Raw genomic sequence first — 44,200 nt, 5'->3', positions numbered from 1 at the left:
TGCACCGACCGTCGCGGTGTAGACGACGTTGCCGCCTTCAGCGGCAGACTCGGTGGCCGTCAGTTTCACCGTGGTGGTGTCGATGGTATCGGTGACGCTGGTCACAGCCGGAGTCGTGCTTGGCACCAGGTTTTCGAAGTTGCCACCGGTAGCCGTGCTGATGGTCGCCTGCACGGTGCCGGCGTCTTTGTAGACATCGTCAGCCGGGGCGGGAACGGTCACGGTGCCAGTGGTTTTGCCGGCATCAATGGTGATTACGGCGCCGTTCGAAAGAGTCACGGTGACTGGCGAACCAGCGGCGTTGGTCAGGGTCGCGGTGTAAACAATCGAACCGCCTTCAGCCACAGAACCGGTCGCGCTCAACGACAGGTTGGTGGTGTCGACAGTGTCAGTGACGTTGGTGCTGACCGGCGTCTTGTCGGCCACCAGATTTTCGTAGTTGCCACCGGTCACGTTGGTGATCGCGTTGGTCAGCGGAGCGTGGCCGGTCAATGCGTCATTCGGCGCAGTGGCGGTCGCCGTGCCGGTGGTCTGGCCGACGCCGATGGTGATGGTTTGACCATTGGCCAAAGTCACGACAACTGGCGAACCGGTTACTGGTGCACCGACCGTCGCGGTGTAGACGACGTTGCCGCCTTCAGCGGCAGACTCGGTGGCCGTCAGTTTCACCGTGGTGGTGTCGATGGTATCGGTGACGCTGGTCACAGCCGGCGTTGTGCTCGGCACCAGGTTTTCGAAGTTACCACCGGTGGCGGTGCTGATCGTCGCCTGCACGGTACCGGCGTCTTTGTAGACGTCGTCGGCCGGCGCAGGAACAGTCACGGTGCCAGTGGTTTTACCGGCGTCGATGGTGATCACGGCGCCGTTCGACAGGGTGACGGTCACTGGCGAGCCAGCGGCGTTGGTCAGGGTCGCGGTGTAGACGATCGAGCCACCTTCAGCGACCGAATTGGTAGCGCTGAGTGACAGATTGGTCGTGTCGACGGTGTCGGTGACATTGGTCGATACCGGGGTCTTGTCCGCAACAAGGTTTTCGTAGTTACCGCCGGTCACGTTGGTGATCGCGTTGGTCAGTGGTGCGTGACCGGTCAACGCATCGTTCGGCGCCGTGGTGGTCGCGGTGCCGGTGGTCTGGCCGACGCCGATGGTGATCGTCTGACCGTTGGCCAAGGTTACGACAACCGGCGAGCCGGTGACTGGCGCGCCGACAGTCGCGGTGTAGGTGACGTTGCCACCCTCAGCTGTCGACTCGGTGGCGGTGAGTTTTACGGTTGTGGTGTCGATGGTGTCGGTGACATTGGTCACGGCCGGTACGGTGCTTGGCACCAGATTCTCGAAGTTGCCACCAGTCGCGGTCGAAATGGTTGCTTCGACTTTGCCTGCATCTTTGTAAACGTCATCCGCTGGCGCAGCGACGGTGACGGTGCCAGTGGTTTTGCCCGCCTCAATGGTGATCACGGCGCCGTTCGACAGGGTCACGGTGACTGGCGAGCCAGCCGCGTTGGTCAGCGTTGCGGTGTAGATGATCGAGCCACCTTCAGCAACCGAACCCGTCGCGCTCAGCGACAGGTTAGTGGTGTCGACGGTATCGGTGACAGTGGTTGAAACCGGGGTCTTGTCGGCCACCAGGTTTTCGTAGTTGCCGCCAGTGACACCCGTGATCGAGTTGGTCAGTGGCGCCTGACCGGTCAGCGCATCGTTCGGTGCGGTGGTGGTCACGGTGCCGGTGGTTTTGCCGACTTCGATGGTGATGTTCTGGCCGTTGGCCAAGGTCACGGTGACCGGCGAACCGGTAACTGGAGCGCCGACAGTGGCGGTGTAAGTGACGGTGCCGCCTTCGGCCACGGAGGTATCGGCCGTCAGTTTGACGGTCGAGGTGTCTATGGTGTCGGTGACTTCGGTCACGGCCGGAACAGTGCTCGGCACCAGATTTTCGAAGTTGCCACCGGTAGCGGTGGAGATCGTCGCTTCGACCTTGCCCGCGTCTTTGTAAACGTCATCGGCCGGTGCTGGAACGGTCACGGTGCCGGTGGTTTTGCCGGCCTCGATGGTGATCACGGCGCCGTTGCTCAGCGTCACGGTCACTGGCGAGCCAGCAGCGTTGGTCAATGTGGCGGTGTAGATGATCGAGCCGCCCTCAGCCACAGAACCGGTCGCGCTGAGCGACAGGTTGGTGGTGTCGACGGTGTCGGTCACGGTGGTGCTGACCGGCGTTTTGTCCGCCACCAGATTTTCGAAGTTGCCGCCGGTTACGTCGGTGATCGCGTTGGTGAGCGGCGCGTGGCCGGTCAGCGCATCGTTCGGTGCGGTGAAGGTCACGGTGCCGGTGGTTTTACCGACTTCGATGGTGATGTTCTGACCATTGGCCAGCGTCACCACGACAGGCGAGCCGGTCACTGGAGCGCCGACAGTGGCGGTGTAAGTGACGGTGCCGCCTTCAGCGACCGACGTATCAGCCGTCAGTTTGACGGTCGAGGTGTCGATGGTATCGGTGACTTCGGTCACGGCCGGTACAGTGCTCGGCACGAGGTTTTCGAAGTTGCCACCGGTAGCGGTGGAGATCGTCGCTTCAACCTTGCCGGCGTCTTTGTAGACGTCATCGGCTGGCGCTGGAACAGACACGGTGCCAGTGGTTTTGCCAGCTTCGATGGTAATCACCGCGCCGTTCGACAGGGTCACGGTGACTGGCGAGCCAGCAGCGTTGGTCAATGTCGCGGTGTAGATGATCGAGCCGCCCTCAGCCACAGAACCGGTCGCGCTGAGCGACAGGTTGGTGGTGTCGACGGTGTCGGTCACGTTGGTGCTGACCGGCGTTTTATCGGCCACGAGATTTTCGTAGTTGCCGCCAGTGACGCCCGTGATCGAGTTGGTGATCGGCGCGTGGCCGGTCAGCGCATCGTTCGGTGCGATGGTGGTCGCGGTGCCGGTGGTTTGGCCAACGCCGATGGTGATGGTCTGACCGTTTGACAGGGTTACGACGACAGGCGAACCGGTGACTGGCGCGCCCACAGTGGCGGTGTAAGTGACGGTGCCACCTTCAGCCACGGAGGTATCGGCCGTCAGTTTCACGGTCGAGGTGTCGATGGTGTCGGTGACGTTGGTCACTGCCGGAACAGTGCTCGGCACCAGGTTCTCGAAGTTGCCACCGGTAGCGGTGGAGATTGTCGCTTCAACTTTGCCGGCATCTTTGTAAACGTCATCTGCCGGGGCTGGAACGGTGACAGTGCCGGAAGTCTTGCCCGCGTCGATGGTAATCACGGCGCCGTTCGACAGCGTTACGGTGACTGGCGAGCCAGCAGCGTTGGTCAATGTCGCGGTGTAGATGATCGAGCCGCCTTCAGCCACGGTGCCGGTTGCCGTCAGCGACAGGTTAGTGGTGTCGACGGTGTCGGTGACATTGGTCGAAACCGGGGTCTTGTCGGCGACCAGATTCTCGTAATTGCCACCGCTGACCTCGGTGATTGCATTGGTGATCGGTGCGTGACCGGTCAATGCATCGTTCGGGGCGATGGTGGTTGCGGTGCCGGTGGTTTGGCCAACGCCGATGGTGATGGTCTGACCGTTAGCCAGGGTCACGACCACAGGCGAACCGGTAACCGGCGCACCCACCGTCGCGGTGTAAGTGACGGTGCCACCCTCAGCCGCCGATTCGGTCGCGGTGAGTTTGACGGTGGTGGTGTCGATGGTGTCGGTGACGTTGGTCACTGCCGGAACAGTGCTCGGCACCAGATTCTCGAAGTTGCCGCCCGTTGCATCCTTGATCGTCACTTCGACTTTGCCGGCGTCTTTGTAGACGTCGTCGGCTGGCGCTGCGACGGTCACGGTGCCGGTGGTTTTACCCGCCTCAATGGTGATTACCGAACCGTTCGACAGGGTCACGGTCACCGGGGTGCCGGCCGGGTTGGTCAGGGTCGCGGTGTAAACGATCGAACCGCCTTCTGCCACCGAATCGGTTGCGGTCAGGTTCAGGTTGGTGGTGTCGGTAGTGTCCGACACTGCGGTGTCGGCAGACTTGCCATCGACCGCGAGTTTTTCGTAGTTGCCACCGGTAGCGCCGTCGATGGTCACGCTCAGCGAGCTGCCGCCGGCCAACGGGCTGTTCGGTGCAACGAAGTTCACCGAGCCGGTGGTTTCACCGACAGCGATGGTGATGGTCTGGCCGTTGGACAGGGTCACGACAACCGGTGAGCCAGTCACTGGCGCGGTCACGGTCGCGGTGTAGACCACGGTTTCGCCTTCGGCGACGTTCGCCGTGGCAGTCAGCGACACGGTGGAGGTGTCGATGGTGTCGTTGACGGTGGTGACGGCCGGGGCAGTGCTGGTGACGAGGTTTTCGAAGTCGCCACCGGTCGCGCCTTTGATGGTCGCTTCAACGGTGCCGGCGTCTTTGTAGACGTCGTCTTTCGGAGCGTCGACGGTCACGGTGCCGGTGGTTTCACCAGCCTTGATGGTAATCACCGAGCCGTTGCTCAGGGTCACGGTGACCGGCGAGCCAGCGGCGTTGGTCAAGGTCGCGGTGTAAGTGATCTGGCCGCCTTCGTCCACGGTGCCAGTCGCGGTCAGCGACAGGTTGGTGGTGTCGACAGTGTCGGTCACGGTGGTGCTGACCGGGGTTTTGTCGGCAACAAGGTTTTCGTAATTGCCGCCGGAAACGTCGGTGATCGCGTTGGTCAACGGCGCATGACCGGTCAACGCATCGTTTGGTGCGGTGGTGGTCACGGTGCCGGTGGTTTTACCCACTTCGATGGTGATGTTCTGACCGTTGGCCAGGGTCACGACAACCGGCGAACCGGTGACTGGCGCGCCGACCGTGGCGGTGTAGGTGACGGTGCCACCTTCAGCCGTGGACTCGGTGGCGGTCAGTTTGACCGTCGAAGTGTCGATGGTATCAGTGACGTCGGTAACGGCTGGCGTGGTGCTCGGAACGAGGTTCTCGAAGTTGCCGCCCGTGGCATCCTTGATGGTCACTTCGACCTTGCCGGCGTCTTTGTAAACGTCATCGGCTGGCGCAGGAACCGTCACGGTGCCGGTGGTTTTGCCCGCTTCGATGGTGATCACCGAACCGTTCGACAGGGTCACGGTGACCGGGGTACCGGCCGGGTTGGTCAGGGTGGCGGTGTAAACAATCGAGCCACCTTCAGCCACGGTGCCAGTCGCGGTCAGCGACAGATTGGTGGTGTCGACGGTGTCGGTGACGGTGGTGCTGACCGGAGTTTTATCGGCGACGAGGTTTTCGTAATTACCGCCGGAAACGCCAGTGATCGCATTGGTCAGCGGGGTGTGGCCGTTCAACGCGTCGTTCGGCGCGGTGGTGGTCACGGTGCCGGTAGTCTTGCCGACTTCGATGGTGATGTTCTGACCGTTGGCCAGCGTCACGATGACCGGCGAACCGGTCACTGGCGCGCCGACAGTGGCGGTGTAGGTGACGGTGCCACCTTCAGCAGCCGACTCGGTGGCGGTCAGTTTGACGGTGCTGGTGTCGATGGTGTCGGTGACTTCGGTAACGGCTGGAACGGTGCTCGGCACCAGGTTCTCGAAGTTGCCGCCCGTGGCGTCCTTGATGGTGACTTCGACTTTGCCAGCGTCTTTGTAGACGTCATCGGCTGGCGCAGCGACGGTGACCGTGCCGGTGGTCTTGCCCGCTTCAATGGTGATCACCGAGCCGTTGCTCAGGGTCACGGTCACCGGCGTGCCGGCCGGATTGGTCAGGGTCGCGGTGTAGATGATCGAACCGCCCTCGGCGACCGAATTGGTAGCGCTGAGCGACAGATCAGTGGTGTCGACTGTATCAGTGACCGTGGTCGACACCGGGGTCTTGTCGGCCACCAGGTTTTCGTAGTTGCCGCCGGAAACGTTGGTGATGGAGTTGCCCAGCGACGCCTGACCGTTCAATGCGTCATTCGGCGCGGTAGTGGTCACGGTGCCGGTGGTTTTGCCGACTTCGATGGTGATGCTCTGGCCGTTGGCCAGGGTTACCACGACTGGCGAACCGGTGACCGGCGCACCGACAGTCGCGGTGTAAGTGACAGTGCCACCTTCAGCGACAGTGGTGTCGGCCGTCAGTTTGACGGTCGAGGTGTCGATGGTGTCAGTCACATCGGTAACGGCTGGCGTGGTGCTTGGCACCAGGTTCTCGAAGTTGCCGCCCGTGGCGTCCTTGATAGTCACTTCGACTTTGCCGGCGTCTTTGTAGACGTCGTCGGCAGGCGCGGGAACCGTCACAGTGCCGGTGGTCTTGCCCGCTTCGATGGTGATCACCGAGCCGTTGCTCAATGTCACGGTGACTGGCGTGCCAGCCGGGTTGGTCAGCGTTGCGGTGTAAACAATCGAACCACCTTCAGCCACCGTGCCGGTCGCGCTCAGCGACAGGTTGGTGGTGTCGACGGTGTCGGTCACCGAGGTCACGGCCGGAGTTTTGTCGGCCACGAGGTTTTCGTAGTTGCCGCCGCTGGTGCCGTCGATTTTCACGCTCAGCGTGTTGCCGCCGGCCAGTGCATCGTTCGGTGCGGTGAAGTTGACGCTGCCGCTGCTGGCACCGACCGGGATGGTGATGGTCTGGCCGTTGGACAGGGTCACGACAACCGGCGCGCCGGTCACTGGCGCGGTCACAGAAGCGGTGTAAACCACCACGCCGCCTTCAGTGGTGCTGGCGGTAGCGGTCAGCGAAACGGTGCTGTTGTCGATGGTGTCGGTCACGTCGGTGACCGCTGGGGTCTTGTCGACCACCAGGTTCTCGAAGTTGCCGCCGGTGGTCTTGGTGATGCTCGCATCGACCTTGCCAGCGTCCTTGTACACGTCATCGGCAGGCGCTGCGACGGTTGCGGTGCCGGTGGTCGCGCCTTTGGCAATGTTGATCACCGCACCGTTGCTCAGGGTCACAGTCATCGCCGTGCCTGCCGGGTTGGTCAGGCTCGCGGTGTAGACGATCGAGCCGCCCTCGGCCACCGAAGCGGTGGCGCTCAGGCTGATATTGGTGGTGTCGACCGTGTCGGTGACGGTGGTAACCACTGCCGAACGGTTGGCATCGACCTGCTCGAAATTACCGCCGCTGTGGCTGGCAATCGCGGTCTGTACCTTGCCGCCGTCGATGTACGGGGTGTTCGCAGGTGCAGCGAAGTTCACCGAACCGCTGGTGGCGCCGGCGGCGATGTTGATCACCGCGCCGTTGGCCAGGGTCACGGTCATGGCGGTGCCAGCCGGATTGCTCAGGGTTGCGGTGTAGGTGATCTGGCCACCTTCGCTGACGGTGTCGCTGGCGCTCAGGGTCAGCGTGGTTTTGTCGATGGTGTCATTGACGGTGGTGCTGACCGGGGTCTTGCTGACGTCGAGCTTCTCGAAGTTGCCGCCAGTAGCGTCGGTCATGGTCACGGTGAGCTTGCTGACGTCTTTGTAGACGTCATCGCTCGGCGCCGCGATGGTCACCGAACCGCTGGTTTTGCCAGCCTCGATGGTGATGGTCTGGCCGTTGCTCAGGTTGACGGTCACCGGGGTTTGCGCGGCGTTGGTCAGGGTCGCGGTGTAGGTGATCGAGGTGCCTTCGAGCACATAGCTTTCAGCGCTGAGGGTCAGGTGCGTGGTGTTGATGGTGTCGGCGACATTGGTCACCGCAGGCGTCGGATTGGCCACCAGATTTTCGAAATTGCCGCCGTCGGTGCCCTTGATGGTCACTTCGACTTTGCCGGCGTCTTTGTAGACGTCATCGGCCGGGGCTGGGACGGTCACGGTGCCGGTGGTCTTGCCGGCGTCGATGGTGATGGTCGAACCGTTGCTCAGGGTCACGGTCACTGGCGTGCCGGCAGGGTTGGTCAGCGTCGCGGTGTAAACGATCGAACCGCCTTCGTTGACGTTGCCGGTGGCGGTCAGCGAAACGGTGGTGGTGTCGACGGTGTCGGTCACGGTGGTGCTGACCGGGGTTTTGTCGGCGACCAGATTTTCGTAGTTGCCGCCGCTGACGTTGGTGATCGCGTTGGTCAGCGGTGCGTGGCCGGCCAGCACGTCGTTCGGTGCAGTGGTGGTGACGGTGCCGGTGGTTTTACCGACTTCGATGGTGATGTTCTGGCCGTTGGCCAACGTCACGATTACAGGCGAACCGGTGACTGGCGCGCCCACAGTCGCGGTGTAGGTGACGGTGCCGCCTTCAGCGGCGGTTTCGGTGGCAGTCAGTTTCACCGTCGAGGTGTCGATGGTGTCAGTGACATCGGTCACCGCAGGCGTGGTGCTCGGAACGAGGTTCTCGAAGTTGCCGCCCGTGGTGTCCTTGATGGTCACTTCGACTTTGCCGGCATCTTTATAGACGTCATCGGCTGGCGCAGGGACGGTCACCGTGCCGGTGGTTTTCCCCGCGTCGATAGTGATTACCGAACCGTTGCTCAGGGTCACGGTGACGGGCGAGCCTGCTGCGTTGGTCAGGGTCGCGGTATAAACGATCGAACCGCCTTCAGCCACGGTACCGGTGGCGCTGAGCGTCAGGTTGGTGGTGTCGGTGGTGTCGGTCACGGTGGTGCTGACCGGAGTTTTGTCAGCGACCAGATTTTCGTAGTTGCCGCCGCTGACGTTGGTGATCGAGTTGGTCAGCGGTGCGTGGCCGGTCAACGCATCGTTCGGTGCGGTGGCGGTCGCGGTGCCGGTGGTCTGGCCGACGGCGATGGTGATGGTCTGACCGTTGGCCAGAGTCACGATGACCGGCGAACCGGTGACTGGCGCGCCGACGGTCGCGGTGTAGGTGACGGTGCCACCTTCAGCGGCGGTCTCGGTGGCGGTCAGTTTGACCGTCGAGGTATCGATGGTGTCAGTGACGTCGGTGACGGCCGGAATGGTGCTCGGAACAAGGTTCTCGAAGTTGCCGCCCGTGGCGTCCTTGATAGTCACTTCGACTTTGCCGGCGTCCTTGTAGACGTCATCGGCTGGGGCCGCGACGGTCACAGTACCGCTGGTTTTACCGGCTTCAATGGTAATCACCGAACCGTTCGACAGGGTCACGGTAACAGGCGAGCCTGCGGCGTTGGTCAGGGTCGCGGTGTAGGTAATCTGGCCGCCTTCAGCCACGGTGCCGGTCGCACTCAGTGTCAGATCGGTGGTGTCAGTGGTGTCGGTGACGGTGGTGCTGACCGGAGTTTTGTCCGCCACCAGATCTTCGTAATTGCCGCCGCTCACGCCGGTGATCGCGTTGGTGATCGGCGCGTGGCCGGTCAGCGCATCATTCGGTGCGGTGGTGGTCACAGTGCCGGTGGTTTTACCCACTTCGATAGTGATGTTCTGACCATTGGCCAGGGTCACGACCACAGGCGAACCGGTCACAGGCGCACCAACAGTGGCGGTGTAGGTGACGGTGCCACCTTCAGCCGCCGACTCGGTGGCGGTCAGTTTGACTGTGGTGGTGTCGACGGTGTCAGTAACGTCGGTGACGGCTGGAACGGTGCTTGGAACGAGGTTCTCGAAGTTGCCGCCGCTGGTGTCCTTGATCGTGACTTCGACTTTACCGGCGTCTTTATAGACGTCATCGGCGGGCGCCGGAACGGTCACGGTGCCGGTGGTTTTGCCGGCTTCGATGGTGATCACCGAACCGTTCGACAGGGTTACGGTGACAGGCGAACCTGCGGCGTTGGTCAGGGTGGCGGTGTAAGTGATCTGACCACCTTCAGCCACGGTCCCTGTCGCGCTCAGAGACAGATTGGTGGTGTCGGCAACATCGGTAACGGCGGTCGAAACCGGGGTCTTGTCGGCCACCAGATCTTCGTAATTACCACCGGAAACGCCAGTAATCGAATTGGTCAGCGGCGCATTGCCGGTCAGCGCATCGTTCGGTGCAGTGGTGGTCACAGTGCCCGTGGTTTTGCCGACTTCGATGGTGATGCTCTGGCCGTTGGCCAAGGTCACAACGACAGGCGAACCGGTCACCGGCGCGCCAACGGTAGCGGTGTAAGTGACGGTGCCACCTTCGGCGACCGAGGTGTCGGCCGTCAGTTTCACGGTCGAGGTGTCGATGGTGTCGGTCACTTCGGTGACGGCCGGAACGGTGCTCGGCACCAGGTTCTCGAAATTGCCGCCGGTGACGGTATTGATGCTGACTTCGACTTGGCCGGCGTCTTTATAGACGTCATCGGCCGGTGCTGGAACGGTCACGGCGCCGGTAGTCTTGCCCGCGTCGATGGTGATCACCGAGCCATTGCTCAGGGTCACGGTCACTGGCGTGCCGGCCGGATTGGTCAGGGTTGCGGTGTAAACGATCGAGCCGCCTTCAGCAACAGTGCCGGTCGCGGACAGCGACAGATTGGTGGTGTCGATCGAATCGGTAATCGTGGTGGTCGCTGGCGTGGTGTTCGGCACCAGGTTTTCGAAGTTGCCACCGGTTGCGCCGGTAATCGTGGTGCTGACCGTGCTGCCATTGTTGTAGACGTCGTTGGCCGCGGTTGGCACGTTAACGCTGCCGGTGGTCTTGCCGGTTTCAATGGTGATGGTCGAACCGTTCGACAGAGTGATCGTCACCGGGGTTTGTGCAGCGTTGGTCAGCGTTGCGGTGTAGGTGATCTGGCCGCCTTCGACGACGGTACCGGTGGCGGTGAGGCTGACGTTGGTGGTGTCGATCGAATCGGTCACCGTGGTGGTCGCCGGCGTAGTGTTCGGCACCAGGCTTTCGAAGTTGCCACCGGTCGCGCCAGTAATGGTGGTGCTGACGGTGCCGCCATTGTTGTAGACGTCATTGGCCGCAGTCGGCACGTTGACGGTGCCCGTGGTCTGGCCGGCTTCAATGGTGATGGTCGAACCGTTCGACAGGGTGACGGTGACCGGGGTTTGCGCCGGGTTGGTCAGGGTCGCGGTGTAGGTGATCTGGCCACCTTCGACCACTGTGCCGGTGGCGGTCAGGGTCAGGTTGGTGGTGTCGATCGAATCGGTGATGGTGGTCACCGCAGGCGTCGGGTTCGGCACCAGGTTTTCAAAGTTGCCGCCGGTAGCACCGGTAATCGTCGTGGTGACGGTGCTGCCATTGTTATAGACGTCGTTGGCCGGGGTCGGCACGTTGACGGTGCCGGTGGTCTGGCCGGCGCCGATGGTGATGGTCGAGCCGTTCGACAGGGTGACGGTCACCGGGGTTTGCGCCGGGTTGGTCAGCGTTGCGGTGTAGGTGATCTGCCCGCCTTCGGTGACACTCGGCCCGGCCGTCAGGGTGACGGTGGTGGTGTCGATGGTGTCAGTGACCTGGGTCGTGGCCGGAGTGGTCGGCGGCGTCACGGTGATGCCATTGCCGCCGGTGGTGCCGGTGACGGTCACGTCGATCTGGGTCGGGTCGTTATAAACAGTGTCGTTCGGTGCCAGCGGCACATTGACGGTGCCGGTAGTGGAACCGGCTGTAATCACAATCACCGCGCCGTTGGACAGGGTGATGGTCAGGTCGGTCAGCGGCGCCTGGGTCAGGGTCGCGGTGTACACCAGCACGCCGCCGGCTTCGGTGATGGACGGCGTGGCGCTGAGGCTCAGGGTCGACTCACGCAGGGCGTTGGTGGTGTCGGTGGTCTGGCCGCCGGTGATGTTCTGCGCGGCTTGACCGGCAGCATTGATGCCTGCGGTCGGGAATCCAATGGTCGGGTCCACGCGGCCAGCGGTGGCGTCGAGCATGACGAAACTGTGACCACCACCGGCGGCACCGCCAGTGCCTGCGGCGCTCGGGCCGGCAGCGGTAGCATCGAGGGCGGTGGTCGGGTCGACACCGGCGGCGATGGCTTGCTGCAGTTCTGCTACCGACGGCGCAGCCTGCGCGGTGGCCTCCGCCAGGTCCGTGCTGGAGTCGGGCGCGGTGGCGCTCCACTGGGTTTCGCGACCCAGATCGAGGGTGCGGCCATCAGCCAATTCAAGTGACACGGCGCCGGAGAGGCCGGTGTCGATCTGGTCGCCAACGAACAGGCGATCGCCTTCAACGAGTACGCGACGCACGCCCTCTGGGGACACCACGAATACCTGACCGACAATGCTTTTGACGATGGCAACAACACTGCTCATTGAAGACTCTCCGGGGTGTCACGTTCAGTTGACTTCCATGGACCTGATGGCATGGGCGCCGATTCAGTCTGGACGTACTTTAAAAATTTGCTAAACAAGTTTGACGCATTAAATCGTCAATAATTTGGCTATATTCTTTCGCTATTAACTTTATGCCAAACTATTGACCTTCTGGGTGCCATCCTAAACAATCGCCCCACTAATGTCACATTGATATTTCCGCGGCGACCTGTCCTTCAGCGTGTGATCCAGTTCCTGTTTTGAACTTTCCGACATACGGTCAATCTGGTTGCCATCATCCGACGCAGCGCCACGTTTTGCTGTGATTCAAGACAAGAAGTTCTGGGAAATTCCTATCATGCGTTCGCCCCTGCTTTTCGCCGTACCCTTCGCCCTCGCCGCCTCTTTTGTACAAGCACAATCCTTACCAGAAGCCATGCAGCAGGCACTGGATGTCCATCCGGAAATCCAGGCAGGGGTCAACAGTCGTTTGGCGGCGGATTATCAATTAAGAGCGGCAAAAGGTGGATACCTGCCGAAGGTCGATCTGCTCGGCGGTTATGGCCGTGAGGGTACCGACAGCGTCACCACCCGCGCCAATTCCGGTAACCACTACGAAACCCTGAACCGTAGCGAGTCAAGTTTACGTCTCTCGCAAATGGTCTTTGACGGGTTTGCGACGTCCAGCGAAGTCGGCCGTCAACAAGCCACCGTCAACTCCCGCGCTTACTCGCTGCTCGGTACTTCCGAGCGTACCGCGCTGACCGTCGCCCAGGTTTACCTGGACGTGTTGACCCGTCGTGAGTTCGTGCGTCTGGCCGAAGAAAATCTCAAGAGCCACCAGCGCATCTACGACCAGATTCAGTTGCGCACCCAACGCGGCGTCGGCAGCGGTGCCGACCTCGATCAGGCTGAAGCGCGGATGGCCCAGGCCCGCAACAACCTGATCACCGAGCAGACTAACCTCGCCGACTCGGAAACCAACTTCCTCAGCGCCGTTGGCCAGATGCCCGATCAACTCGAGCGTCCGGCGCCGTTCATGGCGATGATGCCGGCCAACCTCAATGAAGCGCGCCAGCAGATGCTGGAAAACAGCCCGATCCTGCGCTCGGCCGAGTCTGACATCGCCGCTGCCGAGAAGCAGTACGAAACCGCCAAGTCGACCTTCTACCCACGTTTCGACGCCGAACTGGGCCGTACCGCCGACAACGATCTCGACGGTCAGAACGGTCACAACAACGAGTGGCAAGCCATGCTGCGCATGCGCTTCAACCTGTATTCCGGTGGCAGCAACAAGGCCGATCTGGAGTCCAAGTCGTACCTGTCGAACCAGGCGCTGGACATCCGCAACAACGCTTTGCGCCAGTTGAACGAAGAACTCGGTCTGGCCTGGAACGCCCTGAACAACGCCAACGCGCAGGTGCCGATCGCGCAGCAATACGTCGATCACAGCACCTCGGTGCGCACCGCCTACCAGCGTCAGTTCAGCCTCGGCGAACGCACCCTGCTCGATTTGCTCGACAGCGAAAACGAGTTGTTCACCGCTTCGCGGCGTCTGGCAGAAATCAAAAACATTCAGTTATTTACTCAGTACCGAATCAAGGCGACCATGGGCGAGTTGCTCAGAAGCCAGGGAGTGGTCGCACCGTTGGCATCCGTTGTGCAGAACGACGTGAAGCCCAAGGTCCAGCTGCCTGGGATGAATTGAGTTATCCCTTTTCAACTGTCAAAGAGTGTCGAGCGTGGAATCAGAAGTCAGTCGAGTTCAACTCAGTCATGATCCACGCGCGTTGCACGACGATCCTTTACTGGACGGTCTGCTCGCCCTTTGCATGCTCCATCAGAAACCCGCCAGCGCGGCAATGCTGACCACCGGTCTGCCGCTGCCCAAACAACGCCTCAGTGTCGAGTTGCTGCCCCGCGCGGCGGCTCGCGCCGGCCTGCAAGGTCGGGTGCTGCAGCGCAAACTGGAAGAAATTCCGGCGATCGCCATGCCGGCCTTGCTGCTGCTCAAGGATGGTCGCAGCGCCGTCCTGCTCGGCTGGCAGGGTGACAACGAAGCGCGGGTGCTGCTCAGCGAAACCGACGGCGGCGAGTCCATCGTCAGTCGCGAATTGCTCGCCGACGACTACACCGGCAAAGTCTTCTTCGCTCAGCCGCAACACAAATTCGACGTCAACCACGGCACGCTGATTCCGCGCGCACGCTCGTGGTTCCGCGACACCCTCAAGCGTTCGCGTTGGCTGTACGCCGATGCTATCGCCGCGAGTTTCCTGATCAACATCATCGCCATGGCCGCGCCGCTGTTCGTGATGAACGTCTACGACCGCGTGGTGCCGAACCAGGCCGAAGCCACCCTGTGGGTGCTGGCGCTGGGCATCACCGGCGCCTACATCTTTGACCTGGTGCTCAAGAGTCTGCGCGCCCTGTGCCTGGACCTGGCCGGGAAGAAAACCGACCTGATCATCTCCGCGACGCTGTTCGAGCGCATCGTCGGCATGACGATGAAGTACCGCCCGGCGCGGGTCGGCAGTTTTGCGCAGAACATCCACGAGTTTCAGAGCCTGCGCGACTTCCTCGCCTCGCTGACCCTGACCAGCCTGATCGACCTGCCGTTCACCATCCTCATCTTTATCGTTATCGCCATTCTCGGCGGGCACTTGGTGTGGATTCCGGTGTTGGCTTTCCCGATTGCCTTGCTGATCGGCTACGCCTTGCAGAAGCCGCTGGTGGCAACCATGGAACGCACCATGGCCCTCGGTGCCGAGCGCCAGTCGAGCCTGATCGAAACCCTCGCCGGCCTTGATGCGGTGAAGGTCAACAACGCCGAGAGCGAACGCCAGTACCAGTGGGAACAGACCATCGGCACCCTCAGTCGCCTCGAACTGCGGGTGAAAATGCTCTCCGGTCTGGCGATGAACATCACCCTGCTGATCCAGCAACTGGCCGGGGTGATCATGATCGTCTTCGGCGTCTACCAGATCATCGCCGGCAACCTGAGCATGGGCGGTCTGATTGCCTGCTACATGCTCAGCGGCCGCGCACTGAGCCCGCTGGCGTCGCTGTCGGGTCTGCTGACTCGCTATCAGCAAGCGCGGGTGACCATGACTTCGGTCGACCAGATGATGGAGCTGCCGCAAGAGCGCAACTTCGAAGAGCGCCCGCTGAGCCGCAAGGTTTTGCAGGGGGCGATCGAGTGCCGCCAGCTCAACTTCACTTACCCGGAACAACAGAACCCGGCGCTGAAGAACATCAATCTGGTGATCCGTCCCGGCGAAAAAATCGGCATCATCGGCCGCAGCGGCTCGGGCAAAAGCTCCCTCGCCAAATTGTTGGTCGGCCTGTATCAGCCGGACGACGGCGCGTTGCTGGTCGACGGCGTGGATATCCGCCAGATCGACGTCAGCGAACTGCGCTACAACATCGGCTACGTGCCGCAAGACATCCAGCTGCTGGCCGGCACCCTGCGTGACAACCTGGTCTCCGGCGCGCGTTATGTAGAAGACGAGCTGGTGCTGCAAGCCGCCGAACTGGCTGGCGTCCACGAATTCGCCCGTCTGCACCCGCAAGGTTATGAGCTGCAAGTCGGCGAGCGCGGGCAGAACCTCTCCGGCGGTCAACGACAGAACGTCGCGCTGGCTCGGGCCTTGTTGCTCAACCCACCGATTTTGCTGATGGACGAGCCGACCAGCGCGATGGACAACACCGGTGAAGAACGCCTCAAGCAACGCCTCGCCGCCGTGATCGAAAACAAGACCGTGGTGCTGGTCACGCACCGGGCTTCACTGTTGTCGCTGGTCGATCGTCTGCTGGTGATCGACCGTGGACAGATTCTCGCCGATGGCCCGAAAGCCGCCGTGATGGAAGCGTTGAAGAAGGGGCAGATCAGTGTTGCTTAAGTCGGGTTTCAAGGATTCGATCCGTCGTTACTTCAAGGGCTCGGCATCGTTGCAGGGCCAGCCGCTGCCGGAGGTCAACAAAGCGCTGATCGAAGACGCCCCGCGCGTCGTGCGCCTGACCATCTGGGCGATCATCGGCTTCTTCATCTTCCTGCTGCTGTGGGCCAACTTCGCCGTGATCGACGAAGTGACCAAGGGCGACGGCAAAGCGATTCCATCGTCGAAGATTCAGAAAATCCAGAACCTTGAGGGCGGGATCATCTCCGAACTGTTCGTCAAGGAAGGCCAGATCGTTGAAGCCGGCGCGCCGTTGATTCGCCTCGACGACACGCGATTTGCCTCCAACGTCGGCGAAACCGAGGCCGATCGCCTGTCGATGCTGCTGCGCGTAGAACGCCTCAGCGCCGAAGTCGATGACCGTCCGCTGAATTTCCCCGAAGACGTGCTCAAAGCCGTGCCGGGACAGGCAAAAAGCGAAGAATCGCTGTACATCAGCCGCCGTCAGCAACTGCACGACGAGATCGGTGGTTTGCAGGAGCAGTTGATTCAGCGTCAGCAAGAGCTGCGCGAATTCGCCTCCAAGCAAGCGCAGTATCGTCAGCAGCTCGGCTTGCAGCGGCAGGAAATCAACATGTCCGAGCCGCTGGTGGCGCAGGGCGCGGTGTCTCCGGTGGAGGTCTTGCGTCTTAAGCGTGCCGAGGTGGAAACCCGTGGTCAGCTGGATGCAACGACGCTGGCGATTCCGCGTGCCGAATCGGCGATCAAGGAAGTGCAGCGCAAGATCGACGAAACGCGCGGCAAATTCCGCAGCGAAGCGCTGACCCAACTCAACGAAGCCCGCACCGACCTGAACAAGGCCAGCGCGACGGGCAAGGCGCTGGAAGACCGCGTCAGCCGTACGCTGGTGACATCGCCAGTGCGCGGCATCGTCAACAAACTGCTGGTCAACACCATCGGTGGCGTGATCCAGCCGGGCAGCGACATGGTCGAAATCGTCCCGCTGGATGACACCTTGCTGGTCGAAGCCAAGATTCGTCCGCAAGACATCGCGTTCCTGCACCCGGGACAGGAAGCGATCGTCAAATTCACCGCGTACGACTACACCATTTACGGCGGGCTCAAAGCCAAGCTCGAGCAGATCGGTGCCGACACCATCACTGATGAAGACAAGAAGACCACTTACTACATCATCAAGGTGCGCACTGAGCGCAGCCACTTGGGTACCGATGAAAAGCCTTTGCTGATCATCCCGGGGATGGTTGCGTCGGTGGACATCATTACCGGCAAGAAGTCGGTCTTGAGCTACCTGCTCAAACCGATCATTCGCGCGCGGGCAGAGGCGTTGCACGAGCGCTAGATCTTCAGCGCTGCCACCGGCCTCTTCGCGAGCAAGCTCGCTCCCACAGTGTTTTGTGTTAAACGCGTAATCGTGTTCCAGCCGAGATCTCTGTGGGAGCGAGCTTGCTCGCGAAGGCGTCAGTCGGATCGCTGCATCTGTCAGTAAGTGACAAAAACCGTCACTCACCATCCAGTCCATTCCTCACCAATCGCCATATCGTTATTCATTAACGGTATTTAATTTCCGATTCTTATAGCTATAAAGTCATCCCCCTGCGTACCTGCCGACCAATCGGCGCGCCGCACGACCTGAACCAACACGCAATCCAGCGTGAGTGTCTGATCGACGAGCGCGCCCGTGAGCGTGCCGTGCGTGGGAGATGGAAAGATGTCCGCAGCTACTGCTTCCTCAAGCGCCGCGACCGCCGCGCCGCAATCTTTTGAAGTCCGCCCGTTCAGCGGTGCCGTCGGCGCCGAAATCATTGGCCTCGACCTCGCCCGGCCGATCAATGATCAGGACTTTGCGCGTATCCATCGCGCGCACCTGGATCACCATGTCGTGGTGTTCCGCGACCAGCAGATCACCCCGCAACAGCAAATCGACTTCAGCCGCCGCTTCGGTGTATTGCAGATCCATGTGCTCAAGCAATTCCTGCTGGCCAACCACCCGGAAATCCTCATCGTTTCCAACATCATCGAAAACGGCCAGAACATCGGCCTCGGCGATGCCGGCAAGTTCTGGCATTCCGACCTTTCTTATAAAGAGCTGCCGAGCCTCGGTTCGATGCTCCACGCGCAGGAGTTGCCGTCCGAGGGCGGTGACACGTTGTTCGCCGATATGCACAAAGCCTGGGACAGCTTGCCCGAAGCGTTGCGCAAAACGGTCGAAGGCCGCAGTGCCGCGCACTCCTACACGGCGCGTTACAGCGAGACCAAATTCGAAGGCAACTGGCGTCCGACCCTGACCCCGGAGCAGCTCGCCCAGGTCGCCGAAGTGGTGCACCCGGTGGTGCGCACGCATCCGGAGAACGGTCGCAAGGCGCTGTTCGTCAGCGAGGGTTTCACCACGCGCATCGTCGGCCTGCCGGAAGACGAGAGCCAGCAACTGCTGAGCGAGCTCTATGCCCACAGCGTGCTGCCGCAGAACATCTACCGCCATCAGTGGCAGCCGCACGATCTGGTGTTCTGGGATAACCGTTCGCTGATCCATCTCGCCGCCGGCTGCCCCGCGCACCTGCGCCGCAAGCTGTATCGCACGACCATTCAGGGCGACGCGCCTTTCTGATTCGCCGGAGATTGATCAAATAATGAACGCTCCCTTGCCAGGCCACGCGGCCAGCAACCCGATCGCCCGCAGCGACGCGTTGCTGGCGGTCGATCATGTCAGCCTCGAATATCGCACGCCGCAACGCGTGGTGCGCGCCACTCACCAGGTCAGTTTCGAAATCGATCCGGCCGATCGCTACGTGCTGCTCGGGCCGTCCGGTTGCGGCAAATCCACCTTGCTCAAAGCGGTGGCCGGGTTCATTCAACCGTGCGAAGGCGAGATCCGTCTGCAAGGCCAGCGCGTCGACGCGCCGGGTCCGGACCGCATCGTAGTGTTTCAGGAATTCGATCAACTGCCGCCGTGGAAAACCGTCAAACAGAACGTGATGTTTCCGCTGCTGGCCTCACGCACCCTGAAGAAAAAAGAAGCCGAAGAGCGTGCGCTGCACTATCTGGAAAAGGTCGGCCTCGCGGCGTTCGCCGATGCTTATCCGCACACTTTGTCCGGCGGCATGAAGGCGCGCGTGGCGATTGCCCGGGCGCTGGCGATGCAACCGAAAATCCTGCTGATGGACGAACCATTCGCCGCACTCGATGCGCTGACTAGACGCAAGATGCAGGAAGAATTGCTGCTGCTCTGGGATGAGGTGCGCTTCACTCTGCTGTTTGTCACTCACTCGATTGAAGAGGCGCTGGTGGTCGGCAATCGCATCCTTTTGCTGTCGCCACATCCGGGGCGGGTGCGCGCTGAAGTGCACAGCCATCAATACGATTTGCACAGCTTGGGTGGCGTGGCGTTCCAGGAATCGGCGCGGCGCATTCATCGTCTGCTGTTCGATGAAGGCCAGTCGCCGGAAACCGAGCGCGACCACAACTTCAACGACATTCGTATTGCCTATTGAGCGGCCAGGAGGACTACCCGATGAGCCATTCATCATCTGTGCGTGAAGAATTCGAAGTTGTGCTGGAGCCGCTGACTGAAGTGCCGGTCGAGCGTGAACTGACGCTCGGCACGCGGCTGTGGCAACAGGGCTGGCTGCGTAAGGGCCTGATCCTGATTGTGCTGGCGGTGCTGTGGGAAGTGGTCGCGCGGATCCAGAACAATGACCTGATGCTGCCGAGTTTCCTGCAGACCAGTCACGCGCTGTTCGAGGGTCTGCTCAGTGGTGAGCTGCTGGCCAAGGTGTGGATATCGTTGGTGGTGCTGATCAAGGGGTATCTGATCGGCATTGTGCTGGCGTTTGCCCTGACCACGTTGGCGGTGTCGACGCAGTTGGGTCGCGATCTGCTGAGCACGATGACCTCGATGTTCAACCCGTTGCCGGCGATTGCCCTGCTGCCGTTGGCGCTGCTGTGGTTTGGCCTGGGGCAGAACAGCCTGATTTTTGTGCTGGTGCATTCGGTGTTGTGGGCGCTGGCGCTGAACACCTATGCGGGGTTTCTCGGGGTTTCCGAGACGCTGCGTATGGCTGGACGCAACTATGGTTTGAAGGGCTTGCGGCTGGTGCTGTTCATCCTGATCCCGGCGGCGCTGCCGTCGATTCTGGCCGGGCTGAAGATTGGCTGGGCGTTTGCCTGGCGCACGTTGATCGCCGCTGAATTGGTGTTTGGCGCGACCAGTGGCAAGGGCGGGCTGGGCTGGTACATCTTTCAGAATCGTAATGAGCTGTACACCGACAAGGTGTTTGCCGGGTTGGCGGTGGTGATTCTGATCGGGTTGCTGGTGGAGAATCTGGTGTTCGATACGCTGGAGCGGGTGACCGTTAAGCGCTGGGGGATGCAGCGGTAACTCTGTGGCGTTGCGTCTGGCCCCTTCGCGAGCAAGCTCGCTCCCACAGGAGAATGCATTCCAAATGTGGGAGCGAGCTTGCTCGCGAAAGCGTCAGTAGGATCAACGCCTACTCTGAAAGATGTTTGCTAGCATTGCGCCCAGATCAATCCTGATCGGCCAAGAGTGCTCAGCATGCAACTCCCGGACATGAACCTTCTGGTCGCCCTCGACGCCTTGCTCGACGAGGGCAGTGTGGTCGGCGCTGCACGGCGGATGAACCTCAGTCCGGCCGCCATGAGCCGCACCCTGACGCGGATCCGCGAAGCCATTGGTGATCCGATTCTGGTGCGCGCCGGCCGAGGCCTGGTGCCAACGCCCAAGGCGCTGGAGTTGCGCGAGCAAGTTCGCGATGTGGTCGAGCAGGCCGCGCTGCTGTTCCGCTCCGCTGACACCGTGGTACTGGGCACACTGCGCCGGCGCTTCAGCATCCGCGCCAATGACTTCTTCATCGGTGTCTACGGCGGCAAGCTGTTCGACACCCTCGATCAACTGGCGCCGCACTGCGAGTTGCGCTTCGTTCCGGAAGGCGATGGCGATGATGAAGCGCTGCGCGAGGGGCGCATCGATCTGAGTGTCAGCAACACTCGGCCGGTCACCCCTGAGGTCAAAGTGCAGAACCTGTTCTCAACGCACTTCGTGGGACTGGTGCGCGAAGATCATCCATTGCTCGACGGTGAAATCACCGCCGAGCGCTACGCCGGGTTTTCCCATATCAGCATGTCGCGACGCGGCATCGCGCGCGGCCCGATCGATACGGCGCTGAATGCGCTAGGCCTGGAGCGGCGCGTGGCGGTGATCGCGCCGAGTTTCCATGCGGCGATGTTTGCGCTGCCCGATTCCGACCTGATCCTGCCAGTGCCCAAGGAAGCGCTGCTCAGTGTGCGCCGACTGGGTCTGAAACTGCGCTCATTCGACCTGCCAATCCCGTTGCCGACGCTGATGCTGACCCAGGCCTGGCACCCGCGCTTCGACAAGGATCCGGCGCATCGCTGGCTGCGCGAAACCCTCAAGGCCTGTTGCGACGAAACCTGGCTGGCTGCACAACCCTAAGATCAAAAAGATCGCAGCCTTCGGCAGCTCCTACATTGGAATGCATATCCCTGTAGGAGCTGCCGAAGGCTGCGATCTTTTGCTTTAATGATTGCGTCTGGCGCACTTATAACCTGCCAATAAGTCAATTTTCGTCATTGCCAAGCCCGACTAAGATGCTCCGGTATTTTTCCCTACGGAGTGAGTATTCATGACATCCCTGACGGCGGCAGCGCCCATCGCTGCGGCCAGCCCGGCGACGGCGGCCACGCCACCGGTGTTCGGGGCGCGGATCATCATTGGCCTGGTCGGCGTGCTGCTGGCGGTGCTGGTGTCGGGCCTCAACGAGATGGTCACCAAGGTGGCCCTGGCCGACATCCGTGGCGGGTTGCACATCGGTTACGACGAAGGCACCTGGCTGGTCGCCAGCTACACCGCCACCTCGGTCGCGGCCATGGCCTTCGCGCCGTGGTGTTCGGTGACCTTCTCGCTGCGCCGCTTCACCCTTTGCGCAATCAGCCTGTTCACCTTGCTTGGCGTGCTGTGCCCGTTTGCACCGACCTACGAAAGTCTGCTGCTGATGCGCACTTTGCAGGGGCTGGCCGGCGGTGCGCTGCCACCGATGCTGATGACCGTCGCCCTGCGTTTTCTGCCCGCCAATATCAAACTCTATGGCTTGGCCGGCTACGCACTGACGGCGACATTCGGCCCCGGCCTCGGCACGCCGCTGGCCGGTTTGTGGACGGAATACGTCGGCTGGCAGTGGACGTTCTGGCAAATCATCGTGCCTTGTCTGATCGCCATGGCGATGGTCGCGTGGGGTATTCCGCAGGATCCGCTGCGTCTGGAACGCCTCAAATCGTTCAACTGGAAAGGCCTGCTGCTGGGGTTTCCGGCGATCTGCATGCTGGTGATCGGCCTGTTGCAGGGCAATCGACTGGACTGGTTCGAGTCGAGCCTGATCTGTGGATTGCTCGGTGCCGGCTCGCTGCTGCTGGTGGCGTTTCTGATCAATGAATGGTCGCAGCCGATTCCGTTTTTCAAACTGCAGATGCTCGGTATCCGCAACCTGTCGTTCGCCTTGATGACCCTGGCCGGTGTGCTGATAGTTCTGCAGGCGGTGGTGTTGATTCCGTCGAGTTATCTGGCGCAGGTGCAGGGTTATCGGCCGGCGCAGACCGCACCGATCATGCTGATCGCCGCATTGCCTCAACTGATTGCGCTGCCATTGGTGGCAGCGTTGTGCAACCTGCGCTGGGTCGATTGCCGCTGGGTGCTTGGCATGGGTTTGAGCATGTTGACGCTGTCCTGCCTGGGCGGATCGCTGCTGACTTCGGAATGGATTCGCGACAATTTCTACGTCCTGCAATGGCTGCAGATCTTCGGTCAGCCGATGTCGGTGTTGCCGCTGTTGATGTTGTCCACCGGCAGCATCCAGCCGCAGGACGGGCCGTTCGCCTCCGCGTGGTTCAACACGGTGAAAGGCTTGGCGGCCGTGGTCGCTACCGGGGTGATTGAGACGCTGACCACCGCGCGCCTGCATTTCCACTCAACCATGCTGGTCGACAGCCTCGGTAACTCGCCGCTGGCCGATCGCAGCGATCCGGGCCTTGCCCATCGCCTGCACGAACAGGCTGTGGTGCTGACCTCTTCCGATCTTTACGTGTGCATGGCCGGCGTCGCGGTGGCGCTGATCCTGCTGATTTTCTGGCTGCCGACGCGGATCTATCCGCCGCGCGCGCCGACCTGATTGCTGCACTGAACAATGAAGGTTTTATGACGACTCAAGCAAAGCAAAAACTCGCGGTGGCCATAGCCGCCGCTCTGGCGGTCGGCGTGCTGGTGTATCTGGCGCTGCCCGGCTTGTTTGGCAAGCGCACCCAGCAAAATACCAACGATGCATTCGTCTTCGCCGACTACACCCTGGTGGTGCCGCGCGTGGCCGGTTTCATCAAAGAGGTATTGGTAGAGGACAACCAGCAAGTAAAAGCCGGGCAATTGCTAGCGCTGATTGATGATCGCGATTTGCGTGCTTCTGCCGAAGCGGCGGATGCGCAAACGCTGGTGGCGCGAGCGCAGTTGCAGAACGCCAAGGCGACGCTGGAGCGCCAGACGTCGGTGATCGCTCAGGCGCAAGCTTCGGTGGTTTCGGCCAAGGCTGAAATGGCCTTCGCCCAGCAAGAACTGAATCGCTACAACCATTTGGCCGGCGTCGGTGCCGGCACGGTGCAGAACGCGCAACAGGCGCGCACTCGCATCGATCAAGCCACTGCGCATCTCGATACCGCCACCGCGAAGCTGGCGGCAGAGCGCAAACAAGTCGATATCCTCACCGCTCAACGTGACGCCGCCGAAGGCAGTCTGAAACACGCACAAGCGGCACTGGAAATCGCCAGTTTTGAACTCTCCTACACGCGTATCACCGCCCCGCAGGACGGCATGATCGGCGAGCGCGCCGTGCGCGTCGGCGCCTACGTAACGCCGGGCAGCAAGCTGCTGGCGGTGGTGCCGCTGAAACAGGCCTACGTGGTGGCGAATTTTCAGGAGACGCAACTGACTGACGTGCAGCCGGGTCAGGAAGTGCAGGTGCGTGTCGACAGCCTCGGCGGCGAGGCGTTGAGTGGTCGCGTCGAAAGTATTGCCCCGGCGACCGGTGTGACTTTTGCGGCGGTGAAACCGGACAACGCCACCGGCAACTTCACCAAGGTGGTGCAGCGGATTCCGGTGAAAATCATGCTGGAGCCGGGTCAGGCGCTGGCCGAACGGTTGCGCGTGGGAATGTCGGTGGAGGCGAGTATCGATACGCGCAGTTCGGCGACGTCGGTGCGTGAGGTGACTCAGCGATGAGCCGTGTTGAATCGACTGGCGCCTTCGCGAGCAAGCTCGCTCCCACAAAGGCAACGCATTCCAAAATGTGGGAGCGAGCCTGCTCGCGAAGAGGCCTGTGGCAGCAAATCAGTTTGAGTACCTTGCTCGCAGTGAGCCTCACCGCTTGCACAGTAGGCCCTGATTTCCAGAAGCCCGAAGCCACACAAATCGCCGACTGGGCCAAACCCGCCAAATCCGCCCCCAGCAAAGCCGTCAGCGAGCCCCTGAACGAACGCTGGTGGGAAGTCTTCCACGACGCGCAACTGTCAGCGCTGACCCAGCGCGCTGTGCGCAGTAACCTCGACCTGCAACTGGCCAGCAGCCGTCTGCAACAAAGCCGCGCCGCTCGCCAGGTCATCACCGCTGACCGCTATCCAAACACTGCGGCCACCGGCAGCTACGGGCGCGAACGCAACAGCGGCAAAGGCCTGAGCGACCCGTCCGGACACAACGGCGATTCCGCCTTCAACTTGTGGGACGCCGGTTTCTCCGCTTCATGGGAACTGGATTTCTGGGGCCGCGTGCGCCGCGAAACCGAAGCTGCCGACGCCAACCTCGAAGTCGCCGAAAACGACCGTCGCGGGGTGCTGCTGGCGGTGCTCGCCGACACCGCACAAAACTACATTCAACTGCGCGGCGTGCAGAACACCCGCGCCGTCACCGAGCAGAACCTCGACGTCGCGCGGCACAGCCTGAAACTCTCGCAACTGCGTCTGGCCGACGGGGTGGCGACTGATCTCGATGTCGCTGAAGCCGCTGCGCAAGTCGCTGCGATTGAGTCGCGCTTGCCGGCGCTGGAACAACGTCAATCGCAGTTGATCAACGCGATCAGCCTGTTGATGGGCGAACCACCACAAGCCTTGGCCAAGGAGTTATCCACCGACGCCGCCGTGCCGCAGTCCCCTCTGCAGGTTGCCATCGGCCTGCCGTCGCAACTGGCTGAACGCCGCCCGGACATCCGGCAGGCCGAAGCGCGTCTGCACGCCGCCACCGCCAACATCGGCGTGGCCAAGGGCGATTTCTATCCGCGCATCACCCTGTCCGGCAACCTCGGCTCACAAGCCATGCAACTCAGCGATTTCGGCTCGTGGGGCTCGCGGGCCTTCGGCATCGGCCCACAATTCAGCCTGCCGCTGTTCGACGGCGGACGCCTGCGCGGTGTGCTGCAACTGCGTGAAGCGCAGCAGCAGGAAGCGGCCGTCGCCTACCAGCAAACCGTACTGCGCGCATGGCACGAAATCGACGATCAACTGACTGCCTACAACGCCAGCCAGCGCCGCCGCGACAGCCTCGCCGAAGCCGTCCGCCAGAACCAGATCGCCCTGCGCACCGCGCAACAGCAATACGTCGAAGGTGTGGTCGATTTCATCAACGTCCTCACCGTGCAAGGCGCGCTGCTGGCGACGCAGGAGCAGTGGGTGGAGAGTTCGACCGGTGTTTCGTTGGCGATGGTTGGCTTGTACAAGGCGTTGGGCGGGGGATGGGAGTCGGTGTATCCGGCAGAAGTACCTACCAATAATCCGGTTTGAACGCTGGTTTTTTGTGCGTGGCTACTCGGCCTGGAAACTGATTAATGAGCAATTCTTCCTCTGTGATCACGCGGCGCAGCCAGTGAGAGTGATCTTTCAGAGAGCCCGGGGTGGGCCGATTCAAACCTGCCCTGTGAGGAAGAATGACGCCGATGGTTAGGTGAGGAAAGTCCGCGCGTATTGCTCTCAATGCGGGGGTGATATCAGTGTCACTTGAAACCAGTACGAGTTGTTCGACGCGATCTTGCGTTGCGAACATTGCCTGCTGGCAGGCAGTGCGATACATGCTGATCGCGATATGAACGTCGGTTTCCTTTTCTTCAAGCTTCCAGATGTCGACCTTGTCCTGACGTGAGGCCTTGGTGTTTTTGTCGATGAATCGAGGCGCTTTAGCCTGTTCAAGGTGATGTCGACCAAAATGCACCCTGACATTGGTCGTGCGCAGTGCCCTTATATAAGTGTCTTGTGCCTCTTTTGAAATCCGGCCCAATGTCGCGAGCTCGGGTTTGATTGAGGAGGTGAAATAGTCAATCGAGACAACGGCGTTCTGCGGGTTTTCGATGTGTGCGACATGAATCAGCAAACCTTCGAGATTGAGCCATTTATAGGGGGTGCCAGCGAGCAGCCCATAAAACAAGTTGTAGCCATCGACAAAGAAAGCAGTTCGCACAAATCATTCCTCAGAAACGAAAAAACCGGCCTAGGCCGGTTTCTTCACCCCAACTGCCAGCGAACTGAATCGCTACGTACGGGGTTGAGTAAGGCAATCCTAGATTGAGCGCGTCATGCAGGTCAACCACCAAATAATTGCACGCTCACTCCGCTGGTTTAGCCCCAGCACCGGCTTGTCAGTTTTGGTTGCTGGTATCCGCCACGGTCAAGCCATTTAAGGGCTTGTGTGTCAGAGGTTGTTGCAGAGAGAGGTAAATTCGCCTCGCGCCTATTTGCATAGGTAGTCTGTCTATCGCCGTTTTCGCAGTGAGCAATCAGTAGTATCCCCAACTCGCGTAGGACGCCGGAATTTGCCTACGTCTTTTAAACGGTCATAGAGCGGCTTTCTCTTTTGAAACATTACATTTCCGAAGAGTGATGGCCTTTCGCTTGACGCTAACCCCCGCTGTCGTAGACTCCGCACATCCGTCAGGGAGTAGCGGTTATGCAGCGTTTTCGCGGTTGGGTTGTCGGATTGACCTTAGTAACGTGTGCAGTTCAGGCGCAAACGCCCGGGCCAGACGATCCGCTGCTGGATAATCCGGCGTCGGGAGCGGCCAATGCGAGCAGTGAGGCGCGGGGGGTGTTGCGGGCGCGCGATCAGGCGACGCTGGCCAGTGAGCTTTCCGGGCGGATTGTCGAGTTGCCGTTCAGCGAGGGCGAGTCGTTCAAGAAGGGTGATACGTTGGCCCGTTTCGATTGCTCGGCCTATCAAGCGCAACTGAATGCCGCGCAGGCGGCCAGCCGTGGTGCTGGTGAGGAGCTGGCGCACAACAAACAGTTGGCTGCACTCAACTCTGTCGGGCGTTTCGAAGTGGCGCGGGCCGAGGCCAAGGTCAGCGAAACCCAGGCGCAATCCCAGGTGTATCAAGTGCAGGTCAAGCGCTGCAGCGTGGTCGCGCCGTTCGACGGGCAAGTGGTCGAGCGCAAGGTGCAGCGCTATGAAAGCGTGTCGGCCGGCGCGCCGCTGCTCGATGTGGTGGATAACCGCACTCTGGAAATTCATTTGCTGGTGCCGTCGCGCTGGATGGCCAGACTCAAGCCCGGCCAGACGTTCAGCTTCGTTCCCGATGAAACCGGTCAGCCGATCGATGCTACGGTGAAACGCCTCGGCGCGCGCATTGATGAGGGCAGTCAGACCCTGTTGCTCGTAGCAACACTCCCTGAAGCCAAAGGCCTGCTCGCCGGCATGAGCGGCACCGCGCGTTTCCCGGAGCTTAAGTGAACGCCCCGGTGAGCGGCGGCGCCGAGCAGGTGTTCGCGCGCTTTCTTGACCTGGAACGCCAGACCCGCGCGGCCCGTGACGCCGCGCAACTGGCCTACAGCCTGGTCAATGACGGCCAGTCGTTGTTTGGCTTTCGTCATGCCGCGTTGTTGATCGCCGGCAAGGTGCAAGCCGTGACCGGCGTCAGTGCGGTCGAGCCGAATGCGCCGTTCGTGGCGTTCGTCGAGCAGGCCGTGGCGCAGTTGTTCAAGCAGGATGTGCTGAAGCAGGCGCGAGTGATTGCGCCGCAGTTGTTCAGCGAATCGATCCAGGCTGACTGGCGCAGCCTGTCCGCCACGCAAGTGTTCTGGTTGCCGCTGGTTGATCGCGATGCGCAGGTATTTGGCGGTTTGTGGCTGGCCCGCGATGTGCCGTGGAACCCTTCCGAACAAGTTTTGCTGTCGCAATTGGGCGATACCTACAGCCACGCCTGGCTGGCGCTGCAACCACGCAAACCGTGGCGGCTGCGCTGGACCCGTAAACGTCAGGTGGCACTGGTCACGGTGCTATTACTGGGGCTGTTGATCCCGGTGCGTCAATCGGTGCTGGCCCCGGCCGAAGTGGTGCCACTGGGCGGGCGCGTGGTGGCGGCGCCGCTGGACGGGGTGATCGCCGAGTTTCTGGTCAAACCCAATCAAACGGTGAAAACCGGCGATGTACTGGTGCGTTTCGAAAGCACCACGCTCAAGGCGCAGGCCGACGTTGCCGAGCGTGCGTTGGGTGTGGCGGAAGCTGAGCTGAAATCCAACTCCCAGCGCTCGTTCGCCGATGCCGAATCGAGTGCAAAAGTCGATTTGCTCGCCGCCCGCGTTGAACAGAAACGCGCCGAACGTGACTACGCCCGCGAGCTGCTCAAGCGCAGCGAAGTGCGCGCCGAGCGCGACGGCATTGCGGTGTTCGCCGACGCCGAGCGTTTGACCGGCAAACCGGTACAGACCGGTGAGCGCCTGATGGACATCGCCGACCCGAACCAGGCCGAACTGCGTATCGAACTGGCGGTGGGCGATGCGATCTCCCTTGAGTCCGGCGCCGAAGTCGCGCTGTTTCTCGACAGCGACCCATTGAAGCGTCATCTCGCCACGTTGGAGCGCTCGGCGTACGAGGCGCAGCCCACCGCGGGTGGACAGCTGGCTTATCGGCTCGACGCCAACTTCGCTGACGCCCCCCCGCGCATCGGCCTGCGTGGCACAGCGAAAATCTTCGGCGACCGCGCGCCGCTGGCGTTGTACCTGCTGCGCCGGCCACTGGCCGGTTTGCGCCAGAGCGTGGGCCTCTAGATGAATCTGCCGAGCCTGCGTGCCGACCTGCAATTGTCGCCCGCGGCGCCGGCCCTGGACGGTTCGCCGCGCTGGACCCTGGCCGATCCGGTGCGCGGGCGTTATTTCAAACTCGGCAGTGCGGCGATGCGCCTGCTGCGCCACTGGTCGCTGGGCGACGCCGAACGAGTCTTGCATGCGGCCAATCGTGAGCCGGGCTTGCCGCTGGACGGTACGGAGCTTGAGCAGTTGCTGGAGTTTCTCCGTGGCCACGATTTGATCAGCGCGCTCGACGATCAACAGCGCGCCAGTTATCGACTCAAGGCCTTGGCGCAAAAGCAAAGTCTGTGGCAAATCCTCCTGCATCAATATCTGTTTTTCCGCATACCGCTGTGGCGCCCGGACGCGTTTCTCAATCGGGCCTGGCCGTGGCTTGCGCGCTTCGGCCCGCGTCTGCTGCGCTATGGATTACCGGCGACGCTGGCGCTGGGCGTGTTTCTGGTCTCGCGCGATTGGCAGCGCTTTGTCGGCACCTTTCCGCACCTGTTCAGCCTCGGCGGCGCGTTGGCGTTTGGCGTGGCGCTGTTCTTTGCCAAGCTCTGTCACGAGTTTGGCCACGCGTTCATGGCCAAGCGCGCGGGGTGTCGGGTGCAGAGCATGGGCGTGGCGTTCATGGTTTTGCTGCCGATGTTTTATACCGATGTCAGTGATGCCTGGCGGGTCAATGATCGCCGTGCGCGATTGCTGATCGGTGCCGGCGGTGTGCTCGCGGAATTGCTGTTGGCGTGTATTGCGCTACTCGCATGGTCGTTGCTGCCGGACGGCCCGGGACGCACGGCGGCGTTCATGCTCGCCAGCGCCACGTGGATCACAACGCTGGTGGTCAACCTCAATCCGTTCATGCGCTTTGATGGTTATTTTCTGATCAGCGATTTCTGGGAAGTCGACAACTTGCAGGGCCGCGCATTTGCTCTGTGTCGCTGGCGCCTGCGCGAGTTTTTGTTTGGCTATGGCGCACCGGCGCCGGAGCCGTGGTCGCCGAAGATGCAACGGCGTTTGCTGATCTGGGGGTATGGCTCATGGTTGTGGCGTGCGGCGTTGTTTTTCGGGATCGCGCTGGCGGTCTATCACCTGTTCTTCAAGGTGTTGGGGATCTTCCTGATGCTGGTGGAACTGGTCTGGTTCATTTTTCTGCCGATCATGCGTGAGTGGCGCCAGTGGTGGAGCCGCCGCGAACAGGCGCACGGCCCGCGCGTGTTGCTCAGTGGGTTGGCGCTGCTCGGGTTGTTGCTGGTGCTGATCGTGCCGTGGCGCAGTTCGGTGGAGTTGCCGACGATGCTCGAAGCCGGGCGCACCAGTGCTCTGCATGCACCGACGGCGGCGCGGGTCAAAGCGGTGAACGTGACGGACGGGCAGAAAGTCGCTCAGGGCGATGTGCTGATTGAACTGGAATCACCGGACCTCGAATCGCGACTGGCGATCGTGCGTCGGGAAATCCAGATTCAGCAGTTGTTGATGCGCCGCCAGGCCAGTCGCAGCGAAACCGCTGCCGACGCCGGCATTGTCGAGCAGCGGCTGGCAGAAGCGGTCGCCGAATACCGTGGGCTGTCGGCACAACGCGAGCGCCTTTTGCTGCGCGCACCGCAGGCCGGCAGCGTGCGTGATCTGCTGCCGAACATGACAGTCGGGCGCTGGCTGTCGACCCGCGATGCGCTGGCCCGAGTGGTCGAGGACGGCGCGCGCCTGCGCGGTTATCTCGCCGAAGCCGAATTGTGGCGAGTCAAACCCGGCGCCAGCGGCCGCTTCATCGCCGATGACCCGATGCACCCGGCGCTCGCCGTGCAGTTGAATGAAATCGACACCAACGGCGTAGCCTACGTCGATCAGGAGGCGCTGACCTCCGATCACCACGGGCCGATTGCCGTGCGCCGCGATCAACAGCAGCGGGCAGAGCCGGTGCAGGCGCAATACGGCGCACGACTCAGCGTGCTCGACACAGCGCCGACACCGGTACAACCGTTGCGCGGCGTGGTGGTGTTGCAGGGCAGCGGTGAGTCACTGATCGGCGTCGCCTGGCGCCGAATGGCGGCGCTGGGGGTCAGGGAAAGCGGTTTCTAACGGAGAGCACGATGGCGGACAACGCAGCAGTGGCGGCAGAAGGATTAGTGGTGCGGCCTTCGCGGGCAAGCGACGGGCCGTTTTTGCAGGGCCTGTATCAGACGGCGCGGCCGGACCTGCAATGGATCGACGGCGAGCAGGAACAGGTGCAGCAACTGGTCGCCCAGCAGTTCCAGGTGCAGGAGCAGGGCATGGGCGACAACTACCCCAACGCCATGCACTACGTGGTGGAAAAACTCGGCACCGCGATTGGCGCGTTGAGCACCGATTTCGGCACCAACGAGATTCGCGTGTTGTATCTGGCGTTCATTCCGCAGGCACGCGGCCAGGGTTATGGCCGCGCCGTGCTGCAAGGGGTACAGAAAGCGGCGCAACAGATTCGTTGCCCGGTGGCGACGGTGGTCTGGACCAGCAATCCCCATGCGCGACGGCACTACCTCGCGCTCGGGTTTGCGGTTGAAGAACGCAACCCGGCGGCGGAGCGACTGGTCTGGTATCCCGCTTGAATCCGCAGCGAACCCTGTAGGCGAAGGCCTACAGGGAAAATGTCGTGTCAGTTAAAGGTGATGTGGAAGTAAGCCAACTTCGGGTTCCGGCCCATGGGGGGTACCCGTGATACGAAGATGTCGTCGACCCGCCCCAGTTCCGGCAATTCAAACGCACAGAGTCCATCGACGAATTCCGTCGGTTGCAGACTGCTCAGTTCGACGCTGAAGGGCATGCGCTCGCTGTAGCGCATTTGCGCCAGAGGCTTTTCCGCAAGTTCGTCGATGTGGATAGGTAACTCAGTGCCATCGGGCAAATGCAGGGTGCCGATCCGCCCCAGCAATGCCTGGAAGTGTTGGCTTTGAACCGATTGCAGCATGTTCTCGCTCCGCCAAGGTTGGAAACCGGGGGAGGTGGCTCCCCCGGCGGTCGGTCAGTTACGCGAAGGGAAAATGCCGTTCAGCGCGATGCTGAAGTTGAGCACCAGATACGGGTTCATCACCGGCATCGGCAGGCCGTTGCCGGTGGGGCTGATCGTCCCGCTGATGGTGGTGGCAGCGCCTTTGAGCGGCACGGGGGATGCGCCCTGCGCGTCGGAAAAGATATTCGCCAGACCCGGCCCGGTGCCCGACGCACCAATGTAGGCGTTGGCCGCCGTCGGCGCGCCGGCCGGATTGCTTGCCGGGTTGGCCAGTTGCACGGTGGTGGTGGCGGTGAGGCCGGCGAGGGTGTGGGTGTGGTTCGGCAGATTGTTGAGGGTGGCCGTGACTTGCTCGGCGCCGGAGATTTCTCCCATGACCCGCGGCGTCAGACCCGCGCCGTTGCCTTGGCAGATCGGCATGCGGCTCTGCAGGTTGGGCAGGCCGAAGTTGACGGTGCCGTTGCCACCGTAAGTGGTGCCGAGCAATGCAAACAGCGCCTGGTTCTGACTGATTCCAATGATCTGACCGTTGCACAAGGCCCAGCCGCTGGGCGCATAGTTGAAGGCAAACGTCAGAACAGTGCCCATGTAAACGTCCATAAAGTCCTTATCCTTCTGATTGGTTGTCGGCGGGCCGCTAGTGGGTTCAGGCGGTTGCTATTGCCTTGGCACTCCGTGGCCAGGTCACGCCACGCCAGAGCGTAGACGCGGATTGGCAAGCTTGCCGGATGTCGTGAAGTCGCAAATCGGCATCGACGGTACTCCTGCGCCTGACCTAGAGTGACTGGCAGGTTCGGGCTTATACAGGCGTGGTGTCGTGGCACGGCAAGAGGCAGCAATGGCGGTCAACAGAGTGACACCGGTGGGCGACACACAGGATCCGCACGCGCTGCCGGGTTCGTGGTTTGCCCGCTTGCGTTTGATCCGCTGGGCCAGGGAACACTGGCTGCTGCCGATTCTGTTGTTGGCTGGCGCCGTACGCTTTTACGACCTGACCGCTGCGGCGATCTGGGGCGATGAAGGTTCCAGCCTGCTGCTGGCGCGCTATTCGTTGGCCGATATCTGGCATCACGCGGCGTTCGATGTGCACCCGCCGCTGTACTTCATGCTGCTGCATGGCTGGATCGAACTGTTCGGCGACGGCATTTTTGCCATCCGTTGCCTCAGCGCTCTGGCCGGTGTCGCTGCGGTCGCCATGGGCATCTGGCTGGTGGATCGCTTGGCCACGCGCCGCGCGGCGATCCTCGCCGGGCTGCTGTTGGCGTTATTGCCGACAGCGGTGCGCTACAGCCAGGAAGTGCGCATGTATTCGCTGCTCGGCCTGCTGCTGATCGCCGCGACGCTGGCGCTGGTCTACTGGATCCGCCGACCGCAGCGTCATCGCTATCTGGTGATTTATGCGCTGTTGATGACGGCCGCGCTCTACACCCATTACTTCGCCGTGCTGGCGGCGCTGTGTCACTGGATTTATCTGGCTGTTATTCGGTTTCGGCGCGGCTATCGCTTGCGGCACATCCAGCGCCCGGGCTGGTGGCTGGCGAACCTGGCCATCGCGGCGTTGTACCTGCCGTGGTTGCCCAACCTGATCGATCTGACGCAGCACATGGAACAACTCAAGGTCGGTGGCGATGTCGGCTGGGAAGACCCGGTGACGCTGGCGTCGTTGCCGTCGATGATCTGGACATGGTTGATCCAGGATGACGGCGAACACTTGCCGTTGCTGGTGTTCGGCGCATTGCCGCTGGCGTTGTTGCTGCTGACGGCGGTGGCGGTGCTGCGGGATCGCAGCGTGTCGCGCGGCAGTGTCCTGCTGGCGTTGTACACCGGCTTACCGCTGTTGCTGGTGTTTGCGGTGTCGTTCATCACGCCGATATTCATCGAGCGCTATCTGACCGCTTACGCCCTGGGTTTGCCGCTGCTGGCGGCGCTGGCCATCGACCGCTTGTACAGCCGCGTGCGGATCCTCGCGATGGCGGTGCTGGTGTCGTTGCTCGGGGTGGAAATGGTTGGCCTGAACAACAACGCCACGGTCGACAGCAACGATCAGTTCGATCGCGTGGTGAACTACGTCAATCAGCATTTCCAGCCCGGTGATCGCATCATCACCAGCGACATGCTCTGGTATTTGAGTTACGTCTACTACGATCGCACCGGCGCACAGGTGCGGCTGTACACGCCGCCCGCTGCGGACGGCCGCTCGCTGCGCCCGAATCAATATGGTTTCGGTACGCTGGTCAGCGCCGATGTCTACCTCGACAGCCTTGCCGACCTTTCCGGCAATGCCCGCATATGGCTGGTCGGCACCCAGGATGGCCCGGCTGAGTTTGCACCAATGCCCGCCACTTGGCAGATCACCGCGCAAGTCCAGGCGGGCGGGGCGCAAGCGCGCTTGATCACGCCGAAATCCGCAGCGCGATAGCGGCTATTGAGACTAAAACGATTCACCTTCAAATTCGCGATTAAAAGTTAACCGATTAGTCCTTTTTGCTCTGAGTTGATATCAAAACACTACTAGTCGCAGGGTGGTTGTTGGACTACGCTTTGCCGGACAAAGGGACTTTAGATCAGGGTGAAGGGATTGCAGCAGTTCCACTTTATCTCCGGCTTGCCGCGTTCAGGCTCCACCCTGCTTTCTGCAATTCTTTTGCAGAACCCGCGCTTTCATGCCGGCATGACCAGCCCGGTCGGATCGCTGTTCGCCAGTGTCCTCGAACAATGCAGCGCCGGCAGCGAGTACGGTGCGGTGATCGACACCGACATGCGCCGTCGCCTGTTGCGTGGTCTGTTCGACGCCTACTATGCCGACAAGGCCGACAAACCGGTGGTGTTCGACACCAATCGGCAGTGGAGTTCGCGTCTGCCGGCACTCAACGACCTGTTTCCCCAGGCTAAAGTGATTGCCTGCGTGCGCAACGTCGCCTGGGTGATGGACAGCCTCGAGCGGCTGTACCGCGCCAATCCCTTTGAAAACACCAAACTGTTTGGCGATGCCGTTGAGCGCAACACGGTGTACAGCCGTTGCGAAACCCTGGCTCAGCGCAATCGCCTGGTGGGTTTTGCCTGGGCCGCGCTCAAGGAAGCCTATTACGGCGAGCAAGCCGACTCATTGCTGATCATCGATTACGACTTGCTGACCCAGGCGCCTGAGCGCGTGTTGCGGCTGGTCTACGAGTTCATTGGCGAGCCTTGGTTCGAGCACGATTTCGAGCATCTGGCCTATGACGCGCCGGAGTTCGACCAGGGCCTTGGCCTGGCTGGCCTGCACAAGGTCAAACCGAAAGTGGCCTTGCAGTCACGGCGCACCATTCTGCCGCCCGACCTGTTCAAGCAATACGCTGATTTGTCCTTTTGGCTCGATGGCTCAGCCAGCGCCGCCAATGTCATTCGTATGAAGTCCGACGCCGCGATCAGTTGATCGCGGCGTTTTTCATTGATGCCTTACGTACCTTCGTTCGAGTTCGGGTGAGCAACATGTGGTGGAGCATTTTTGGCGGTGCAAAGGTCAAGTCTCGGGCAACCGCAGGTCAGCGTTCGCTGGCCGCGCCGATGATCATGTCGCTGGAGCCGCGCATGCTGTTCGACGGCGCGGTGGCTGCCACCGTGGCCGATACCGCTGCGCAAGCCGACAGCCATGCGCCCACCGCGGCCGAGGCGGCCAAGGCGCCGGTGGCTGACCATCCCGTAGCGAGCAAGGACACCCACGGCCAGGCTGATGCCACGCCGGCGGCCAGCCCGGTCGCGGTGCCCGGTCAGAGTGTGGTGTTCGTCGATTCGCGGGTGAAGGATGCCGACAGTCTGCTGCAAGGCATTGCTCCCGGCACGCAAGTGGTGAAACTCGACGCCAGCAAGGATGGTTTGCAGCAGATCGCCGACTTCCTCGATCAACATCACGGCGTCAGCTCGGTGCAGATCATTGCCCACGGCAATGCCGGTGATTTGTGGCTGGGCAACAGTTATCTGTCGGCAGACAACGTCGCTCAACGCAGCGTGGTTCTCGCGGAAATCGGCAAGGACATGAACGCTGGCGGCGATATCCTGATTTACGGCTGCTACACCGCTGAAGGTGATCGCGGCTTGAGTTTCGTCGACTCGCTGGCGCAGTTGACCGGGCGTGATGTGGCCGCTTCGAACAACCGCACAGGCGTAGGTGGCGACTGGGATCTGGAGATCGCCACCGGCACCATCGAAAGCGCCAACGTGCTGTCGAGCAAAGCCATGAGCGAGTACCAGTGGGGCCTGGCCACCTGGACCGCGACCAACAACCTCAACTCGGGCGTCGGCTCGCTGCGCGCGGCGCTGGCCTCGGCGCAGAACGGCGATATCGTCACGTTCAGTTCCGGCATGACCGTGCAGCTCACTTCCGAGCTGCTGATCAACAAGAACATCACCGTCGATGGCGACCTGAACAACGACGGCGTGGCCGACGTGACCCTCGATGGTCAGTACAAAACCCGCGTGGTGGAAGTCACCTCCGGCAGCACCGTGACCCTCGACGGCCTGGTAATCACCAAAGGCCTGGTCGCCGGCAACGGAGGTAACGGCGGCTCGGCGGCGGCGGGCGCCATGGGCGGCGGCATTTTCAACGCCGGCATTCTTACCCTGAACAACGTCACTGTGACCGCGAACGCCGCTTCCGGCGGTGGTGGCGGCGGGGGTGTAACCGGCGGTTATGTCGGCGGTGGCGGTGGCGGCGGTGCGGGTATCGGTGGCCAGACCGGTGGCCATGGCGGTTCGTCCGGCCCGGGTACAGGCACTTATGCCGGGGGCGCAGGCAGTGCCAATGCCGGCGGTTATGGCGGCGGTTACAGCCCGACCGACATGGGTGGCCGGGGCGGCACCAGCACCGGTGGCGTGGGCGGCAATGGCGGCAGCGCCGGTGCCGGTTATAGTCATGGTGGCAATGGTGGTTCGGCGAGCAACGGCAGCCTGTCGATTGGCGGCGGCGGTGGCGGTTCCGGTTGGGACAAAGTCGGCGGTGTTGGCGGCAATGCGGCGGGCGGTATCTACAACGCTGCGAGCGGCACCCTGAAAGTCATCGGCACCTCGGTCATCAGCAATAACATTGCTGCCGGCGGCGGCGGTGGTGGTGGCGGCGGGGTCGGCAGCAACGGTGCCGATGGCGGTGCCGGCGGTCGCGGCGTCGGGGCGATCTGGAACAACGGCGGTGTGGTGCTGATCACCGCGAGCAACTTCGCCGCGATCAGCGGCAACGGCGCCGCCAGCGGTAGCGGTGGTCTTTCCAACGGTGGTTCGACCGGCACGACGCCGAGCGCACTGGTGGGGATCTACAACAACGGCGGCACCCTCAATACTGCTTACGTGGAACCGCCGACCGCCACCATCGTGGTCGCCGACACCGCGCTGAAAATCGGCGAAACCTCGCTGGTGACCATCACCTTCAGTCGCGCAGTAAACGGTTTTACCAACGCCGACCTGACCATTGCCAACGGCACGCTGAACAATGTGTCCAGCGCCGACGGCGGTATCACCTGGACGGCGACGTTTACGCCGACCAACAACATCACCGACACCACCAACCTCATCACCCTCGATAACACCGGGGTGACGGCCGTGTCCGACAGCGTGGCAGGCGTCGGCACTACCAACTCCAACAATTACGTCATCGATACTCAGCGACCGACCGCAACCATCGTGATGGCAGACACTGCCCTGAAAATCGGCGACACCTCGCTGGTGACCATCACGTTCAGCGAGGCAGTGAGCGGTTTCACCAACGCCGACCTGACCATTGCCAACGGTACGCTGACCAACGTCAGCAGCGCCGACGGCGGCATCACCTGGACGGCGACGTTCACCCCGAACGCGAGCATTACCGATGCCACCAACCTGATTACCCTGGACAACACCGGGGTAGCGGATCTGGCCGGCAACGCCGGCAGCGGCACCACCGATTCGGCCAATTATGTAGTCGACACCGTGCGACCGACAGCGACCATTGTCGTTGCCGACACCAATCTCGCGGCAGGCGAAACCTCTGTGGTGACCATCACCTTCAGCGAAGCGGTGAGCGGCTTCACCGCCGCCGACCTGACGGTGGCCAACGGCACCTTGAGCGGACTGAGCAGCAGCGATGGCGGCATTACCTGGACGGCAACCTTTACGCCGAACAGCAGCACCACCGACGCGACCAACCTGATCACCCTGAACAACGCCGGGGTTACGGATCTGGCCGGCAACACCGGTACCGGCACTACCGATTCCAACAACTATGCGATCGATACGCTACGGCCGACGGCGACCATCGTGGTCGCCGACAACGCGCTGAAAATCGGTGAAACCTCGCTGGTGACCATCACTTTCAGCGAGGCGGTGAGCGGCTTCACCAACGCAGACCTGAGCATTGCCAACGGCACGTTGAGCGCTGTCAGCAGCGCGGATGGCGGCATCACCTGGACGGCGACGTTCACGCCGACCAGCAGTATCACCGACGCCACCAACCTGATCACCCTGAATAACAGCGGGGTCGCGGATCTGGCGGGCAACGCCGGCACTGGCACCACCGACTCGAACAATTACGCGATCGACACCGTGCGGCCGACCGCCACCGTAGTGTTTGCGCAAAACACCTTGAAGATCGGCGACACCTCGCTGGTGACCATCACCTTCAGCGAAGCGGTGAGCGGTTTCACCAACGCCGACCTGAGCATCGCCAACGGCACCCTGACAGCTGTCAGCAGCGCGGATGGCGGGATTACCTGGACGGCGACGTTTACGCCGAGCGCGAACATCACCGATGCCACCAATCTGGTGACACTGGACAACACCGGCGTCGCCGACCTGGCCGGCAACGCTGGCAGCGGCACCACCGATTCGAACAATTACAGCATCGACACCCAGCGTCCGACGGCGACCATTGTGATGGCCGATCCTGCCCTGAGCGCCGGCGAAACCTCGCTGGTGACCATCACCTTCAGCGAAGCGATCAGCGGTTTCACCAACGCCGACCTGACCGTCCCCAACGGCACGCTGACGGCGGTCAGTAGTGCGGACGGCGGCATCACCTGGACAGCGACGTTCACGCCGACCGTGGGGGTCAACGACACCAGCAATATCATCACCCTGGCCAACACCGGGATCGCTGACCTGGCCGGCAACGCCGGCACGGGCACGACCAACTCGGGCAACTTCACCATCAACACCGTGGCACCGACCGCGACCATCGTCGTCGCTGACAACAGCCTGACGATTGGTGAGACGACGACGGTGACCATCACCTTCAGCGAAGCCGTCACCGGTTTCAACAATGCCGACCTGACCATCGCCAACGGGACACTCACTGCGGTGAGCAGCAGCGACGGCGGCATCACCTGGACGGCGACGTTCACGCCAACCAGCAACATCACCGACGCCTCCAACCTGATCACCCTCGACAACAGCGGCGTGCAAAACGCCTCCGGCAACGCGGGCAATGGCACCACCAACTCCAACAACTACGCCATCGACACCCAACGCCCAACGGCAACCATTGCACTTGCCGACTCGGCACTGGGCGTCGGCCAGACCACCACCGTGACCATCACCTTCAGCGAGGCGGTCAGCGGTTTGACTCTGGCCGATCTGACCGTGGCCAACGGCACGCTCTCCGGGCTGAGCACGTCGGACAACATCACCTACACGGCGACGTTTACGCCGTCGGCGGGCATCACCGACACCAGCAACATCATCACCCTGGACAACACCGGCATCACTGACATCGCGGGCAACACCGGCAGCGGTACCACCGATTCGGCCAATTACGTCATCGACAGCCAGCGTCCAACCGCCACCATCGTCATCAGTGACACCGATCTGCGTCCCGGTGAATCCGCGCTCGTCACCATCACCTTCTCCGAGGCGGTCAGCGGATTCGACAACAGCGACCTGAGCGTTGCGAACGGCACGCTGAGCAATGTCTCGTCGAGCGACGGCGGCATCACCTGGACCGCAACGTTCACGCCGACCATCGGCGTCAGTGATGCCACCAACCTGATCGTGCTGAACAACGCTGGCATCAGCGATCTGGCCGGCAATGCCGGCACCGGCACCACCAACTCGGCGAACTATGCGGTACAGACCGAAGTGCCGACGGCGACCATCGTCGTTGCGGACACCTCGCTCAAGGCCGGCGAAAGCTCGATGGTAACCATCACCTTCAGTGAAGCGGTCAGCGGTTTCAGCAACGCTGACCTGACCATCGCCAACGGCACCTTGAGCAATGTGGTCTCCAGCGACGGCGGCATCACCTGGACCGCTACGCTGACGCCGACCGCCAACGTCACCGACACCAGCAACCTGATCACCCTCGACAACAGCGGCGTGACCAACGCCTCCGGCAACAGCGGCGTCGGCACCACCGATTCGAACAATTTCGCCATCGATACGGCGTTGCCGACCGCGACCATTGTGGTCGCCGACAATCGCCTGGGCATCGGTGAAACCACCACGGTCACTATCACTTTCAGTGAAGCGGTCAGCGGTTTCGATCTGTCGGACATCAGCGTCGCCAACGGCACACTGGCGAACCTGACCAGCAGCGATGGCGGCATCACCTGGACCGCCACGTTGACACCGACCGCCAACGTCAACGATGCAACCAACCTGATCATCGTCGACACCGCTGGTGTGCAGGATCTGGCTGGCAACCTTGGCGCCAGCATCGCCATTTCCAACAATTACGCGCTGGATGCGACCCGGCCAACGGTGGACATCGTGGTCGCCAATTCGCACTTGGGCATCGGCCAGACCACTATGGTGACCTTCACTTTCAGCGAGGCGGTGAGCAATTTCGACTTGTCCGACCTGAGCGTGACCAACGGTGATCTGAGCAACCTCAGCAGCAGTGATGGCGGCAAGACCTGGACCGCGACCTTCACGCCGACCGCCAACGTCAACGACCCGAGCAACTTCATCGCGCTGGACACCAGCAACGTCACTGACCTGGCCGGTAACGTCGGCAGCACGGTGGCGGTGTCGAACAACTATGCGCTCGACAGCGAACGGCCAACGGCGACGGTGGTGATTGCCAATCCGAACCTCGGCCTCGGCCAGACCTCGCCAGTGACCATCACCTTCAATGAGGCGGTCAGTGGTTTTGATCTGGCGGACATCAATGTCGGCAACGGCACTCTGTCCAATCTGAGCAGCAGTGACGGCGGCAAAACCTGGACCGCGACCCTGACGCCGAATGCCAACGTCAACAGCGCCAGCAATGCCATCAGCGTCAACAGTGCCGGGGTCAGCGATCTGTCAGGCAACAGCGGCAGCGGCGTCAGCAGTTCGAACAATTACGCGATCAACACGGTGCCGCCAGTCGTTCCACCGACGCCGCCCACTGCGCCAATCAGTGTGGTCATTCCCGATCCTTTGATTCGCAGCAGCGACCCGGTGGTGCCACCACCGCCACCGAGCTTGCCGCTGCAACCGATCATCTTCACCGCGCCGACCGGCGATCTCGGCTCCCCGCTGACCTTTGCTCCGCTGTTCGAGCAGCGGGTGATCGGCAACGGCATTCGCCCGCTGGGCGATATTTTCATCAATCACGGCGCTTTGAGCCCGAGCTTTATTGCTCAGGTGTTCGCCAGCAGCGACAACTCGGGTGATGGTTCCGGTCATGGCTTCCTCGGTTTTGGCGGCGGCGATGGCGGCGTCTTCGCCAGCAGCACGCTGTCGAGCCTGTTCAACCAGAACAGCGGCGCCGAGCGCGATTCGCTGAACGCATTTGGCAGTCACTCACTTAAGACCGGCGACATTTCTCAAGGCCTGCGCGGCGTGTTTGGCGCACCGACGCTGGGCCAGCAATTGCAAGAACTCAAAGACAGCGAGCAACACCGGGTCGACAACCTGGCGGCGGCGTTGCAACAGGTCGGTATCAGCGAAATATCGGCCTGAAAAAACCATAACTCAACACTGTGCGGGACCTAGGGGCGATCCAGGGATGAAGAGAAGTCAGAAGTTGTTCGGCGCCAGCCTGCTGGCGCTGGCGATCAGCGGATGTGCGGTGACCAGTGAACCGATTGAGCGCAGCGTCAGTGAACAGCGTGCCAAAAGCGATCTGCAAGGCATGTACAAGGATCAGGAACCGCTGCGCGGTCCGTTGACCCTGCACCAGGCCATGGCCCGCGCCGTGAAGTACAACCTCGAAGGCCGCTTGAAGATCATGGAGGAAGCGCTGGCCAAGCGGCAGCTCGACCTCGCCAGTTTCGACATGCTGCCGCGCATGGCGCTGGACGCCGGTTACGTCGGGCGCAACAACGTTAACGCCTCCAGCAGCCAGAGCGTACGCACCGGCACCCAGTCTCTGGAACCGTCGACCTCGCAGGACCGCGACCGCGACGTCGCCGACCTGACCATGGTCTGGAACGTCCTCGACTTCGGCGTCAGTTACATCAGCGCCAAACAGCAGGGCGACCAGCGCCTGATCGTTCAGGAACGGCGCCGCAAAGTGATCAACACCATCGTCCAGGACGTGCGCTCGGCCTACTGGCGAGCGATGGCCGCCGAACGTCTGCTCAAGCAGATCGACAGCCTGATGGCACGGGTGCAGACCGCCCGCGACAACAGCCAGACCCTGAGCGATCAACGCATTGGCGATCCGGTGCAGTCGCTTGGTTACCAGCGCTCGCTGATCGAAGCGACCCGGCAACTGGAAGAGCAGCGTCGCGCCTTGTCGCTGGCGAAAACCGAACTGGCGACGCTGATCAACCTGCCACTGGGCACCCAACTGACGCTGGCAACCGATGACGGTTATCAGATTCCCGAGCTCAAGGTCGGTCTGGCCAAACTCGAACAAGAAGCGCTGACCAGCCGCCCGGAACTGCGCGAGCAGGATTACCAGACGCGCATCAGCGCCGCCGAAACCCGCAAGGCCATGCTGCGTTTGCTGCCGGGTCTGGAGTTCTCGGCTGGCGGGCATTACGACAGCAACTCGTTCCTCGTCGAACAGGGCTGGGCCGACTACGGCGTCAAAGTCACCTGGAACCTGTTCAACGTGATCTCCGCCCCGGCCGCCATCAACGTCGCCAAGGCCGGCGAAGAAGTCGCCACGGCGCGGCGTCAGGCGATGTCGATCGCGGTGCTGGCGCAGCTCTACGTGGCCAACGCCAATTACCAGGAGGCGCTGCGGCAGTTCAAGACTAACCAGCAACTGTCGGACATCGACGGGCAGATCGTCGGTCAGTTGCGCAACCGCCATCAGGCTGCCGGGATCGGTGAGCTGGACCTGATTCAGGGCGAGCTGAACAACCTGCAAGCAGACCTGCGCCGCGATCTGTCGTACGCCGATCTGCGCAATGCCTACGGCCAGATCTTCGCCAGTGCCGGCCTCGATCCGCTGCCGGATCAGGTGCAGTCGACCGAAGTGCAGTCGATCGCCACCGCGTTGGCCAATCGTGAGTCGGCGTGGGCGGCGGGGGATATCTCCGTGCCGGTGGTGGCGCATGCTCCGGCACCGTGAGGTCAGGGTGCAACCATGAACCGGCCGGCGTTTGCGCGCCTGCCGGTGACGGTGGATTTGCCGCTGCTGTTGCAAGCACTGGAGGCGATTGCCGACGACGCTTGGCGCAGTCACTTCAATGCTGAGTATTTCTCGGGTGACTGGAGCGGTGTCGCGCTGATTTCAGCGGCCGATGCGCTGACCGAGTTGTCGCCCGGTCGCGGCGTACCGCTGCAACGCGCGCCTTGGCTGCGGGATGAGCGCTGGCGACAGGGGCTGCGCAATCTGTCGCTGGATATCGTCAGCGCCCGGCTGCTGCGCCTGGGCCCGGGCGGGCAAATCCATGAGCATCGCGATTACGATCTGGAGGGCCTGCAGGCCGATGTGCGCCTGCATATTCCGTTGCTCAGTCCAGCGCACGTCGATTTCTGGCTCGACGGCCAACGCATGCCCATGCAGGCAGGCGAATGCTGGTTTCTCGATCTCGCTCGCCCGCACCGCGTGGATAACCGTGATACCTCGGCGCGGGTTCATCTGGTCATCGACTGCCGGCCCGGTGCCTGGCTTGCGCAGATGATCACCGAAGGCTTGCCGAGCACACCTGCGCCGGTTTTGGCCGATACCGCGTTGCAATGCTTTCAGACACTGGTCGCGGAGGACGCTGCGCTGTCGCAGGCCTTGCAGACGTTGCACGACCCAGAAGCCTTCATCAGCCGGACGCTGGCACTCGCCGCTGAACGTGGCCTGGGGTTTTCCCGC

General features: G+C 61.9%; 23 protein-coding genes (1 of these 23 running past the window's edge). 19 read left to right on the top strand and 4 right to left on the bottom strand.

The window, feature by feature from the left end; genetic code table 11:
* Window positions 1-11,994, bottom strand: an 11,994-nt coding sequence (locus GTU76_RS20105) for a retention module-containing protein (protein ID WP_180699417.1), incomplete at its 3' end; no start/stop codon positions are given.
* A 358-nt stretch (window positions 11,995-12,352) separates the two neighbouring features.
* Between GTU76_RS20105 and GTU76_RS20100 the strand changes: the two genes are divergently transcribed.
* From GTU76_RS20100 to GTU76_RS20055, 10 genes are all read left to right on the top strand, one after another.
* Window positions 12,353-13,702, top strand: coding sequence for a TolC family outer membrane protein (locus tag GTU76_RS20100; RefSeq protein ID WP_007918308.1), 1,350 nt, complete (start codon window positions 12,353-12,355; stop codon window positions 13,700-13,702).
* A 34-nt stretch (window positions 13,703-13,736) separates the two neighbouring features.
* Window positions 13,737-15,893, top strand: coding sequence for a type I secretion system permease/ATPase (locus GTU76_RS20095; protein ID WP_180699416.1), 2,157 nt, complete (start codon window positions 13,737-13,739; stop codon window positions 15,891-15,893).
* Window positions 15,883-17,250: an HlyD family type I secretion periplasmic adaptor subunit gene (locus GTU76_RS20090; protein ID WP_007918311.1), complete on the top strand. Its 1,368-nt coding sequence runs from the start codon at window positions 15,883-15,885 to the stop codon at window positions 17,248-17,250. The genes GTU76_RS20095 and GTU76_RS20090 overlap by 11 nt, the downstream gene beginning before the upstream one ends.
* A gap of 369 nt (window positions 17,251-17,619) precedes the next feature.
* Window positions 17,620-18,516, top strand: coding sequence for a TauD/TfdA dioxygenase family protein (locus GTU76_RS20085; protein ID WP_180699415.1), 897 nt, complete (start codon window positions 17,620-17,622; stop codon window positions 18,514-18,516).
* 22 nt (window positions 18,517-18,538) lie between these two features.
* The gene (locus GTU76_RS20080) at window positions 18,539-19,399 is read left to right on the top strand and encodes an ABC transporter ATP-binding protein (RefSeq protein ID WP_180699414.1); all 861 of its coding nucleotides are present in this window, start codon (window positions 18,539-18,541) and stop codon (window positions 19,397-19,399) included.
* A 20-nt stretch (window positions 19,400-19,419) separates the two neighbouring features.
* The gene (locus tag GTU76_RS20075; protein WP_175552817.1) at window positions 19,420-20,286 is read left to right on the top strand and encodes an ABC transporter permease; all 867 of its coding nucleotides are present in this window, start codon (window positions 19,420-19,422) and stop codon (window positions 20,284-20,286) included.
* A gap of 174 nt (window positions 20,287-20,460) precedes the next feature.
* Window positions 20,461-21,378: a LysR family transcriptional regulator gene (locus tag GTU76_RS20070; protein ID WP_180699413.1), complete on the top strand. Its 918-nt coding sequence runs from the start codon at window positions 20,461-20,463 to the stop codon at window positions 21,376-21,378.
* 190 nt (window positions 21,379-21,568) lie between these two features.
* On the top strand, window positions 21,569-23,107 hold the full coding sequence (locus GTU76_RS20065; protein WP_180699412.1) for an MFS transporter: 1,539 nt from the start codon (window positions 21,569-21,571) through the stop codon (window positions 23,105-23,107).
* Between the two features lie 26 nt (window positions 23,108-23,133).
* On the top strand, window positions 23,134-24,204 hold the full coding sequence (locus tag GTU76_RS20060; RefSeq protein WP_180699411.1) for an HlyD family secretion protein: 1,071 nt from the start codon (window positions 23,134-23,136) through the stop codon (window positions 24,202-24,204).
* Window positions 24,201-25,754 (top strand): efflux transporter outer membrane subunit, encoded by a 1,554-nt coding sequence (locus tag GTU76_RS20055; RefSeq protein WP_180699410.1) that lies wholly within the window; start codon window positions 24,201-24,203, stop codon window positions 25,752-25,754. Before GTU76_RS20060 ends, GTU76_RS20055 begins: the two co-directional genes overlap by 4 nt.
* Here the strand turns inward: GTU76_RS20055 and GTU76_RS20050 are convergent.
* Complete coding sequence (locus tag GTU76_RS20050; protein WP_016985563.1) at window positions 25,735-26,424, bottom strand: NYN domain-containing protein; 690 nt, start codon at window positions 26,422-26,424, stop codon at window positions 25,735-25,737. The two genes, GTU76_RS20055 and GTU76_RS20050, sit on opposite strands and share 20 nt — an antisense overlap.
* A gap of 486 nt (window positions 26,425-26,910) precedes the next feature.
* Here GTU76_RS20050 and GTU76_RS20045 point away from each other — a divergent pair, with 486 nt between their 5' ends.
* From GTU76_RS20045 to GTU76_RS20030, 4 genes are read left to right on the top strand one after another with little or no spacing between them, the layout of a single operon-like run.
* Window positions 26,911-27,690, top strand: coding sequence for an efflux RND transporter periplasmic adaptor subunit (locus tag GTU76_RS20045; RefSeq protein WP_175552823.1), 780 nt, complete (start codon window positions 26,911-26,913; stop codon window positions 27,688-27,690).
* Window positions 27,687-29,006, top strand: coding sequence for an efflux RND transporter periplasmic adaptor subunit (locus GTU76_RS20040; RefSeq protein ID WP_180699409.1), 1,320 nt, complete (start codon window positions 27,687-27,689; stop codon window positions 29,004-29,006). The genes GTU76_RS20045 and GTU76_RS20040 overlap by 4 nt, the downstream gene beginning before the upstream one ends.
* A complete protein-coding gene (locus GTU76_RS20035) occupies window positions 29,007-31,103 on the top strand; it encodes a site-2 protease family protein (RefSeq protein ID WP_180699408.1) in 2,097 nt (698 codons plus the stop codon).
* An 11-nt stretch (window positions 31,104-31,114) separates the two neighbouring features.
* On the top strand, window positions 31,115-31,609 hold the full coding sequence (locus tag GTU76_RS20030) for a GNAT family N-acetyltransferase (protein WP_180699407.1): 495 nt from the start codon (window positions 31,115-31,117) through the stop codon (window positions 31,607-31,609).
* Between the two features lie 47 nt (window positions 31,610-31,656).
* On the opposite strand, the gene GTU76_RS20025 is transcribed toward GTU76_RS20030, so the two are convergent.
* Together GTU76_RS20025 and GTU76_RS20020 are read right to left on the bottom strand one after the other, a co-directional pair.
* Entirely contained in the window at window positions 31,657-31,968 is a 312-nt protein-coding gene (locus tag GTU76_RS20025; RefSeq protein ID WP_016985568.1) for a DUF6916 family protein, read from the bottom strand.
* 54 nt (window positions 31,969-32,022) lie between these two features.
* A complete protein-coding gene (locus GTU76_RS20020; protein ID WP_016985569.1) occupies window positions 32,023-32,610 on the bottom strand; it encodes a phage tail protein in 588 nt (195 codons plus the stop codon).
* Window positions 32,611-32,848: 238 nt separating this feature from the next.
* Between GTU76_RS20020 and GTU76_RS20015 the strand changes: the two genes are divergently transcribed.
* The 5 genes from GTU76_RS20015 to GTU76_RS19995 form a co-directional block, all read left to right on the top strand.
* Window positions 32,849-34,429 carry a glycosyltransferase family 39 protein gene (locus GTU76_RS20015; protein WP_180699406.1) on the top strand — a complete coding sequence of 527 codons (1,581 nt, stop codon included), beginning with the start codon at window positions 32,849-32,851 and terminating at the stop codon, window positions 34,427-34,429.
* Between the two features lie 150 nt (window positions 34,430-34,579).
* Window positions 34,580-35,425, top strand: a complete 846-nt coding sequence (locus tag GTU76_RS20010) for a sulfotransferase (RefSeq protein WP_026000640.1) — start codon at window positions 34,580-34,582, stop codon at window positions 35,423-35,425.
* Between the two features lie 56 nt (window positions 35,426-35,481).
* Window positions 35,482-41,898 carry an Ig-like domain-containing protein gene (locus GTU76_RS20005; protein ID WP_180699405.1) on the top strand — a complete coding sequence of 2,139 codons (6,417 nt, stop codon included), beginning with the start codon at window positions 35,482-35,484 and terminating at the stop codon, window positions 41,896-41,898.
* A gap of 46 nt (window positions 41,899-41,944) precedes the next feature.
* Window positions 41,945-43,462: a TolC family protein gene (locus GTU76_RS20000; RefSeq protein WP_016983933.1), complete on the top strand. Its 1,518-nt coding sequence runs from the start codon at window positions 41,945-41,947 to the stop codon at window positions 43,460-43,462.
* Between the two features lie 15 nt (window positions 43,463-43,477).
* Window positions 43,478-44,200, top strand: the 5' portion of a protein-coding gene (locus tag GTU76_RS19995; RefSeq protein ID WP_016983934.1) for an aspartyl/asparaginyl beta-hydroxylase domain-containing protein. 63 nt of this gene lie beyond the right edge of the window; only the first 723 of its 786 coding nucleotides appear in the window; its start codon is at window positions 43,478-43,480; its stop codon lies beyond the right edge, outside the window.

The sequence above is a fragment of the Pseudomonas crudilactis genome, from assembly GCF_013433315.1.
GTDB lineage: Bacteria > Pseudomonadota > Gammaproteobacteria > Pseudomonadales > Pseudomonadaceae > Aquipseudomonas > Aquipseudomonas crudilactis.
Note: the sequence above shows the minus strand (reverse complement) of the source record. Positions and strands in the feature narration are given on the sequence as shown.

Coding starts and splice junctions, on each gene's coding strand:
- GTU76_RS20100 (WP_007918308.1), top strand. CDS start 12,353: ATGCGTTCGCCCCTGCTTTTCGCCGTACCCTTCGCCCTCGCCGCCTCT.
- GTU76_RS20085 (WP_180699415.1), top strand. CDS start 17,620: ATGTCCGCAGCTACTGCTTCCTCAAGCGCCGCGACCGCCGCGCCGCAA.
- GTU76_RS20080 (WP_180699414.1), top strand. CDS start 18,539: ATGAACGCTCCCTTGCCAGGCCACGCGGCCAGCAACCCGATCGCCCGC.
- GTU76_RS20075 (WP_175552817.1), top strand. CDS start 19,420: ATGAGCCATTCATCATCTGTGCGTGAAGAATTCGAAGTTGTGCTGGAG.
- GTU76_RS20070 (WP_180699413.1), top strand. CDS start 20,461: ATGCAACTCCCGGACATGAACCTTCTGGTCGCCCTCGACGCCTTGCTC.
- GTU76_RS20065 (WP_180699412.1), top strand. CDS start 21,569: ATGACATCCCTGACGGCGGCAGCGCCCATCGCTGCGGCCAGCCCGGCG.
- GTU76_RS20060 (WP_180699411.1), top strand. CDS start 23,134: ATGACGACTCAAGCAAAGCAAAAACTCGCGGTGGCCATAGCCGCCGCT.
- GTU76_RS20055 (WP_180699410.1), top strand. CDS start 24,201: ATGAGCCGTGTTGAATCGACTGGCGCCTTCGCGAGCAAGCTCGCTCCC.
- GTU76_RS20045 (WP_175552823.1), top strand. CDS start 26,911: ATGCAGCGTTTTCGCGGTTGGGTTGTCGGATTGACCTTAGTAACGTGT.
- GTU76_RS20035 (WP_180699408.1), top strand. CDS start 29,007: ATGAATCTGCCGAGCCTGCGTGCCGACCTGCAATTGTCGCCCGCGGCG.
- GTU76_RS20030 (WP_180699407.1), top strand. CDS start 31,115: ATGGCGGACAACGCAGCAGTGGCGGCAGAAGGATTAGTGGTGCGGCCT.
- GTU76_RS20025 (WP_016985568.1), bottom strand. CDS start 31,968: ATGCTGCAATCGGTTCAAAGCCAACACTTCCAGGCATTGCTGGGGCGG.
- GTU76_RS20020 (WP_016985569.1), bottom strand. CDS start 32,610: ATGGACGTTTACATGGGCACTGTTCTGACGTTTGCCTTCAACTATGCG.
- GTU76_RS20015 (WP_180699406.1), top strand. CDS start 32,849: ATGGCGGTCAACAGAGTGACACCGGTGGGCGACACACAGGATCCGCAC.
- GTU76_RS20005 (WP_180699405.1), top strand. CDS start 35,482: ATGTGGTGGAGCATTTTTGGCGGTGCAAAGGTCAAGTCTCGGGCAACC.
- GTU76_RS20000 (WP_016983933.1), top strand. CDS start 41,945: ATGAAGAGAAGTCAGAAGTTGTTCGGCGCCAGCCTGCTGGCGCTGGCG.